The organism is Flavobacterium sp. 25HG05S-40 (genome assembly GCF_052654735.1).
Window position 1 is genome coordinate 2,422,206 of record NZ_CP199750.1, and the last position, 57,671, is coordinate 2,479,876.

Annotated in this window: 45 protein-coding genes and 1 riboswitch (1 of these 46 only partly in view); of the genes, 20 read left to right on the plus strand and 25 right to left on the minus strand. The window is 37.3% G+C overall.

Annotation, left to right across the window (positions count from 1 at the left end; genetic code table 11):
* A protein-coding gene (locus ACULEU_RS10495) for an ATP-binding protein (protein ID WP_445452541.1) crosses the window boundary here: on the plus strand, positions 1-358 show its final stretch. It extends 1,811 nt beyond the left edge of the window; 358 of the gene's 2,169 nt are visible here — the last part of the coding sequence; its start codon lies beyond the left edge, outside the window; it ends in the stop codon at positions 356-358.
* Here ACULEU_RS10495 and ACULEU_RS10500 read toward each other — a convergent pair.
* Entirely contained in the window at positions 355-1,170 is an 816-nt protein-coding gene (locus ACULEU_RS10500; protein WP_445452542.1) for a purine-nucleoside phosphorylase, read from the minus strand. The genes ACULEU_RS10495 and ACULEU_RS10500 overlap by 4 nt on opposite strands.
* Entirely contained in the window at positions 1,142-2,161 is a 1,020-nt protein-coding gene (gene lpxK, locus ACULEU_RS10505) for a tetraacyldisaccharide 4'-kinase (protein WP_445452543.1), read from the minus strand. The genes ACULEU_RS10500 and lpxK overlap by 29 nt, the downstream gene beginning before the upstream one ends.
* Before the next feature lie 164 nt (positions 2,162-2,325).
* On the opposite strand from lpxK, the gene ACULEU_RS10510 reads away from it, so the two are divergent.
* The 5 genes from ACULEU_RS10510 to ACULEU_RS10530 are packed head-to-tail and all read left to right on the plus strand — an operon-like array spanning position 2,326 to position 6,454.
* Positions 2,326-2,847, plus strand: coding sequence for a hypothetical protein (locus ACULEU_RS10510; protein ID WP_445452544.1), 522 nt, complete (start codon positions 2,326-2,328; stop codon positions 2,845-2,847).
* A gap of 4 nt (positions 2,848-2,851) precedes the next feature.
* A complete protein-coding gene (locus ACULEU_RS10515; RefSeq protein WP_445452545.1) occupies positions 2,852-3,700 on the plus strand; it encodes a hypothetical protein in 849 nt (282 codons plus the stop codon).
* 2 nt (positions 3,701-3,702) lie between these two features.
* A complete protein-coding gene (locus ACULEU_RS10520) occupies positions 3,703-4,797 on the plus strand; it encodes a Nif3-like dinuclear metal center hexameric protein (protein ID WP_445452546.1) in 1,095 nt (364 codons plus the stop codon).
* A 3-nt stretch (positions 4,798-4,800) separates the two neighbouring features.
* Positions 4,801-5,580: a zinc ribbon domain-containing protein gene (locus ACULEU_RS10525; RefSeq protein WP_445452547.1), complete on the plus strand. Its 780-nt coding sequence runs from the start codon at positions 4,801-4,803 to the stop codon at positions 5,578-5,580.
* Between the two features lie 34 nt (positions 5,581-5,614).
* Positions 5,615-6,454, plus strand: coding sequence for an alpha/beta hydrolase (locus ACULEU_RS10530; protein WP_445452548.1), 840 nt, complete (start codon positions 5,615-5,617; stop codon positions 6,452-6,454).
* 7 nt (positions 6,455-6,461) lie between these two features.
* On the opposite strand, the gene ACULEU_RS10535 is transcribed toward ACULEU_RS10530, so the two are convergent.
* Positions 6,462-8,096, minus strand: coding sequence for a S8/S53 family peptidase (locus tag ACULEU_RS10535; protein ID WP_445452549.1), 1,635 nt, complete (start codon positions 8,094-8,096; stop codon positions 6,462-6,464).
* Positions 8,097-8,354: 258 nt separating this feature from the next.
* Between ACULEU_RS10535 and cphA the strand changes: the two genes are divergently transcribed.
* The 3 genes from cphA to ACULEU_RS10550 all read left to right on the plus strand — a co-directional run bounded on the left by cphA (position 8,355) and on the right by ACULEU_RS10550 (position 13,205).
* Complete coding sequence (gene cphA / locus ACULEU_RS10540; protein ID WP_445452550.1) at positions 8,355-10,979, plus strand: cyanophycin synthetase; 2,625 nt, start codon at positions 8,355-8,357, stop codon at positions 10,977-10,979.
* Positions 10,980-11,060: 81 nt separating this feature from the next.
* Positions 11,061-12,533 carry a serine hydrolase gene (locus ACULEU_RS10545; RefSeq protein ID WP_445452551.1) on the plus strand — a complete coding sequence of 491 codons (1,473 nt, stop codon included), beginning with the start codon at positions 11,061-11,063 and terminating at the stop codon, positions 12,531-12,533.
* A gap of 198 nt (positions 12,534-12,731) precedes the next feature.
* Positions 12,732-13,205: a DUF1569 domain-containing protein gene (locus ACULEU_RS10550; protein ID WP_445452552.1), complete on the plus strand. Its 474-nt coding sequence runs from the start codon at positions 12,732-12,734 to the stop codon at positions 13,203-13,205.
* Between the two features lie 32 nt (positions 13,206-13,237).
* On the opposite strand, the gene ACULEU_RS10555 is transcribed toward ACULEU_RS10550, so the two are convergent.
* From ACULEU_RS10555 to tgt, 7 genes are all read right to left on the minus strand, one after another.
* Entirely contained in the window at positions 13,238-18,205 is a 4,968-nt protein-coding gene (locus tag ACULEU_RS10555) for a T9SS type A sorting domain-containing protein (protein WP_445452553.1), read from the minus strand.
* A gap of 284 nt (positions 18,206-18,489) precedes the next feature.
* Positions 18,490-19,749, minus strand: coding sequence for an asparagine synthetase B (locus ACULEU_RS10560; RefSeq protein WP_445452554.1), 1,260 nt, complete (start codon positions 19,747-19,749; stop codon positions 18,490-18,492).
* 83 nt (positions 19,750-19,832) lie between these two features.
* Entirely contained in the window at positions 19,833-21,380 is a 1,548-nt protein-coding gene (dnaB, locus tag ACULEU_RS10565; RefSeq protein WP_445452555.1) for a replicative DNA helicase, read from the minus strand.
* 141 nt (positions 21,381-21,521) lie between these two features.
* Positions 21,522-22,475 (minus strand): acetyl-CoA carboxylase carboxyltransferase subunit alpha, encoded by a 954-nt coding sequence (locus ACULEU_RS10570; protein ID WP_445452556.1) that lies wholly within the window; start codon positions 22,473-22,475, stop codon positions 21,522-21,524.
* 88 nt (positions 22,476-22,563) lie between these two features.
* On the minus strand, positions 22,564-23,445 hold the full coding sequence (locus tag ACULEU_RS10575; RefSeq protein WP_445452557.1) for a DMT family transporter: 882 nt from the start codon (positions 23,443-23,445) through the stop codon (positions 22,564-22,566).
* Positions 23,432-24,517: an LptF/LptG family permease gene (locus ACULEU_RS10580; RefSeq protein WP_445452558.1), complete on the minus strand. Its 1,086-nt coding sequence runs from the start codon at positions 24,515-24,517 to the stop codon at positions 23,432-23,434. The genes ACULEU_RS10575 and ACULEU_RS10580 overlap by 14 nt, the downstream gene beginning before the upstream one ends.
* A 100-nt stretch (positions 24,518-24,617) precedes the next feature.
* Entirely contained in the window at positions 24,618-25,748 is a 1,131-nt protein-coding gene (gene tgt / locus ACULEU_RS10585; RefSeq protein WP_445452559.1) for a tRNA guanosine(34) transglycosylase Tgt, read from the minus strand.
* Positions 25,749-25,907: 159 nt separating this feature from the next.
* Here tgt and ACULEU_RS10590 point away from each other — a divergent pair, with 159 nt between their 5' ends.
* On the plus strand, positions 25,908-26,186 hold the full coding sequence (locus tag ACULEU_RS10590; protein ID WP_445452560.1) for a hypothetical protein: 279 nt from the start codon (positions 25,908-25,910) through the stop codon (positions 26,184-26,186).
* A gap of 155 nt (positions 26,187-26,341) precedes the next feature.
* Here ACULEU_RS10590 and ACULEU_RS10595 read toward each other — a convergent pair whose 3' ends face one another.
* Positions 26,342-26,734, minus strand: a complete 393-nt coding sequence (locus ACULEU_RS10595; protein ID WP_445452561.1) for a response regulator — start codon at positions 26,732-26,734, stop codon at positions 26,342-26,344.
* Positions 26,735-26,914: 180 nt separating this feature from the next.
* A complete protein-coding gene (locus ACULEU_RS10600; RefSeq protein WP_445452562.1) occupies positions 26,915-29,932 on the minus strand; it encodes a DUF7619 domain-containing protein in 3,018 nt (1,005 codons plus the stop codon).
* 205 nt (positions 29,933-30,137) lie between these two features.
* On the opposite strand from ACULEU_RS10600, the gene ACULEU_RS10605 reads away from it, so the two are divergent.
* Both ACULEU_RS10605 and ACULEU_RS10610 read left to right on the plus strand, forming a co-directional pair.
* Positions 30,138-30,989 (plus strand): transketolase, encoded by an 852-nt coding sequence (locus ACULEU_RS10605; protein ID WP_445452563.1) that lies wholly within the window; start codon positions 30,138-30,140, stop codon positions 30,987-30,989.
* Positions 30,990-30,993: 4 nt separating this feature from the next.
* Positions 30,994-31,947, plus strand: a complete 954-nt coding sequence (locus ACULEU_RS10610; protein WP_445452564.1) for a transketolase family protein — start codon at positions 30,994-30,996, stop codon at positions 31,945-31,947.
* 60 nt (positions 31,948-32,007) lie between these two features.
* Here ACULEU_RS10610 and ACULEU_RS10615 read toward each other — a convergent pair whose 3' ends face one another.
* Complete coding sequence (locus tag ACULEU_RS10615; protein ID WP_445452565.1) at positions 32,008-33,066, minus strand: FKBP-type peptidyl-prolyl cis-trans isomerase; 1,059 nt, start codon at positions 33,064-33,066, stop codon at positions 32,008-32,010.
* A 79-nt stretch (positions 33,067-33,145) separates the two neighbouring features.
* On the opposite strand from ACULEU_RS10615, the gene ACULEU_RS10620 reads away from it, so the two are divergent.
* Positions 33,146-33,526 (plus strand): RNA-binding S4 domain-containing protein, encoded by a 381-nt coding sequence (locus ACULEU_RS10620; RefSeq protein WP_445452566.1) that lies wholly within the window; start codon positions 33,146-33,148, stop codon positions 33,524-33,526.
* A 56-nt stretch (positions 33,527-33,582) separates the two neighbouring features.
* On the opposite strand, the gene ACULEU_RS10625 is transcribed toward ACULEU_RS10620, so the two are convergent.
* The 8 genes from ACULEU_RS10625 to recR form a co-directional block, all read right to left on the minus strand.
* On the minus strand, positions 33,583-37,818 hold the full coding sequence (locus tag ACULEU_RS10625; RefSeq protein ID WP_445452567.1) for a T9SS type A sorting domain-containing protein: 4,236 nt from the start codon (positions 37,816-37,818) through the stop codon (positions 33,583-33,585).
* Positions 37,819-38,134: 316 nt separating this feature from the next.
* The gene (gene rfbB, locus ACULEU_RS10630) at positions 38,135-39,181 is read right to left on the minus strand and encodes a dTDP-glucose 4,6-dehydratase (RefSeq protein ID WP_445452568.1); all 1,047 of its coding nucleotides are present in this window, start codon (positions 39,179-39,181) and stop codon (positions 38,135-38,137) included.
* Between the two features lie 4 nt (positions 39,182-39,185).
* Positions 39,186-40,463: a nucleotide sugar dehydrogenase gene (locus tag ACULEU_RS10635; protein ID WP_445452569.1), complete on the minus strand. Its 1,278-nt coding sequence runs from the start codon at positions 40,461-40,463 to the stop codon at positions 39,186-39,188.
* A gap of 54 nt (positions 40,464-40,517) precedes the next feature.
* The gene (locus tag ACULEU_RS10640; protein ID WP_445452570.1) at positions 40,518-41,909 is read right to left on the minus strand and encodes a UDP-glucose 6-dehydrogenase; all 1,392 of its coding nucleotides are present in this window, start codon (positions 41,907-41,909) and stop codon (positions 40,518-40,520) included.
* Positions 41,910-41,919: 10 nt separating this feature from the next.
* Positions 41,920-42,900, minus strand: coding sequence for an SDR family oxidoreductase (locus ACULEU_RS10645; protein ID WP_445452571.1), 981 nt, complete (start codon positions 42,898-42,900; stop codon positions 41,920-41,922).
* A complete protein-coding gene (locus ACULEU_RS10650) occupies positions 42,897-45,368 on the minus strand; it encodes a polysaccharide biosynthesis tyrosine autokinase (RefSeq protein WP_445452572.1) in 2,472 nt (823 codons plus the stop codon). The genes ACULEU_RS10645 and ACULEU_RS10650 overlap by 4 nt, the downstream gene beginning before the upstream one ends.
* A gap of 11 nt (positions 45,369-45,379) precedes the next feature.
* On the minus strand, positions 45,380-46,168 hold the full coding sequence (locus ACULEU_RS10655; RefSeq protein ID WP_445452573.1) for a polysaccharide biosynthesis/export family protein: 789 nt from the start codon (positions 46,166-46,168) through the stop codon (positions 45,380-45,382).
* Between the two features lie 77 nt (positions 46,169-46,245).
* On the minus strand, positions 46,246-46,866 hold the full coding sequence (gene recR, locus ACULEU_RS10660; RefSeq protein WP_445452574.1) for a recombination mediator RecR: 621 nt from the start codon (positions 46,864-46,866) through the stop codon (positions 46,246-46,248).
* A 198-nt stretch (positions 46,867-47,064) separates the two neighbouring features.
* Between recR and ACULEU_RS10665 the strand changes: the two genes are divergently transcribed.
* A complete protein-coding gene (locus tag ACULEU_RS10665; protein ID WP_445452575.1) occupies positions 47,065-48,561 on the plus strand; it encodes a sodium:solute symporter in 1,497 nt (498 codons plus the stop codon).
* On the opposite strand, the gene ACULEU_RS10670 is transcribed toward ACULEU_RS10665, so the two are convergent.
* Positions 48,558-48,923, minus strand: coding sequence for a CoA-binding protein (locus ACULEU_RS10670; RefSeq protein ID WP_445452576.1), 366 nt, complete (start codon positions 48,921-48,923; stop codon positions 48,558-48,560). The genes ACULEU_RS10665 and ACULEU_RS10670 overlap by 4 nt on opposite strands.
* 112 nt (positions 48,924-49,035) lie before the next feature.
* Here ACULEU_RS10670 and ACULEU_RS10675 point away from each other — a divergent pair, with 112 nt between their 5' ends.
* The gene (locus ACULEU_RS10675; protein ID WP_445452577.1) at positions 49,036-49,659 is read left to right on the plus strand and encodes a MarC family NAAT transporter; all 624 of its coding nucleotides are present in this window, start codon (positions 49,036-49,038) and stop codon (positions 49,657-49,659) included.
* A gap of 11 nt (positions 49,660-49,670) precedes the next feature.
* Positions 49,671-50,300 (plus strand): chromophore lyase CpcT/CpeT, encoded by a 630-nt coding sequence (locus ACULEU_RS10680; protein WP_445452578.1) that lies wholly within the window; start codon positions 49,671-49,673, stop codon positions 50,298-50,300.
* A 71-nt stretch (positions 50,301-50,371) separates the two neighbouring features.
* Here the strand turns inward: ACULEU_RS10680 and ctlX are convergent, their stop codons facing one another.
* From ctlX to ACULEU_RS10695, 3 genes are all read right to left on the minus strand, one after another.
* A complete protein-coding gene (gene ctlX, locus ACULEU_RS10685) occupies positions 50,372-51,307 on the minus strand; it encodes a citrulline utilization hydrolase CtlX (protein WP_445452579.1) in 936 nt (311 codons plus the stop codon).
* 182 nt (positions 51,308-51,489) lie between these two features.
* Positions 51,490-51,651: a hypothetical protein gene (locus ACULEU_RS10690; RefSeq protein ID WP_445452580.1), complete on the minus strand. Its 162-nt coding sequence runs from the start codon at positions 51,649-51,651 to the stop codon at positions 51,490-51,492.
* Between the two features lie 149 nt (positions 51,652-51,800).
* On the minus strand, positions 51,801-53,753 hold the full coding sequence (locus ACULEU_RS10695) for a TonB-dependent receptor plug domain-containing protein (RefSeq protein ID WP_445452581.1): 1,953 nt from the start codon (positions 53,751-53,753) through the stop codon (positions 51,801-51,803).
* A gap of 81 nt (positions 53,754-53,834) precedes the next feature.
* Positions 53,835-54,100, minus strand: a riboswitch (cobalamin riboswitch).
* A 47-nt stretch (positions 54,101-54,147) separates the two neighbouring features.
* Between ACULEU_RS10695 and ACULEU_RS10700 the strand changes: the two genes are divergently transcribed.
* The 4 genes from ACULEU_RS10700 (at position 54,148) to ACULEU_RS10715 (ending at position 57,639) form a co-directional block, all read left to right on the plus strand.
* Entirely contained in the window at positions 54,148-55,284 is a 1,137-nt protein-coding gene (locus ACULEU_RS10700) for an ABC transporter substrate-binding protein (RefSeq protein WP_445452582.1), read from the plus strand.
* Between the two features lie 88 nt (positions 55,285-55,372).
* Complete coding sequence (locus tag ACULEU_RS10705; protein WP_445452583.1) at positions 55,373-56,407, plus strand: iron chelate uptake ABC transporter family permease subunit; 1,035 nt, start codon at positions 55,373-55,375, stop codon at positions 56,405-56,407.
* Positions 56,404-56,844, plus strand: a complete 441-nt coding sequence (locus ACULEU_RS10710; protein ID WP_445452584.1) for a putative Ig domain-containing protein — start codon at positions 56,404-56,406, stop codon at positions 56,842-56,844. Before ACULEU_RS10705 ends, ACULEU_RS10710 begins: the two co-directional genes overlap by 4 nt.
* A gap of 3 nt (positions 56,845-56,847) precedes the next feature.
* Positions 56,848-57,639 carry an ABC transporter ATP-binding protein gene (locus ACULEU_RS10715; RefSeq protein WP_445452585.1) on the plus strand — a complete coding sequence of 264 codons (792 nt, stop codon included), beginning with the start codon at positions 56,848-56,850 and terminating at the stop codon, positions 57,637-57,639.
* Positions 57,640-57,671 lie beyond the last annotated feature (32 nt).

The window sequence follows — 57,671 nt, forward strand, 5'->3', positions numbered from 1 at the left end:
CAAAAACATTTTGGTGGTGGAAGACAATAAAATCAACCAAATGGTGACAAAAAAAATGCTCGAAAAGAAAGACATTAAGTGCTTCATCATTGATAATGGCGAAGAAGCTGTGGAAATTCTAAGTAAAGAAAATCACTTTGATTTGGTATTGATGGATGTGCATTTACCGGGCATCAACGGAACCATTGCCACACAGAAAGTCCGCGAATTCGATACCACAAAACCAATCATTGCCCTAACTGCTATTTCATTAAATGAAAACAGGGAAATGCTGTTATCGTTTGGCATGACCGACGTGATCACCAAACCATTTGAACCCGAAAATTTCTATAGAGTAATTGCTAATAATTTAGCCTAAAACTGAAGAATTAATTCTTTAATTACTTTTCTAACGTGAGGCTCTGCTTTGGCTGCTGCTTTTAAGACTTCTTCATGGCTTACTTCTTCCATGCTCGCTTCAACATCGCCCATATCAGTAATAACCGAAAGTCCGAAACACTCCACTCCCATGTGACGAGCAACTATAACTTCGGGAACTGTCGACATTCCGACACAATCAGCACCCAATATTTTTACCATTTTATATTCGGCGAAAGTCTCAAAGGTTGGGCCTTGTAAACCAAGATACACACCTTCATGAACCGTAATACCATTTTCAGCAGCAATCGATTTTGCTTTGGTAATCATCGCTTTGTTGTAGGCCTCGTTCATGTTTAAGAAACGTGGTCCAAAACGCTCGTCATTTTTGCCGCGTAAAGGATGTTCCGGAAACATATTGACATGATCTTTAATAATCACAACAGATCCTACTTCATAATCCGAATTAACGCCACCTGAAGCGTTCGAAACAATCAGTTTGTCAATGCCAAGGTATTTCATCACACGAACCGGAAAAGTAACCTGCTTCATGTCATAGCCTTCATAAAAATGGAAACGTCCTTGCATCGCCATCACTTTTTTATCGCCAATAGTTCCGAAAACCAAAGCGCCTTTATGACCTTGAACCGTCGATACTGGAAAGTTAGGTATTTCGTTGTAAGGTAAGGTAAATTCAATGTTGATGTCTTCCGTAAAACTTCCTAGTCCTGAACCGAGGATGATTCCATATTCCGGAGTGTAGTTAGTTTTACTTTTTATATAGTTAACGGTTTCTTGTACAAGTTCCCACATAGTTTAAAATAATTTGGTCAAAAGCTTCCTGATTTATCAGGAATTCGCTCTTTATTGGTAAATAGTATACTGGTGCATTTAAAATTTTAGCCTTCAAACGTACAAAATCTTTTTCAGTTGTGATGATGATTTTTGCATCAGATTTGCTTTTGATGTTGAGAATATCGCTTTCGCTAAAAGAATGATGATCGGGAAAGGTTACTATTTCATCGGCATCGGAACGCAAATAATCAAAGAAAGGTCCGGGTTTGGCAATGCCGGCCAATAATACTTTGGAAATTGCTTTTATCTCATGGACAGGCTTACTTTCGGTTTCGTTATAGATGTTATCATCGTACCTTACCGTGCTAAAGAAAATAGGCAGATTCAAATTAATTGCCTTCTTAATGTTCTCTTGTTCCGATTTTGTGATTGCTGGCGGACATTTGGTTACAATAATAATATGAGCTCTTTTGGCTCCGCTTCTGCTTTCGCGAAGGTTACCTGTAGGTAGCACAAAATCATTACAAAACAAATCATCATACGACGTCAGTAAAATATATAATCCCGCTTTGACTTTACGGTGCTGAAAGGCATCGTCTAGTAAAATAACATCAGGGGTTTCTTTTTGTTTTATTAGTTGTGTTATACCATTGCGTCTATCAGCGTCGACAGCCACTTGAATATTGGAAAATTTAGTGTAATACTGAAAGGGTTCGTCTCCTATAGTTGCCGCAGTAGCATTGGTATCAGCCAAAATAAAACCTTCGGATTCTCGTTTGTAACCCCGACTTAAAGTAGCCACTTTATAGTTAGGAGACAATAACCGAATTAAATACTCAATCTGAGGTGTTTTGCCCGTTCCGCCTACGCTTAAATTCCCAACCACAATCACCGGAACATCGAAAGAATAGGATTTTAAAATACCCCTATCATAAAGATAATTTCTTAACGAAGTGATAAAACCATATAGAATGGCAAAAGGAAAGAGTAATTTTCGCAACAAATTCATCTAACAAATATAAAAATATAAGCTGCGAATACACAAATGTTTTTATAATTTTGGTACAAAGGTTTTATCTTTGAAAAGTTTTAATTACAATTTATTTGTGCATTCGTGGCTCCATTATCATGAAAACAATACACTTTTTAACCCTCGCTTTTTTTATAAACACCATGACTGTTTTTTCCCAGGAAACAGACAACGCTGATTTGTTGAAGGTAATCTTTACCAAATATTATAAAAATGAAAAGGCAATTGCCAAAGGAAGATTGCAACTGTTGCGATTCTATTGCCAAAAAGCCCCCAACAATCCCGAAGTATTGGAAGTGATTTCTAAAAGTGATTTGCTAAAAAAGAACGCTGACGAAATCAAAAAACAAATGTTCATTACCGCCGAAGAAGATTGGTCTGCAGCTTACAACATCTTGTTTAACAATCAAAATCAGTATTTAAAAAGTAAGGTTAACGATTGTTTGTCGTTTGAAGATTACAAAGTGGTCTCCGACAAATATGGTGAGAACAATCAGCGACTTATGATTGTTCACCGACCGATTTATTTTGCCAGTAATAACTTCGCCTTAGTGAAAGTTGCCTTCTACCGCAGCATCGAACATAATAGCGGTTGTTTTCTATTGTTCGAGAAAATAAATGGTGTTTGGACGATTAAGGAAACTTTAAACGAATGGGCTACATAATTATATGAAAGTGTTACAATCGCTTCTATTCCTTTTACTGTTTTCGATGTTGTCCTGTAGTCAAAAAGAGAAAACCAAAACTCCAAAGCAACTTGTAGCGGAGGATTCGGGTAAAAGTGTATCCGATTTTGATGATGTTCTTCCTGTATATTCTATTTCGAAAGATATTGATGCCATTGTCTTAGAACTTAATGACTACGACCCTAAAGAAGCTAAACTATTTCATGACAAAATCTACGACGATATTTTACAGAAGGATACCTTATTTGATTGGGGAGATAAAAAGGATTTCATTGCCACTATAAGACCCATCAATTCCATCTATATAGATACAACAGGACAGCTAAACATCTTCCGAAGCTTGAACCTTGAAAAAAGAATTAAGGAAAAACTAAAACCCTCATATTATATTTATGGTACAAAAGGCTTTACAAAAGTTAGTTTAGGCGATGTCTATTTCACCGTAGATGAATGCCTGTCAAGAATCATTGCTATAAAAATTAATGGATTTGACAAAAACAAATATGGGCATCCTTTATTTTGTTCTGAGAAACCGCTAAGTATGGTTTATGGGAAAGATTATAAAAAAGTCGAGAAAACAATCAACAAACAAATAGATCGATTTATAGATAGCATTCAGGCTGATTACAGAAATAAATCGGGCTCTACAAAAATAGTAGCGAATACTGACTCCTATTATTTTACCTATGAAGATGATTTTAACTGGAAAAAAGAATTTAACCTCACCGATCTTAATTTCCCAAGCAGATCAATATATCGTATCAACAATCAAAGTAAAGCTGAAGTTGTTTGGGAAAAAAGTTTAGATTTGTATGGTATCCCTTGCGATTAATTATGAAGCTTAAAGAAATACTTTCCGTCCTAGAAGAAATGGCGCCTTTGGCGTATGCTGAAGACTTTGACAATGTAGGTTTACTCGTTGGCGACGTGAATGCCGAAGCAACGGGAATTCTCGTATGCCACGATGCTTTAGAAAGTGTACTCGACGAAGCCATTGCTAAGAAATGCAACTTAGTAGTGTGCTTCCATCCTATTATTTTTTCAGGTTTGAAGAAGATAACCGGTAAAAATTATGTAGAACGTGCTGTCCTGAAAGCCATCAAAAACGATATTGCCATTTATGCTGTTCATACCGCTTTAGACAATCACAAAGACGGTGTCAACAAAATCTTTTCAGATGCTTTGGGTTTAATCAACACTAAAATTCTGGTTCCGAAGCAAAACTTCATTCAAAAATTAATTACTTACACTGTTCCAGAAAACGTCGAAACATTACGCAACGCGCTATTTGATGCCGGAGCAGGAAAAATTGGGAATTACGAAGACTGTAGCTTCAGTTCCAAAGGTATAGGGACGTATATGGGCAATGAAGACAGCAATCCCGAAATTGGGAATCGCTTTGAATTTGTTGAAAACGAAGAAATCAAAATCGAAGTCACATTTGAAAAGCACCTGCAATCAAAAATTCTTAAAGCTTTATTCACAAATCATGTTTATGAAGAAGTAGCCTACGAGATTTATGACTTACAAAATACCCATCAAAATATTGGACTCGGAATGTTAGGCGAACTTGAAAAACCAATGACCGAAACCGATTTTCTAGCCTTTGTTAAAGACAAAATTCAATGTGGTGGCATACGACATAGCAATTTATTAGGAAAATCTATCCATAAAGTAGCGGTTTTAGGCGGTTCCGGAAGTTTTGCTATTATGAATGCTATTCAGGCAAAAGCCGACGTGTTTTTAACAGCCGATTTGAAGTATCACAACTTTTATGAAGCTGAAAATCAGATTGTTTTAGCTGATATCGGTCACTTCGAAAGTGAAAGATTTACAAAAAATTATATTGTTGATTTTCTTAAGAAAAAAATCCCTAATTTTGCAATCATTTTTTCGGAAGAAAATACAAATCCAGTTAAGTACTTATAAAATATGGCGACTACAAAAGAACTAAGTGTTGAAGACAAATTAAGAGCTATCTATGACTTGCAAATCATAGACTCAAGAATTGATGAAATCAGAAATGTACGAGGCGAATTGCCTTTAGAAGTGGAAGATTTAGAAGATGAAGTTACTGGTTTGAGCACTCGTTTAGACAAATTAAAATCGGATTTGGTGGCTATTGAAGAGCAAATCAAAACCAAGAAAAATGCCATCGATGATCATCAGGCAGCAATCAAAAAATATACGACACAACAAAAAGATGTTCGTAACAATAGAGAATTCAACTCGTTAACCAAAGAAGTGGAATTTCAGGAATTGGAAATCCAATTGGCTGAAAAACAAATCAAAGAATTAAAAGCTTCTATCGATCACAAAAAAGAAGTGATTGCTAATTCAAAAGAAAAATTAGACCAAAAAACATCACACTTAAAACATAAAAAAGCAGAACTAAGCGATATTATGGCTGAAACTCAAAAAGAAGAAAGCTTTTTGATGGAAAAATCAGCAGAGTATGAAGCTCAAATCGAAGAACGTTTATTAGCAGCTTACAAAAGAATCCGTTCTAGTGTTCGCAATGGTTTAGCCGTGGTATCTATTGAGCGTGGTGCTTCAGCTGGATCGTTCTTTACCATTCCACCGCAAACTCAGGTAGAGATTGCAGCCAGAAAGAAAATTATCACTGATGAACATTCTGGAAGAATCTTGGTTGACGCTTCATTAGCAGAAGAAGAAAGAGAGAAAATGCAAAAATTATTTGCTCACCTATAATATACTAATCCCGAGTCATTCGGGATTTTTTTTTATGCAAAAAATTCAATTCTTTATCATCACCAAAACTATTGGCGCTTATCTCAATTTGTTGAGCTATTTCAATCTTGAAAAAGCCAAAAACAAAGCCTATCAACTTTTTAGCAGCCCAAGAAAAGGAAGGTTAAAAAAAGAACATTTGCCCAAAACGCTCCAAAGTGCGACGCTGGAAACCTTTGAATACAATAACGAAAAGTTCCTAACCTATATCTGGCCTGGAAACGAAGAAATCATTCTTCTGGTTCACGGTTGGGAAAGCAATGCTTCGCGTTGGAAAAAACTATTACAACATCTCAAACCATTAGGAAAAACCATTATTGCCATTGATGGACCGGCACACGGATTAAGTGAAGGTACCGAATTTAGCGCTCCAAAATACGCTGAATGCATCAATGTAGTGACCCAGAAATACCAACCAAAAACAATTATTGGACACTCGGTTGGTGGCGCTGCTATCTCCTTTTACCTCAATAAATACGGAGATAAAAACATCGAAAAAGTAATTCTCATCGGCGCTCCTTCTGATTTTAAAATTATTGCAGACAATTATATCAAGCTTTTGAGTCTGAACAACCGCATCAAAACACAATTAGAAGCTTATTATCTTCAAAAATTCAAAGTTCACATTAATGATTTTGCTGGACATAAGTTTGCACAAAACTTTGCACAAAAGGCACTGATTGCACACGATATTGAGGACAAAGTAGTACTTGTAGAGGAAGGCAGAAAGTACGCCAACACTTGGAAAAATTCGACGTACATCGAAACGTCAGGTCTAGGACACAGCATGCACGATGAAAGTTTATACCTTAAAATAGTTGCATTTATTAGCTGAAACCAGCCTAGTTTTTAATCATTTTTTGGATAAAACTTTTTCCTTGTTCAGAAATTTTAACAAAATACAATCCGCTTGATAATAAAGAGACATCCACAACTTTATCTATTGGTAGATTAGACGTATACACTAATTGACCAATTTTGGTATAAATTTCAATAACGGCATTATTAGAAATTAAATCACTTGTCATTATCGTAAACTGATTTGCAATGGGGTTTGGATAAATATAAAACTGAAATTTTTCCTGCTCGTTTATTTCCAATGATTCCTCAAAAACTCTTTGCACTGCCGCTTCCATATTGGGAATTGGTCCAATATTGCCCGACGATTCTGTGCCTTGAGGAATTCCGGTTTCTTGCATTATAGTTCGTAATGCTTGAGAACTCAAATAGGTATTGGTTAAACTAAAATAATACGATTGTAATACGGCCGCGCAAGAAGCTACAATTGGAGTAGCAGAACTCGTCCCGGTGAAAGTAACATAGCTTTGATTAAAATCATTTCCAAACAAGGTGTAAAAAGTTCCTAATTTACCAATTGATTGCACATTTTCGCCCCAAGCTTGTAAATCAACTCTTGAACCGTAAGTGCTGTAGAAAAGTCTGTTATGATTCATTGATGCACTTCCGGCACCCACAATAATAGCGCCACTATCTCCTCTTGCCATGTAATTGGTAAAGCTTGGTGAATCTAAATTAACTGCGCCATTTCCGGCTGCTGCAACAATAGTAATTCCAGCATCAGTGGCTGCTTTGGTTAAATCCCAAATGACCTGATTGTACTCTGCCATTACATAATCCGTTGAAGAAAATACTGATGCTTGCATTTCATAAACAATAATATCTCCAATAGTAGAATTATTAATCGATTGTGTGACCGCATTTATCCTATTATAACCTGATTGTTGCCACTCCGGATATAAAATTAACTCTTGAGCTCCATATGCCATTCCAGAAATACCGTAACTTCCTTTGTGAGCATACAAAATCCCAAAAACGGCTGTACCGTGTTCTGTATAAGCTTCACTGGCGCTAGTAGAAATGTTCATTCCATTCGCCAAACTAGTATTAATATCAACTAATTCTTCATGATTTTTATTGAAACCGTATTCAACATCTCTTAATTTTATGTTTTGTCCATTCAAACCTAAATCCCAGGCAGCTTGCATATTTACACCCGGATTTGATTGAATATAGCTTTGATTCGCTTCAAAATTTGTTGTCGTTGGCGGAATATCAACGGGTGGTTTCACAGGTTCAAGAGAGGTCAAACAGCAGTATTCAACCACATCCAATTGTTCCAATGCTTTACCCACTTCCAAAAGATGTTCATTGGATGAATCTTCCATTCTAATTTTAAAAATATTTCTAAGCTTACGCACTGCATCGGAATTACCGCGAAGTTTCATAGCATTGCCTTCCATTGTAATTAATGTATTTTCGGAAATGGGAATTCCTGTTTGAAACTCTACTCCATACGCTTCAATAAGCGCTTTCAAATCAGTATTACTCTCGGTAAATGTTTCAAGTGGCGAGTTTAATCCAAAGGAAACATACAAATCGTGTTTAGAAGCTGAAGTCAAATGAAGTGCTCCTTTTCGTTGTTGCGCAAAAGTTGCTGAGACGATAAATATAAACAAATAAAGTATTTTATTTTTCAAGACAAAAGAAATCAATAAGTTAAACATCAAAAGTTAGTAGTGCAAGATAAGATTCTTTTCAATTAATTTGTTTTTTTAGATTTAAAATCTAGCATTTTGATATTCAGAGACTTTAAAAAATTATAATCCTCATTTTATTTTTTTGCCATTTCTTCAAAAAAAAACACATGCTAACAATAAAAATTTCCTATTTTTAACAAAATCATTACTAATTACTTTTACTAATTATACCTAATCATGAAAATAGATAAGATTCAGGCTCTTCGCGGTCCTAATATTTGGAGTGTTCAACGAAAAAAATTAATCCAAATGCGCCTAGATTTGGAAGAAATGGAACAATTTCCAACCAATAAAATTGAAGGTTTTCGCGAAAGAATAGAAGCTATGTTTCCCACTATGATTGAGCATCGTTGTTCTGAAGGTACCCGTGGCGGATTCTTTTCACGTATAGAACGCGGCACGTGGATGGGACACGTTATTGAACATATTGCTTTGGAAATACAGACTTTGGCCGGAATGGAAACCGGATTCGGAAGAACCCGTGAAACCAAAACTCCCGGAGTATATAATGTAGTATTCAGTTACACCGAAGAAAACGTAGGAATGTTTGCCGCAGAAAGTGCTGTAGCCATTGCCGAAGCATTAATTGCAGGAACCGAATACGACTTAGAAGCTGATATTCAGAAAATGCGTGAAATTAGAGAGCGTGTGCGTCTCGGACCTTCTACAGGAAGTATCGTAGAAGAAGCTGTTGCTAGAGATATTCCGTGGATTCGGTTAGGCACTAATTCTTTAGTACAGTTAGGTTACGGCATCAACCAAATGCGTTTTCAGGCCACTATTACTTGTAAAACCAGCAGCATTGCTGTAGATATTGCCTGTAATAAAGAACAAACTAAAAAAATGTTGGATGCTGCGTCCATTCCGGTTGCCAACGGAGGCATCGTTGTAGACGAAGAAGATTTAGACCAAGTAATCCGAAAAATTGGATATCCCATTGTAATCAAACCCTTAGACGGAAATCACGGTAAAGGCGCTTCCATCAATGTAAAAAACAGAGAGGATGCTGTAGCCGGATTAGAATATGCCAAAAAATACAGTCACCGTGTTATTGTTGAAAAATTCATAACAGGATTTGACTTTAGGGTGCTCGTTATCGATAACAAATTAGTTGCTGCTGCAAAAAGAGAGCCTGCTCATATTAAAGGTGACGGAACCCATACGATTCAACAATTAATAGAAGAAACCAATAAAGATCCGCGTCGTGGTTATGGACACGAAAATGTACTAACCCAAATCGATGTTGACAGAGACACTACGGATTTATTAGAAAAACTAAACTACACTTTAGAAACAGTTCCGAAAAAGGATGAAGTTGTTTATCTGAAATCAACTGCAAATCTAAGCACAGGCGGAACTTCTATTGATGTAACCGATATGATGCATCCGGAAAATATTTTCCTTTGCGAAAGAATCTCACGGGTAATCGGATTGGATGTTTGTGGAGTTGATATTATGGCTGAAAACCTAACGCAACCATTGAAAGAAAACGGTGGTTGTATCCTTGAAGTTAATGCAGCGCCTGGATTCAGAATGCACTTAGCACCTTCTGAAGGACTGCCAAGAAATGTAGCTGCTCCAGTAATTGATATGCTGTATCCTCCAGGAAAACCAAGTCGTATCCCTATTATTGCGGTTACGGGAACCAATGGAAAAACAACTACAACCCGACTTTTGGCGCATATCGTAAAAAACAACGGATTTAAAGTTGGATTTACAACTTCGGACGGAATTTATGTGCAAAACCACATGATGGAAAAGGGTGATACTACCGGACCAATTTCAGCAGAATATATTCTAAAAGATCCAACGGTAGAGTTTGCTGTATTGGAAACTGCTCGAGGTGGCATTCTGCGTTCTGGTCTTGGATTTAGCCGTTGCGATATCGCGATTATTACCAACATTCAGGAAGACCATTTGGGCTTGAGTGACATTCATACTTTAGAGGATTTGGCTCGAGTAAAAAGTACCGTTGTCAAAAGTGTCAAAAAAGATGGCTGGGCTATTTTGAATGCCGAAGATGAACAATGTTTGAGAATCGCTAACGAATTAAGCTGTAATGTAGCTTACTTTAGTATGGATGAGAATAATCCAAAAGTAAAACAGTTTTCAAAAGAAGGAAAGATTGTAGCTGTTTATGAAAACGGTTTTATTACCATCAAAAAAGGCGAATGGAAAATCAGAGTCGAAAGAGCCACTCACGTTCCCTTAACCATGGGAGGAAAAGCTCGATTTATGATTGCCAATGTTTTGGCGGCTACTTTAGCCAGTTATTTACAAGGATTTAAAACCGAAGATATTAGTCTGTCCTTACAAACGTTTATTCCGAGTGCGGCTCAGACTCCGGGAAGAATGAACATCTTTGAGTTTAAGAAATTTAAAGTACTAATCGACTTTGCCCACAATCCATCAGGCTATAAAGGCGTTGAAGAATTTTTACATTCAGTAGAAGCTACCAAAAAAATCGGAATTATTGCCGGAGTTGGCGATCGTCGTGACGAAGACATCAAAGAATGTGCGACCATTGCAGCTCGAATGTTTGACCACATTATCATCCGTCAAGAAAAACACTTACGTGGAAGAACCGAAGAAGAAATCATAGGTTTAATCATGGAAGGAATTGCGGAAAGCGGCAGAACAGTAACTCACGAAATCATTAAAAAGGAAGTAGAAGCCATTAAACATGCCATTGATAATGCGGAAGAGGGAAGCTTTATAACGGCACTAAGTGATGTAGTAACCAATGCCATCGATATTGTTCAGGAATATTTGGACAAGGAAAGCGAAGATGGAAACGTTTAACAATTAAACTCTAAAATAAAGAATCCCAAACACCTCAGGGTTTTTGGGATTCTTTTTAAATTTATTAATAAATCATCAATCATGAAAAATCAAATCAATCCATCAGTTTTAAAAACTTTCGTTTTTGCACTTTCCTTTTCCTTACTCACTTTTAATAGTTCTTTAGCACAAACCAAGGCCGAAAAAATAGAGCAATTAATGAGTAAATACGCAGAATATGGTCAATTTAACGGAACCGTTTTAGTAGCAGAACAAGGAAAAATAATGTACAAGAAAGGCTTTGGAATGGCTAATATGGAATGGGATATTCCTAATCAAACCACTACTAAATTTCGGTTAGGATCAATCACCAAACAATTCACCGGAATGTTGATTCTACAGCTTTCTGAACAAGGAAAACTTAAACTTGACGTACCTATTTCAACCTACATTACGGACTACCCTAAACCAACGGGTGACAAAATAACCATTCATCATTTATTAACCCATACTGCCGGAATTCCAAATTATACTTCGTTTCCGAATTTCTTCAAAGAGACTAGTAGAAATTTTTATACACCAGAAGAGTTTGTAAAACAATTTTCAAGCTTACCGCTTGAATTTGAGCCAGGTAAAAAATTTGCTTACAGTAATTCAGGCTATTTTTTATTGGGTTACATCATTGAAAAGGTCACCGGCAAATCGTATGAAGAATGCTTACAGTCCCTCATTTTCACGCCGCTTAAAATGACTAATTCAGGTTTTGACCACAGCGAAATCATCCTCAAAAACAGAGCCGCTGCTTATGAAAAAAGAGGTAATGATTATATTAATGCGCCTTATATCGACATGAATTTGCCTTATGCCGCAGGCTCTCTATTTTCAACTGTTGAGGATTTATACCTTTGGGATCAAGCCTTATACACTGAAAAATTAATTTCAGCAAAATCAAAAGAACTGTATTTTGGGAAACACATTGCGACGGGTGGCGGCGGATATTATGGTTACGGTTGGGGGAAATATGAATTACCAATAGAAAACAGTACAGAAAAACTTCAAATTAATGAACACTCCGGCGGTATAAACGGCTTTAATACTTTAATCACCCGAATTCCTTCTGATAAAAATTTAATCATTTTTCTGAACAATACTGGTAGCGCTAATTTGAGTGAAATGAGTAAAGCCATCCGAGCCATTTTATATAACAAAACGTATAGTATGCCCAAGCAATCTTTGGCAAAAAACTTGTCAAATGATATTAACACTAAAGGATTGACGACAGCATTACTCCACTATAAAGAAACCCAAAAGTCGGATATTTATGCGATTAAAGAAGACGAAATGAATTCGCTTGGCTATGAATTTTTACAATCGGGTAAAATAAAAGAAGCCATCGAAATTTTCAAATTAAATGTGGAAGCTTTTCCTAATTCCGGAAATTGCTATGACAGTTTAGGAGAAGCTTACTTAGCAAATGGTGATAAAAAAATGGCACTCTTACATTATAAAAAATCGGTAGCACTTGATCCTTCAAATGAAAATGGCAAGAAAATAATCGAAGAGATTTCTAAATAATAGTAAAAGATGGTTTGCACTTACCCTTTTCATCAACTAATAGCTTTGCAATCAAGCTTTACAATTACTACTATTCTTATTTTTTTCGATTAAAATAGAGGAAAAATTATACTAACACTTAAACAATCAGGACAACCCATCGACCAAAAAGCACAGTATTGTTTATGGTAATCGGGAAGCCGATAATCGTTACCACTAATGAAGCAACTACATAAAATACTTGGCCAAATAGAAAGCCATATTCCTCAGCACGAAAAAGTGAATCCACAAGTTTCGCCCGCTACCATTGGCTGGCAAATTGATCATAGCCTTTTGGTTATCAATAGTGTAATTGAGCAACTTAAAAATTCCAATCCTGAACATTACAAATGGCGCTTCAATAAAATGCGAATCTTTATTCAAATTATCAATACCATTCCGCGTGGAAAAGTGAGAGCTCCAAAATTGGTCAACCCAATGGAAATGGCAACTATCGAAGATTTAAACTTTAAACTAGCATTGGCAAAAAAAAACATTTCTGATTTGGAAAAACTTCCTACCAAAAGTTATTTTACACATCCGATGTTTGGCGATTTAAAATTAAAAACGACTATTTGGTTTTTGAAACTACACACTAAACATCATCTTAAAATCATCACAGACATCCTTAAAATCAAAAACCCCGAAACATAATTTCGGGGTTTTTCTTTATCTAAAAACTAAAATTATTCTTTAATAACCTTAAATGTCTTCGTAACATTTTCTGAGCTTACCTTAACCAGGTAAGTTGCCGATGGAAGTTGGGACATATCAATTTGTATGCTATTTGCATTGGCGTTGCTGCTCAATACCTTTTGCCCAAGTATATTGAAAACCAACACTTCACTCATTTCATTTGTATACTCCACATTCAGCATATTAGTTACCGGATTTGGATACAGTCTGAGATTTCTTAGATCAAAATCGTTCGTTCCTAATTCGGTTACCGTGATACATTCTGAAGTCAATGCACAAGTTGAAAGAGTTACAATTACTTTATAATCGCCTACAACTAATGGTGTATAGGTTTGGGAAGTGGCACCGTCTATCAATGTATTTGGACAAGAATACCACTGATAAGTCGCACCCGTCTGCGTTGCCGTAATGATTCCCTGATTTTGCGTAACCGCGTCGTTCGGCGCTGGATTGACAACGACCGAAGTGGCCACTGAATCAGCAGACGAACAACCAATAGCTGTAACCGATACTGAATAATTTCCTGCCGCTGAAACCGTAATAGACGGCGTAATTGCACCATTTGACCAAAGATTTCCTATTGAAGATGAAGATGTCAAAGTAACGCTTCCGCCAGTACAGAATGTCGTTGCACTTCCAGCGGTAATTGTAGGTGTTGCCGGAATCGGATTCACTGTAACTACAGTATCAGTTGATGATGCCGATGAACAACCGTTTTGCGTAACGGTCACCGAATAATTTCCAGCAGACGAAACGGTAATCGATTGCGCCGTTGCACCATTTGACCAAAGATTTCCTATTGAAGATGAAGATGTCAAAGTAACGTCTCCACCGGCACAGAATGTTATTGCTCCCGATGCCGAAATTGTTGGCGATGATGGAATCGCATTAACCGTAACAACAGTATCAGCAGATGATGCCGATGAACAACCGTTTGAGGTAACGGCCACCGAATAATTTCCGGCAGACGAAACGGTAATTGCTTGCGTCGTTGCACCATTTGACCAGATGTTTCCGGTCGCAGCCGATGATGTTAAAACAACACTTCCGCCTGTACAGAAAGTTGTTGAACCATTGGCATTTATAGTTGGTGTAGTCGGAGCTGCATTTATGGTTACTATTACCGGTTCGATATCAGAACAAGTTCCTACAGAACTCTTAATATAATAAGTTCCACTAACAATAATAGCATTCGGGTTAAGTAATGCGGCTGTTGCTGAAGCATTTGTCCAATAGGTAAGCGTGCCTCCCCCTGTACTACCTGCGGTAACTTGCGGCAAGGTAATGTCAACTGTAACTGGCGCGCAAACTGGTGCCGGATTAGTAACTAACAATACTGGTGTTGGGTTTACATTAATTAGTCTTCCTGCAGAAGTTGTCGAAGTACATCCATTTACAGTAGATGTTACTGTATAAATTCCTGAAGTTGTAACTGTAATAGCCTGAGTCGTTTCGCCGTTAGACCAAAGATTTCCTGTAGTTGCGCTTGAAGTTAGGATTGTACTTCCCCCTTCACAAAAAGACGTTGCGCCTGTTACAGTAATAGTTGGTCTGGCCGGAATGGTATTAACGGTAACAGTCGTAACTTCCGATGTGGCCGAATTACAGCTACCATTATTTACTCTAACAGTATAATTACCGGAAGCAGAAACTGTAATTGATTGTGTTGTCGCACCGGTTGACCAAGTATTTCCGGTAGCCGATGATGACGTCAAAACAACATTTCCACCCGTACATAAAGTAGTTGAACCCGAAGCCGAAATTGTAGGCGTAGCAGGCAATGGATTAACAGTTACAGTCGTAATTGCCGATGGAGCTGAATCACAACCTCCGTTATTGTATAGTACAGAATAGCTTCCTGATGTCGACACTGAAATAGCTCTTGTGGTCGCTCCGTTAGACCATAGATTTCCAGTTAGTGCGGATGAAGTAAGCGTTACGCTTCCTCCTTGGCAAAAGGTCAGAGACCCGCTTGTGATGGTTGGAGCTGTTGGAGGTGTCGTAATGGTAATGGTTGTTGGTGACGATATAGGCGAATTACAAGTTCCATTATTAACGGAAACCCAATAATTGCCTGAGGCCTGCGCCGTAATAGACTGTGTAGTTTCTCCTGTAGACCATACGTTACCTGTCGCAGCCGATGATGTAAGTACTACACTTCCTCCTACGCAGAATGCAGTTGGTCCTGCCGCGGTAATTGTAGCGGTTTGTGCTGTGAAAGTTGCAGTAATGGTATGGTTGGCTGTTACACCTGTAAAAGTATAAGAAGTTAGTGCAGCTTGTGAAATACCGTCAACCATTACATCTGAAATTACATATCCGCAATTGGCGGTAATGGTATACGATTGATTTTCTCCAACGGCTACCGAAGCAGTACCAGCCGGAGTAATGGTTCCTCCTGTTCCGGCAGCTGCCGATATCGAATAACCACTAACAGTGATTTCTTGTGCACCTATAGCCGGAATTGTTGTACTTCTTAAATTGCAATCAATATCTGTTGTTACCGAAGGAATGGGTAAACCTGGCGTTGCCTCGATGATTGGATTGCTACCCGCCAAGAGATGCAAATCGTTTGGAGCAACGAACACTGGAGCCACTTCGATCGAATTGCTGTCGCGTGAAGTTGCAGCGGTCCAATCGGCCAAAGTTGCATAGCTCGTTCCTGCATTGTTCGAAAGGTTGCCGGAACGGAATCCGCCGTCTTGAACACCCCCGCTATAAAATATGTTGTTGTCTGAAATCAAATTAGCAAACGTAGTACTAAGTGTCCCGAACGCGTAGGTTTTTACAAAACCGCCGCCGGTAGCGATCTGTGTAGTCGAAATAATGTTGTTTCTCATTTCCACAGACGGATCTAATCCCGAAATCGCAATCCCATAACTTGGCGATTGATTCGTACGTGCACCTCGGTCTCCGTAAAGGGAAATCGTGTTGTGATAAAGTTTGGTCTCAGAGGCAACCGCCCCAACAACCCAAATCCCTGCCACATGGTAGGTGAATTGAGACAAACCTGATACATTACTGATCATATTGTTCTTCACTATATTTGGCGTGCCAAATGCTGTTCCCGAAATTGCGATTCCTGCAGTAGAACCACCAAGATCGACTGTACTCACAACGCCCGTGATCCAGTTGTTAGCGACCAAAGCGCCACTAATTCCACCACTCGTTACAGAAGTCGAGTAAGCCTGAGAAGCACCTATTGCCAAGCCAACAGTCTCACTCAAATCAGAAGTCGTATTCTGGATGTTGACTTTGTTGAATGTGACCTGTGGATTCGTCTCGTTGAAGATGATAATCGCACTTCTAGAGACCCGGTCTGTTCCAGTAGCCGAAATATCATTCCCCGTCACAACTAAGTTGGTGTTCGGATTGGATGTGGTGGAACCCGAAGAATAAATCCCGATACTGGCTTTTTTCACCGAACAGTTCACAACACGGCTATTTTGGTTGTTGACCAAAGACGGAACAGAACTGCTGTGCGGAAACACGCGGAACATCGCGCCATATCCGACGCTAGGATTGGCCCCTACCAAATTCACATTTTTGATGGTGTTGTTATACGCTCCGGTAGTTGAGGATGAGAATAATACCGCAGCAGTCGTACCTATTGAGTTGTTTATAATTGTTAGTTGACGCAAAGAAGCATCTCCACCGATTTGGCAACTTGCCACCTCCGCGCCTACAAGCGATCCGTTTATAGTGACATTATCGGTTCCATCGAATCGAATCAGACCCAGATTAGACGTTGTGCCTAGCGCGCCGGTAACTGTTCTGGCTCCTCCAAAAGGCTGAATCAGCACAGTATGCCCGCCTGCGATTTCATTAAGCCCATTGCTTCCAGTTTCGCCTGTCAAATCAGAAATGATATTGATCGTAATCGGACCTGAAACTCCGTCAACGCGGTTGTTGATAGCTTGAAAAATACCGCCAGTATTGGTCAACGATGCGTAATTCCCACCAGTTCCAACAGTATAGGTTCCGTTCATCGGAGGCAGCACATCGGTCACGGTCACTACGCTTGCAGTCGGCCCTACAAAGGTGGTTCCGACCGGATTGGAAAGGGTGATGTTGATCGTCTCCGCATTATCCTGAATAAAATCGGGCAATGTCGTAATAGAAATCATCTTGGGTGCCATATCGCCATCTGCCCAAGTTAGCGTTCCAGATGTGGCGTTATAATCGGTACCCGCGATTGCAGTCCCATTGCTTGTTGCGTAATCGACAGATACAGTTCCCGTTGATCCGCCGCTGCGATTAACGGCAAAGGTTTTTGTCCGATTCTCAAGCATGGTATCCGTTGTATAGTCGAGTGACAATGTTCCCACATCGCCTAGCGTATTGTATAAAATTTGAATGTTGGGTTTGGATGCGACCACCGTCCCGTTACTTGGGAACGTTGGTGCGATGTTGCTATTCCAGTATTGTGTTTGATTCTGTGAAGTATCTGACCATCGGAAGGCTTTGGTCGCCGGGCCATCGGCATTGCTTACTTCGTAATCGGTCCCAACTAGGATTTGCAAATTGGACCCTGTATATTCGAACGGAGTGGTAAATGGGATGGTGACCCATTTCCCCGCCTGAAAATCAGCTGCTGGAAGCGTACCCGAATACACTAAAGTGGCGCCTAGGACTGCGGTCGCGTTGTAGAATCCTGGGGTATAAGAACTAAAACCAACATTTTTCAGGTACACAAACACCGGAAGGTTAACCGTAGTAGATGCTGTTTGACAAAAATAGCGAATGCCCGTGATTGTAGATCCTGAAGTGATGCTCATTTGGGAACCATTATAGACAGACAGCGTACGATCATAACCATAAAAAGCCCCTAATGGCCTGTTACTGGTTGAGGTATATGTATTTCCGGCAGGAATAGTTAGCTGAGCAGAAACGTTTTGGCAACCCAAAATGAGCGCCATAATAATGAATAATGATTTCCATACAGAAACTTGATTCATCTTACTTAAATTGTAATAGTGTTTCAAGATAAAATTTGTTAAAATTGTTTTTTTGAGTATTTTCTTTGCGCTAATTTTTTTCGAGTGCCAAACATAAGGAATTTATCTCTAGATAATCAACTTAAATTTTTTATACTATTCAAAATTATTAACAACAAAAAACGCAGAAAGCGAATCGAAAATACAATAAAAAATAACCATCAGATTTTTAATGTACATTCGATGGCGATTTTAACAAATTCGTAGAAAATAAATGGATATTCGTTCCGGGCGATATACCTAAGTTACGTTTTCTGAGGCTTTTTTCTGGCTGCGGGAAACAATACATTGTTTAGAATAAGTCGGAAACCTGGAGACGTTGGATGTAAATCCAAAACTGTTGGCTCTTCTCCTACTCGATGCTGATAATCCTCAGGATCATGACCTCCGTAGAACGTAAAGAATCCTTTACCCTTTTGTCCGTGTATATAACGTGCTTCGTCATTGAGCTCATTTTTTCCTAAAACCAATACGTTAGATTTGAGCAATTGGCTATCAAAAGCAGTAGTTTGTCCCATAAAACCTTTGACCAACTGCGTATGATTTTGGCAAAGCATACTCGGAATCACATCCCATTTTGCGGAAAACTCCATTAAGGTGAAATAGTCTTTTTCAAAAGGAATACGTCGTTTTTCGGTCATATCAATATCGGAGAACTCGTAGTGATCTGGTTTTCGATCTAAAATAAAATTTTTGAAAGCAAACGTTTTCGAATAATCGATTTTAGATTGATAATTCGCATCGCTGTCATCACCATCAAACATAGGCTCGCAAATATCAACACCTTCGGCAGCCAAAGCAATGTCAAAACTATCAGTAGCTGAACACATCGCGAACATAAAGCCACCGCCAATTACAAAATCCCGAATTTTTTTAGCAACAGCTAATTTATCTTGAGAAACTTTTGCGAAACCTAATTTTGTAGCCAAAGCTTCGGCGTCTCTTTTTTGCTCAATATACCAAGGTGCATTTCTATAGGCTCCGTAAAATTTTCCGTATTGCCCGGTAAAATCTTCATGATGCAAATGAAGCCAATCATACAAAAGCAATTGATCACCCAAAACTTCTTCATCATATACTACTTTAAACGGAATTTCCGCATAGGTCAACACCATCGTAACCGCATCATCCCAAGGTTGTTTTCCTGGCGGAGAATACACCGCAATTTTGGGCGCTTTTTCTAAAACAACCGTCTCCATATTTTGTGACGGACTCGAAATATCATCTAAAACAGCTTGCATTTCGCCATCTGTAATGACTTCAAAACTCACGCCTCGAATCTGACATTCTTTTCTGATTTCGGGTACATCTGGTAATAAAAAAGAGCCTCCCCGATAATTCAGCAGCCAACTTGCTTTGTATTGTTTGTCCAAAGCCCAATACGTTATTCCGTATGCCTTAAGATGATTCTTTTGGGTAGCATCATCCATAGGTAATAAAATAAAATTTGCCTTAACTGCAAAGCTAATCAGGAAAAGAAAAACATAGAGTGACTTTTTAACCATAATTGTAAAATATCAAACCCAAAGATAACAGTTTTACTGTGAAGAAAAGCATAAAAAAATCCCGATTAGTCGGGATTATATTTTTAAAACGGAACATCGCTGTCGTCATCATTGGAATTAATATTACTTCCGAAAGCCTCGTTTGGCGATGGCAGGTTTTTGGTCATAAACGGATTGTCATCATGGTTCATTTTGGACGGTAAATCGTCAAAAGCACTTCCGTATTCTTCCAGATTATCAAATTTACCTAGGTTTCCGATAAATTTCAGACGAATATTTTCCAGTGAACCATTTCGGTGTTTGGCAATGATAAATTCGGCCTGGCCAGCTGTAGGTGTTTGTTCATCGTCGTCCCATTCGTCAATTTTATAGTATTCCGGACGGTAAATGAACGACACAATATCAGCATCTTGTTCAATCGCACCCGATTCACGTAAATCAGACAATAAAGGTCTTTTACTAGAACCACGAGTTTCAACGGCACGCGACAATTGAGAAAGTGCTATAACCGGAACTTCTAATTCCTTCGCTAGCGCTTTTAAGTTTCTCGAAATAGTAGAGATTTCCTGTTCTCTATTACCGCCACCTTTTCCGTTGCTTCCGCCTGCAGTCATCAATTGAAGGTAATCAACAATAATTATTTTGATGCCGTGCTGTGAGGATAAACGACGTGCTTTAGCTCTTAAATCGAAGATAGAAAGCGAGGGCGTGTCGTCAATGTACAAAGGCGCTTTTTCTAAATCTTTAACTTTGGTAGAAAGCTGTTCCCATTCGTGTTTTTCTAATTTTCCGGTTCTTAATTTCTCGGAAGATAAGCCTGTTTCGGAAGAAATCAAACGGGTAATCAACTGCACTGAGGACATCTCTAGAGAAAAGAGTGCCACTGGGTGACCGAAATCGATAGCTATATTTCGCGCCATCGACAAAACGAATGCGGTTTTACCCATACCCGGACGAGCAGCAATAATAATTAAATCGGAAGGTTGCCAGCCTGAAGTAATTTTATCTAACTTTTCAAAACCGGTTGCAATTCCGCTCAAGCCTTCTTTGTTGGCGATTTCTTCGATTCTTTTTTTGGCTTGGATAACCAAACTTTGCGCCGTTTCAGAGCTACGCTTAATGTTGCCCTGAGTTACTTCATATAATTTTGACTCGGCTTTGTCTAATAAATCGAAAACATCGGTGGTTTCATCATAAGACTCTTCAATGATTTCTGAAGAAATTTTAATCAGGCTACGCTGAATATATTTCTGTAAAATGATTCTGGAATGAAACTCGATATGTGCTGACGATGATATCTTTTGCGTCAACTGGATCAGATAAAAATCGCCTCCGGCCAAATCCAGCTTTGCGCTCTTTTTGAGCTGTGCCGAAACTGTTAATAAGTCGATAGGCTGTGAATCTGTGAATAACTGAAAAATAGCTTCAAAAATATGCTTGTGAGCCTCTTTGTAAAAAGCATCGGGCTGGAGAATATCGATTACTTCATCGACCCCTTTTTTATCAATCATCATGGCACCGAGAACCGCTTCTTCTAAATCGAGAACCTGCGGTGGCAGCTTGCCTTTTTCAAGATTTATAATCGTAGTTTTATCTACTTTTATAGGGTTAATGTTTCTTATATTTTCCATAGAGCGAAAGTAACTATTTTGCTAAAAATTTGGTAATAGAGTTATTCAAGTGTACTGTTTATAAGTTTCGTTTTTTTGTTAACAACCAAAAAAAAACCGCCTCGTTAGGGACGAGACGGAATCTAACTATTTTATAAGAATTTACTCCTTGTACTCACCCATTTTGCTGTATTTGTCCATCCTTTGAGCTACTAATTCTTCTGTTGATAAATCCTTCAGTTCATTAAAAGCTTTGGTGATATATTGCTCCACAGTTTTAAAAGCCGTAGCTTTATCATAATGCGCTCCACCTAGTGGTTCCGGAATGACATCGTCAACTAATTTCATTTTTTTCATGTCGGTGGAAGTTAGTTTCAAAGCCTCTGCAGCTTGTTCTTTGTACTCCCAACTTTTCCATAAAATCGACGAACATGACTCTGGAGAAATAACGGAATACCAGGTATTTTCCATCATCAAAACTCTGTCGCCTACACCAATTCCTAAGGCTCCACCTGACGCGCCTTCGCCGACTATGACGCAAATTATTGGCACTTTCAAACGAATCATTTCAAAAATATTTCGGGCAATTGCTTCACCTTGTCCACGTTCTTCTGCTTCCAAACCGGGAAAAGCTCCGGGAGTGTCAATCAGCGTTACTACTGGAATATTAAACTTCTCTGCCATTTTCATCAAACGCAAGGCTTTACGGTACCCTTCAGGACTTGCCATCCCAAAATTACGCAACTGACGCATTTTAGTATTGATTCCTTTTTGTTGTCCGATTAACATAAAAGACTGACCGTCTATTTGTCCTAGACCGCCCACCATCGCTTTATCATCCTTAAAATTTCTGTCGCCAAAAAGTTCTAAAAAGGTTCCTTTGGTCAGGTTGGTTATATGCTCTAAAGTGTAAGGTCTGTTAGGATGTCTGGATAATTGTACCCTTTGCCAGGCAGTAAGATTTTTGTAAATTTTTCTTTTGGTTTCCTCTAATTTCTTTTCGATTTGTTTGCAAGTTGCAGTAACATCAACATTAGATTCGGCACCAATAATTTGGCATTTATCGAGTTGATCTTCTAATTCTTTGATTGGAAGTTCAAAATCTAAATATTCCATAGGGTTGTAATTTTGTATAAACGAATAGCAAATATAAAATTTTATATTGTGAAAAAATGCAATTTTTAAAGATTAGTTGTAAACAACTTTAGGTCAATTTTTTACGATATTTTATAATCGCATTGAGCAATACTGTTAGTAAAATTATGAAGGCTCCGAGGTAGAATTCAAAGCTCATTTGCTCTTTTTCTTCAAAAATTAGTACGGCGAGAATAATGCCATAAATAGGTTCTAAATTTATGGTAAGCATTACGGTGTAAGGGCTTAGAAATTTCATAACCGAAGTGGATGCAATAAAAGCATAAGCGGTACAAACCGAGCTTAAAATCATCAAGTACATAAAATCTTTGGAAGAAAGCATGAAAAAATCGGCAGAGAAACTTTGAGTAGCTATCAATAGAAACGTAAAGAAAAGAACACCACCGCTCAGTTCATAAAAAGAGATAACTGTGGCGTCATGTGTTTTAACAAATTTGCTGTTGATAACGGCAAACAAGGCAGAAAGAAAAGCCGAACTTAAAGCGGTCAACATTCCCCAAAAATAATTCCCTTCCACTTTAAAAATAATGTACAACCCAACAACTACAAGCAATCCGAAGAAAACTTCGTAGTAGACAATTTTTTTTCCATACAAAATTGGTTCGAGTAATGACGTAAAAAAGGCTCCAGTTGAAAGACAAGCCAACGTAATAGAAACATTCGAAATCTTGATGGCGTGAAAAAAGGTAAACCAATGTAAGGCGATAATTAATCCGGCAAAAATAAATTGAAAAAAAACTTTGGTGGATATTCGTAAAGGCAACTTTTTGAAGTAGATATAAATCGCAATAAACCCAACAGCAAAAAGCATTCGAAACCAAACCAAAGGCAAAGCATCAAGCGAGATTAAAGCTCCTAAAACAGCCGTAAAACCCCAAATGAAAACGATCAAATGCAGGTGCAAATAACTTTTGACGTTATCGCTTAGCATTTCTTAGAAGATAAATGGCTAAGGCCCCAAAAACAATATTAGGAATCCAAACAGCCAGTAATGGTGGTGCTGTAGATTTTTCGGCTAATACCCCAAAAATCTTGTCTAAAAACACAAAGGCAAAAGCGAGAATGATTCCAATAGCAAGGTTTACCCCCATTCCACCTCGTCGTTTCATTGAGGAAACAGAAACTGCTATAATGGTAAGTATAAAAGCCGAAACCGGAATACTGTATTTTTTATAAAGAACTACCAAATAAACATTGATATTCGAGGAACCACGGGCTCTTTCCTTATCAATAAATTTATTGAGTTCGGTTATAGGAAGCGTTTCTGCAATGTAGACAACTGGAGTTAAATCTTCTAAATCAAATTTAAAAACAGTATCCTTGGCCTCACCTGACTCGATGATGTCACCAAATGCTCCAACTTTCCTTTTATTATAATTATAAATGGTGTACGTGCTGTCCTTTTGATTCCATTTAATACGACTTGCAATAAGTTTGTATTTCAATTTATCGCCTTCAAACTTTTCCATCGAAAAATTAAAGGCCATTTTCGAAACCTCTTGATAGTTACTTACAAAAATGTATTCATCCTTGCTTATTTGGCGGAATACATCGGAGTTCTCGCGCATTCCTTCTCTACCACTATTATTGAGATAGGTATACCTGAAGTTTTTAAATCCGGCACTAGCACTAGGAACTAAAAAAATGGTCATTATTAAGGCCAAAAATGACACTATAGTTGCGCCAATAATATACGGACGTAAAAATCTGGAAAAGGAAATTCCGGAACTCAGAATGGCAATAATTTCGGTGTTGTTGGCCAATTTTGAGGTAAACCAAATCACGGAAAGGAATAAAAATATCGGAAATAAAAGATTCGCAAAATAAATGGTAAAGTCTAAATAATACCTTGCAATTTGACCAAAAGGTACTTTATGCTCAATCATCTTATTGACTTTTTCAGACACATCAATAACGATTCCAATAGGAATAAACATCAGCAACATCACGATGAATGTTCCTAAATAACGTTTGAGTATGTATTTGTCAATTATTTTTAGCATTTTTCAAGTCTTAAAGTCACAAGTCATAAAGTCATAAAGTCATAAAGTCATAAAGTCATAAAGTCTAAAGAAACTACTTTGGAAATTTAACTTTTGGCTTTTATAATCGTTGGCTCATGTTTTTCACCATCATGTCTTTCCACGTTCGGAAATCTCCCGCTAAGATATGTTTTCTTGCTTCACGAACCAACCACATATAGAAACCTAAATTATGGATTGTTGCAATTTGCTTTCCTAGATATTCATTCGCAGCAAACAAATGTCTTAAATAGGCTTTAGTGTATTCAGTATCCACAAAAGTGTGTGCCATTTCATCGATGGGAGAAAAATCGGCTTCCCATTTTTTGTTTTTGATGTTAATGGTACCATTGGCTGTAAATAACATTCCGTTTCTGGCGTTTCGTGTTGGCATTACGCAATCGAACATATCAATTCCAAGAGCGATGTTTTCCAAAATATTAATAGGTGTTCCAACGCCCATCAAATAACGAGGTTTATCCTTTGGCAAGATATCGCACACCACTTCAGTCATGGCATACATTTCTTCGGCTGGTTCTCCTACGGAAAGTCCACCAATGGCATTTCCCTGCTGACCGGAATTGGCAATATATTCTGCCGATTGTTGGCGTAAATCTTTATAAGTACTTCCTTGAACTATCGGAAAGAAGGTTTGTTCGTAGCCATACTTGAAGGGCAGTTTTTCCAGATGATTAATACATCGGTCTAACCAACGGTGCGTCATGTGCATCGAGCGTTGTGCATAGCGGTAATCACAGGGATAAGGCGTACACTCGTCAAAAGCCATGATTATATCGGCACCAATGGTGCGCTGAATTTCCATCACATTTTCGGGAGTAAATACATGATAAGAACCGTCGATATGTGATTTGAACTTTACCCCTTCTTCTTTAATCTTTCTATTTGCAGAAAGCGAATACACTTGATAACCACCACTATCGGTTAAGATATTTCTATCCCAATTCATAAATTTATGTAATCCTCCGGCTTGCTCCAAAATGGCCGTTTGTGGTCGTAGGTATAAATGGTACGTATTTCCGAGTATAATATCGGGATTAATTTCTTCTTTGAGTTCGCGTTGGTGCACGCCTTTTACCGAAGCTACCGTTCCAACCGGCATGAATATTGGGGTTTCAATTACGCCATGATCGGTAGTAATACTTCCGGCACGTGCATTGGAATTGGGATCATTCGCTAATAATTCAAATTTCATAGTATCTTTTTACAGTCGGCAAAGATAAAAGAATTATGAGTTATGGATTAGGAGTTGTGAATTTATTTAACATAAGAAAACAGTCTACCAACGTGACACGGCTTCGCGAAGTGGCGACTCGTTCGATAGTTAGTTAAAAATATATCGAATTTCAGCGCTATGACATTCAATTTCAGAGTGTTGGAAATAAATTTCAAAGCGATGACAACCAATTTCAGAGTGTTGGAAGTCAATTTCAAAGCGATGGCAACCAATTTCAGAGTGATGGAAGTCGATTTCAGAGCGATGGTAACCGATTTCAGAGCGATGGTAACCGATTTCAGAGTATTGGAAGTCGATTTCAGAGTACTGGAAGTCGATTTCAGAGTACTGGAAGTCGATTTCAGAGCGATGGTAATCAATTTCCGTTTAACGGGAAACAATTTCAAATTGATGTAGCTAAATAGTCTTTATTCTATAACGGATTTTATCCTTTTAATTTAGCGTTTTCTTTCTAGTTTTTGTCTTGTCAACTGCAAGGTTTCTAGTTTAGGGGAAAACTGACAGATAACTTGAGCTTTTGTATAGACTGTAAAAAACAAAGAAAAGGTTGACTATTGTACAGTTTCTAAAGTCCTCATAACCTCTTGAATATTCTGTTTGAATTCCTGAAAATTATGTCTTTTAACTAAGCATGAAATTCCCATTGAAGCGCAGTACTGAAGTAATTTTTTAGGATAAGCTCCAGAGACCATAACCACCGGAATATGCTTTACATCATCAGATTTCTTTATGATATTCAAAATTTCTTCTCCGTTCAATACGGGCATGTGAATGTCTAGAAAAATAACATCAGGCTTTTCGGCTTGAATTTCTAATACCAATAACATTTTACGGCCATCGGTGAACACTTTTACATTGTGGCCTAATTCTTCAGCAATTTCTTTGAAGAAGCCTAAATCGTCGAGGTCGTCATCCAAATAGTAGATTGTTTTTTGCTTTTCCATAGTAGATTTATTTGATAAGGGCAAGTTAAACGAATAAATTCAGTGTTAAATTACAAAATATTATTGGAAACTTATATAATTCCTATTTGAATAACACTATTTATTACGATGCTAATCTTTTGTATATTAGCATTATACCATTAAAAACGCATGAGATTTCTACCTGGATTTGGCGCTGTATTAGTTTTTCATAAACTTATGTCTGTATGTTTCTTTTCCGGATTTCAACACAACAAAGTACAATCCGCTGGAAAGATTTTTAACGTCAATTTGAAATCCATCCGCAGTAATTTCTGGTGTTAGCGTGTCAAGAGACCTACCATTTACATCGTATATTGCTACAGCTTCAATATCTTTTAAAGTATGAATGTTTAAGAGTTCGTTTACCGGATTGGGATAAATTACGAAATCTGATTTTAAGTTTTCATCCGACGATAAGGCTGTATTGGTATAACTGAAATCATCGATATAAACGGTTCGACCTTTTACTTTTATGGCAAGATTTTTCCCATAAGCGGGGTTGTAGTTAGCCATATTTAAAACGAATTCCCTCATTGTACTGGTCGGATTTATATATTGCATTACTCTAAATGTGGTTGGTTGCAATGGATTGGTCATAAATCCAACTTCTACGTCATAAGAAGTAGACCCTTCTTGACTAGCCCAAAATTTCACAATGCTACTTGTCGTTAAATTATTTAGTCTCGGGCTAATAAGCATGGTTGTGTAAAGGGAAGCATAGGAATACAGTTTAATTGTATTGCCATTTCCATTAACATCGTTGAGATTACTTACGGTAACACTTGTAGTCGATGTTGAAGAAGTTTGACGGTAGGTTTTCCAAAAAGGGTCTAAAGTTGCGGTATCAAAACCCATAAAATAAGGAGGACTGACTTCTAAATTATCATCACATACATCTCCAAAGCCATCATTGTCTGTATCTAGCTGATCAGGATTAGCCACCGTTTTACAATTGTCTACAGAATCATAAACACCATCACTATCGGTGTCGGCATCTACAAAAGTTTGAACAGTATTCGTTATGATTGGTGCATTATAATCAAAATAAATATTGGCCGTGTTTTGAATTGTATTCCCAAATACGGTAGTCGATTTTGGTTTTATTCTAAAAACAGCATAGCCATGACTATTGGGTTCATCAGATGTGCTGTCGGGCAAATTGATGTTATCAAATTGAAATTCCACTACATTGTTTTTTAGCTGCACTCGACCTGGGTGACTTAAATCTGCTAATTCAAAAGTATTGGGATCGAGTTTGGCATCTAAAGTGTCCGTAACCTTTATATTTACTGCAGAAGCAGAACCGGTATTTTGAAAACGTACCAAATAGTGTAGATGTTTGCCAATGTTTTGTAGCAAAATCGTATTGCCTTCTAATGCTGTTTTATCATTAGGGTCAAAAGAATTAACCACAATCTGATTCATAGAATAATTGTTGTTAACCGGCGTAAAATCGCCTGAAACCGGAAGTATTGAAGCCGATAAAGGCAAAGTATCTCCAAGATTTATAATCGGTGGCGGCAATACATTAAACGTAACATTAATATATCGGTGCTGAAACGGATATAAATCAGAATAATTCCATGTGAAAGTTCCTCCTGACTGACTGTTTGCCGGAACCGTTGAGGATACAAAACTCATTTTGGCCACATCAAACGTAAAAGAAAGCGAACCACTCAATGGTGTAGTTCCTATATTCTCATACTTAATACAATACACGATATCAAAGCCAGGTCGCGCTACAGTTAATGGATAAAAAAGTATTTTAACATCATTCGTAACTTGACTTGGTGCGTTACAAAAATTCTTAACTTCTTCATTTCCAATGGTGGCAAAATTTACATAATAGTTTATGGGTGTAGAAGTATAGTTAAAACTAGAAGCATTGGTCAGAAGATTGTAATTCCCCGGCGGTACAAATAATCTGTAATTCCCATTCGCGTCTGCAAAAGTTGCGTAAGTTGCTGTTCCGGAAATCGCTCTTACATGGGCATTATTCATAGAAAAATCAGTCCCGGTGTCGCATCCGTTATTTTCAAAATCTATTTTTACAGTACCCCTAATCAGATTTTTCCATCTTAAGTTACACGATTCAATTAAATCATCATAGTTAGAGCATCCTGCAGCATTATTACCAATCAAATACGAATCCGTTGCCGCTGTGAATAAATAATTACAAACGTTTAATTCCTGACATAGTGCTAAATTGGTATTCTCATAAATATTCAGTGATGTTACTGCACTCAAATTAGCGTTTGAAAGACTATTAATAGAGGTAAGATTGCTATTAGAGGTTATCCCAAAATATCCGCTAATCGAAGTTATATTTTCTAGACCAGCTAACGAAGTTAGATTAGTACCATTTACCAAAAAACCAAGGTTCAATGATGTTATATTATTTAACCCGGCTATACTTGATAGATTATTACAACCACCATTAACTATAAGGCCTCCTATACTGTTTAATGAATTTAGACCATCAAAGGAAGTCAGATTGGGACAGGATGAAAAACTAAGAATCCCTCCAACAGATTGTAAAGCTCCTAAATTAGTGAGATTAATAAGATTATTAGCGCCTATTTCAAAATCACCACCGACAGAAACGAGCGAAGAAAAAGAATCAAAATTATTATCATTAAATCCGATTTCCCCAATAAACACATCACCTGGAACAGTAGTAACACCTAGCATTAATCCGCTAAGCGCACAATAATTTGAATCATTGCCTAGTTTTAAACTACCACCTACGTGTGTGATATTATTTAAAGGAGAAAAGTCTCTGATGGAATTACTCAGTATTTCAATAGAGCCACCAACATACGTTAGATTTTGAAAACTTGAAATCGTTTCAATCCAAGTATCATTTATGTAAATATCACCACCAATATAATTCAGGTTGCTCATTCCGACAATACTTGTGATGGCGCTGTTGTTTTGGTCTACTCTAAAACTTCCGTTAATTCTGGTAATGTTTTGCAATCCGTTTAGATTAGAAATATTTCCTCCTGCTGATGGCAACAAAACAAGCGAACCATTAATTTGCGTACAGTTAGGATATAAATTTATAAATGCGTTTACTTGAGCCTGACTATATAAAATTACATCGCCTGTAGGACATTGTGCCGAAAGTTTGAAAGCAATAAAAAAAAGTACAAGGGCTGTGTATAAATGCTTCATGTTTTGGAGGATAGTATTAGTAATTTTATATTTCTTATCATCGATAGACAAAAATATACTTTTAACCGAATAAAAATTATTATTAATAAAAATTTTCTTGATTACCCATCTCAATTTATAACTTTTAATAACTTCTAAATAAAGTTTTTGCCATTAGAAAAAATTAGAATTACTTTTGACGACATCTAATTTTTAACTACAAAAAATGTCTAACACACAACATTTACAAGATTTTTCTACGCAAGTTAGAAGAGACATTCTGCGCATGGTTCATGCCGTAAATTCAGGTCATCCTGGAGGTTCATTGGGCTGTACCGAATTTTTCACCGTGCTTTACCAACACTTAATGGACAGAAAGCCAGAGTTTGCTATGGACGGTATCGGAGAGGATTTATTCTTTTTGTCAAACGGTCATATTTCGCCTGTATTTTACAGCGTTCTAGCAAGAAGTGGTTATTTTCCGGTATCGGAATTGGCGACCTTCAGAAAATTAAATTCGAGGTTACAAGGACATCCAACAACACACGAAGGATTACCCGGAATCAGAATGGCTTCTGGCTCTTTAGGACAAGGAATGTCAGTTGCTATTGGAGCTGCGCAAGCCAAAAAATTAAACAAGGATAACCACTTGATTTATTCACTTCATGGTGATGGGGAGTTACAAGAAGGTCAAAATTGGGAAGCGATTATGTATGCTTCTGCCAAGAAAGTTGACAATCTTATCGCTACAATAGATGTAAACGGACAACAAATTGATGGTTCAACAGATGATGTCCTGAATATGGGAAATCTGAAAGCTAAATTTGAAGCTTTTGATTGGGATGTATTGGAAATCAAGGATGGAAACGACATCGAAGCTATCATCAAAGGTATGGAAGAAGCTAAAAGCAGAACCGGAAAAGGAAAACCAGTTTGTGTAATGTTACATACTGTTATGGGGAATGGCGTCGACTTCATGATGCACACACACGCATGGCATGGAAAAGCTCCAAATGATGAGCAATTGGCTATTGGATTAGCACAAAACGTTAACACTGGAACCCAACTTGACTATTAAGAACATGAAAAAATATACAAATACAGGAAGTAAAGATACCCGTTCAGGTTTTGGTGCCGGAATGACCGAATTGGGACAAAAAAATGAAAATGTCGTAGCGCTATGTGCCGACTTAATCGGCTCATTGAAGTTTGACGATTTCAAAAAAAACCATCCGGAGCGCTTTTTCCAGATTGGAATTGCGGAAGCTAACATGATTGGAATTGCAGCTGGTTTAACCATTGGCGGAAAAATTCCTTTTACCGGAACATTCGCGAACTTTTCTACAGGAAGGGTTTATGACCAAATCCGTCAATCAGTAGCTTATTCAGATAAAAATGTAAAGATTTGTGCCTCTCATGCGGGATTGACTTTAGGAGAAGACGGTGCAACACATCAAATTTTAGAAGATATTGGATTGATGAAAATGTTACCAGGAATGACCGTAATTAACACATGTGATTATAATCAAACCAAAGCTGCAACTCTAGCGATTGCCGATCATCATGGCCCAGTATATTTAAGATTTGGACGTCCGGTTGTACCCAATTTCACACCCGCAGACGAGCCTTTTGTACTTGGTAAAGCGATTATGCTCAATGAAGGAACGGATGTAACCATTATTGCTACTGGGCATTTGGTTTGGGAAGCTTTACTTGCTGCCGAAGCCCTTGAAGCTAAAGGAATTTCTGCAGAAGTAATCAATATTCACACTATTAAACCTCTAGATGAAGAAGCCATTTTAAAATCGGTTGCCAAAACAGGTTGTGTCGTTACTGCAGAAGAACATAACATTCTAGGCGGTTTGGGAGAAAGTGTATCGAGAGTATTGGCTTTGCACAATCCGAGACCACAAGAATTTGTTGCTGTAAATGATAGTTTTGGAGAAAGTGGGACACCAGAACAATTGATGGAAAAATATAAACTAAACCATCAGGCGATCGAAGAAGCGGTACAAAAAGTAATGAAAAGAAAATAATATTTTTTAATAATTATATCAAAAAAAAATCCCGTTCAAATTGAACGGGATTTTTTTGTTTTAATGACAACTGGGGTCACGATATTTTCTAAGTCTATTGGGAGTTGTGAAATCATTGGAACAATTTGGAACCCCTTTACTTTCATCTACATATGGTGTCGTCGGATCGTCAACAGCCACGCCATCAAATGGATAGTATCTTATAGTTTCTAACACATCATTTGGGTGTACATAACTCGTTTCACTTCTTGTAGTAAAGAAATCACCGTCATCATCCGTATCTATAAAATCCGGAATTTCATCTCCATCAGTATCATCAGGATTAACTACTCCTTCTGGCAACCCTATAACATAACCATCATTGTTTAAATCTTCTAAATAAGAAAAAATACCATCACCATCATTATCCACACGGTCAATTTCATATAATTTAAAATTGAATACTAATGGGGAATAAGTTGGAATTCCACCAGACGGACTAGCATAGTAAGCCAATCCCGAAGGAATAAACATTACTCCAGCTCCAAAATCACTATAAGATACCGTGCCGTCAGGATTTGAGATATAGCTTCCTGTTTTGAATTTTGGGAAAATCTCACTCCACCCACGAATAACTCCTGTCAAACTAAAAAAACTTTGCGGGTTTACAAGAGTTTCAAATTCATTTGATATTATTGAACTTACATTATCCACAACACTATTATAGATATATTCTCCTTTGTATGCCGTTAAAACCCTATCCACATTACATGGCGATTTACTGTTAGGTCCAGAGCCTTCTCTTAATTTTAAATAATAAATAGTATACGTAATATCAACGTCATTTTGTCTGACAGTAACTTCTCTTGTTTGTTTTGGATAGATAGTCTGATCCCAAATGGAAATTTGCGTGCCACCAGTTGGAATTTTTGTATACGTAACATCTAAATCATCTGTTCCTCCAGGATTATTTACAACGGTCATGTAATGGGTTTTCATGAACGTTTCGATATTTTCCATATCCTTTATCTTTTGCTCAGCATAATCTCGTAAAGGTTCTGTATCATTATCACTTTTTGAACAAGAGATAGCGGTTAACCCAAGGCTGAAAAGAATTATAATCTTAAAAAAGTTATTCATTTTTATTTGAAATTTAAGCGCGCAAGATACAATATTGATTTATTTTTGTGAACAATTTAACGTTGATTTTGGAAAAAAAATGAGAGTAGATAAATATTTATGGTGTGTTCGCTATTACAAGACTAGGAACATGGTAACCGAAGCATGTAGAAAAAACCATATCACCGTAAACGGACAAGTTGCTAAGCCATCTAAAGAGGTTTTTCCATTAGATAAGATCACCTTTAGAAAGGATCAAATTATCTATCAAATTACCGTTTTGGACATTCCTGAAAATCGTGTGGGAGCTAAATTGGTAGATATTTATAGAAAAGATGATACACCTCCCGAAACCTTTGCTCACTTAGAATTACTTAAATTGTCCAAAGAGCACTATCGCAAAACGGGCACCGGTAGACCCACTAAAAAAGACAGAAGAGATTTAGACGATATTGAATGGGAAACAAGCACTGATGAATAAAACAAAAAGACCTTCGATTACTCGAAGGTCTTTCTTATTAGTATTTAAAGATAGATTTATCTTTTTACAACTCGAACAGTTTGAATAGTATCCTCTTGTGCTACAACTACGTTGTAAACACCACTTGGATATTGATTTCCTATTGTTGTTGATTCCATATCCGAAACGCTAACTTCTTTTTGCTCAATTAGTCTACCTACCATATCGTAAACTTTTACGCTTACTGATGATTGGCTACTTGTTTTCACATCAAGCATAAAGTTGTTCGCAAATGGATTTGGATATGCCGTAGCTGCAAATGGAGTCTGAATTAACGCTTTGCTTTCCGCAGCGGTAAAGACATCACAGGCAGTTGAATAGTCTCCAAACACACCGTTTAATTTGATAGCAACAGAGATGTTGTAGTTTTTACCCAATTGTGCGATAGCAAAATCACTCAATTTAAAGTTAGAATATACAATCTCTCTTTCTTCTGAAGTAACTACTGTCTCACCATCAATTTCTTCTAACAACACTTTGTAGTTAGGGAAACCTGGGTACGGTGTAATGTTCAATTGTTGCGTCAACGACGTTGGTGTTAACAATCCACATTGTGATGGAACCAAACTTGTTGTTGGGAAGAATGGTGTGGTCACTTTACAATCAGGTCCAAAAGCAGACCATTCTGTTGTAGCTCCGTTCAAGACGCTGTACTGTACTGAAATAGCATATTCTGTACTGTAAGCAATCGTGATTCCTTGGAACGCTGTTAACGATGAGAAACGACTTGGTAATACCGCTGTTTGATAATATGTTGGTGTTGGGCCATTGTCTGAGAACAAACGGATACGGAATCTATATCCTGTAGCGTATGAAGCTGCTCTAGCTGCCATATTAGCATTCAAAGCGGATACTGTTCCACCACAAGAAGGCGAAGCCATACTAGTTACCGGAATAGAAGGTGTATTTACAACGCACTCTGCGCCATAACCTGAATCTACTGGTAAACCACTTACAGGATCAGTAAACGTGTACTGAACCGCTACTCTGTAGCTTGATCCGTATTGTAATGGGAAACCTGTAAAGGTATTTGCTCCTACAAAACGAGTCGCTGATGGTGAGAAACCATACGTTGGTGATGGGTTAGAATCGTTCAAACGGATACGGAAGGTGTATCCTGTAGCGTTCAATCCAGGATTAGCCGTAAGACTAGAAGCTAAAGTAGCTAAAGTAGCACCACAGCTTGAAGAGCTTAACGTAATCACTGGAACCGATGGAGAGTTTACGGTAATTGTATTTCCTGCAAAAGGAACAATCTCTTCGTTAATCACTGCAGAAGCAGTAATAGTATAACTAGCACCATGTGTATGAATAGCACCTGGAATCGTTACATAACGAGAAATCTGGATAATATCCGGAGCCGTTACTCCTGTCGTAGTATTCGTAATAGAGAAACGATACTTGATGTTCGTGAAACCACCAAAAGAATAAGCTACTGCCGGAACCGCTGTTGCTAAAGATACTAAAGTAGTGTTGCTATAAGAAGGGGTCATATTCACTGGAACCGCAGCACATCCTTGAGATAATACACCTGTACAGTTTTCCAAAACACCATTCCAACAAACCTCTGGAGCTCCTGGGTAGATGTCATCATTAGCGTCGTTGCAGTCTACTTGTAAATTTACTACAAGACTAAAACCAATAGGTTCTGTAGCACCATAGCATATTGTTTGTGTTGTAGTAGGTGTTGGGGAATAATTATCTCCATCAACATCAGCATAAAAAGTACCTGATTGCCAAATAGAAGAATTGCTATCGTCGCAATCTGAATTGTTTGCTATACCGCAAGCTACTTGAGTTGTTGAACCAAATCCATCACCGTCAGCATCTAAATATTGTAATTGGTTATCATTACAGTCCGCATTATTAGCAACACCACAGGCTACTAATGGTAAAACTCCAAAGCCGTCACTATCATTATCAGTATATTGTAATTGAGCATCATCACAATCTGAATTATTTGCTACTCCGCAGGCTACTTGTGTAGTTGAACCAAATCCATCACCGTCAGCATCTAAATATTGTAATTGGTTATCATTACAGTCCGCATTATTAGTAACACCACAGGCTACTAATGGTAAAACTCCAAAGCCGTCACTATCATTATCAGTATATTGTAATTGAGCATCATCACAATCAGTGTTGTTTGCTACACCACAAGCTACTTGAGTTGTTGAACCAAATCCATCACCGTCAGCATCTAAATATTGTAATTGGTCGTCATTACAATCCGCATTATTAGTAACACCACAGGCTACTAAAGGTAAAACTCCAAAGCCGTCACTATCATTATCAGTATATTGTAATTGAGCATCATCACAATCAGTGTTGTTTGCTACACCACAAGCTACTTGAGTTGTTGAACCAAATCCATCGCCATCAGCATCTAAATATTGTAATTGGTCGTCATTACAATCCGCATTATTAGTAACACCACAGGCTACTAATGGTAAAACTCCAAAGCCGTCACTATCATTATCAGTATATTGCAATTGAGCATCATCACAATCGGCATTATTGGCAACACCGCAAGCTACTTGTGTAGTTGAACCAAATCCATCGCCATCAGCATCTAAATACTGTAATTGGTTGTCATTACAATCGGCATTATTAGTAACACCACAGGCTACTAATGGTAAAACTCCAAAGCCGTCACTATCATTATCAGTATATTGTAATTGAGCATCATCACAATCAGTGTTGTTTGCTACACCACAAGCTACTTGAGTTGTTGAACCAAATCCATCGCCATCAGCATCTAAATATTGTAATTGGTTGTCATTACAATCCGCATTATTAGTAACACCACAGGCTACTAATGGTAAAACTCCAAAGCCGTCACTATCATTATCAGTATATTGTAATTGAGCATCATCACAATCTGAATTATTTGCTACACCACAAGCTACTTGAGTTGTTGAACCAAATCCATCGCCATCAGCATCTAAATACTGTAATTGGTCGTCATTACAATCCGCATTATTAGTAACACCACAGGCTACTAATGGTAAAACTCCAAAGCCGTCACTATCATTATCAGTATATTGTAATTGAGCATCATCACAATCTGAATTATTTGCTACTCCGCAGGCTACTTGTGTGGTTGAACCAAATCCATCGCCATCAGCATCTAAATACTGTAATTGGTCGTCATTACAATCGGCATTATTAGTAACACCACAGGCTACTAAAGGTAAAACTCCAAAGCCGTCACCATCAGCATCAGTGTATTGATTCTGTGAATCGTTGCAATCAGTGTTGTTGGTAACACTTCCACAAGCCAATTTAGGCAAAACTCCGAATCCATCTCCATCTGAATCAGTATAATACGTTACGGTATCATTGCAATCAGTGTTATTCAAAACTGCCGGATTTCCAGAAACAGTAGGTGCTCCTGTGCAGCTACTTACAGGAGATGTCGCATCACCAAATCCGTCACCATCAACATCAGCATAATACGTTACAGAGGTAAGTACATTATAAGAATAATTTGAGCCTCCATTATTTCCAAAACGAAGTGTAACCAAATCGTGGTCAGAACTATTTGTAGCGGCTACAGTGGTAGTATAAGCATAGTAATTTATGGTTGTTCCTGCAGCATTGTCAACTCCTGGAATTGTAGCTGAAGCTGTAGTCCAAGTTGAACCTATTCCTGTTGCTTCAACAACTTTAGAACTGCCAAAGTTTCCGTTAACCGCATAGCGAATAAATACTCGTTCTTGAGGTGACTTTGCTCCTGCTAATGTAACATTGATAGTCACTGAAGACCCTGAACAGACATTCGTTGGCGTTGAAACCGCTGTGCTTGCTGTTGCATGAAAAGATTGAGGACTATTGTCAGTTTCCATAAACAACCCTTGTCTATTGGAATAGGCTAATCCTCGCATTTGGAGTGTGTATCGTTTACCAGAAATGAAATTCCCGTTCAAAATTCCATTTGGACCATTGAAACTTCCTCCACCCCAAGTTAATTGTAGCTGCGTATCTTTTGCAGTACTAGTGTTGGACCATTTATTGGCAAAACTATCCCATTCTACAAGATACTCATCCGCTGTTGATGCGGCTGTTACGGTAGTGGATAAAATACCAGTTGTTGGTGAATTGTTTGTCAATACATAAGCCGTTCCAAAGTTGCTATTTGACTCTAGTCTCAAAGCATAGCCGCCAGGTTGGGCAAAATTCTTATTAGCAAACAATAAAGCTGTCAATAAAAACACGAATTGTAAAAATCTCCCGAGTAATGATTTTTTCATAATAAAAAAATTAAAATTGATTTAAAAAACTTTAAAAGATACACTGCGAAAAACAGTGAAGCACAAACAAGAGAATGTTGTTTACAAGTAGATTGGGTAATCAAAACTATAAAATATTGTAATTCAAATCACAACATCTTCGATCGAGACACAAACGAAAACGTTTTCGTGTTGATAAATCATTAAATTTTAGTTAACAAAATGCGGAATCAAAAATAATTCTTACCGCAAATTATCAACCTAACAAAATTGGGAATAGTATAATAAAAAAAATATACGTCAGATGACGTATATTTTATGATAAGCGATAAGATTTTTATCGGTATTGTTTTTCGTAGTAAGTCTGATAATCGCCTGAAGTTACATTTTTTAGCCATTCTTCGTTCGACAAATACCAATCGATGGTTTTTTCTAAACCTTGCTCAAATGTTACTGATGGTTTCCAACCTAATTCCTTATTGATTTTTGTGGCATCAATAGCATAACGTAAATCGTGTCCTGGCCTGTCTTTTACATATGTAATTAGTTTTTCAGACTCGCCAGTAGGACGACCTAATTTACTATCCATTTGACGGCAAAGTAATTTCACCAAATCAATATTTTGCCATTCATTAAAACCACCAATATTGTAAGTCTCATGGTTTTTACCTTCATGGAATACTAAATCAATGGCAATGGCATGATCAAGCACAAATAACCAATCACGGGTATATTTTCCATCGCCATAAACCGGCAATGATTTGTTGTTGATGATATTATGTATGAATAGAGGAACTAACTTTTCTGGAAAGTGATTTGGACCGTAATTATTAGAGCAATTCGTAATTACATAAGGCAATCCATATGTTTCTCCGTAGGCTCTAACAAAATGATCTGAGCTTGCTTTTGAAGCAGAATAAGGAGAGTTTGGATCATAAGGAGTAGTTTCGGTAAATAATCCTTCTGCGCCTAATGAACCATAGACCTCATCTGTAGAAATATGGTAAAATCGTTTTCCTTCAAAATTGTCTTTCCAAATGGTTTTTGCTGCGTTTAACAAATTCATAGTACCAATTACATTGGTTTTTACAAACGCCAAAGGATCGGTGATGGATCGGTCTACATGGGATTCTGCTGCCAAATGGAGTACACCATCAAATTGATGCTTTTGAAATAAATTATTGATAAAATCAGCATCGGTAATATCTCCTTTTACAAAAGTATAATTGGGTAACGCATCAATATCGGCTATATTTTCTAGGTTACCTGCGTAAGTAAGCGCATCCAAATTAAAAATTTGATAATCAGGATACTTTGTTACAAACCGTCTCACAACATGAGAACCTATAAATCCTGCACCGCCAGTTATTACTATCTTTTTCATTTTATTATAATCTTCCGTCAGCTTTTTCGTTTAAAACTCCTTTTACATCAAACAATACACCGTTTGATTTTTTCAATTTAGATAAATCAATTGTGGTAAATTCTTTATGTGCCACTCCTAAAACTATAGCATCAAAGGTATCCGATGGCAATTGATTTGTGGTGGTTAACTTATATTCATGCGCTACTTCTGATGGCTTTGCCCAAGGATCATAAATAGTTACCTGAATTCCGTAATCTGCCAAAGCGGCAACTACATCTACTATTTTAGTATTTCTTACATCAGGACAATTTTCCTTGAAGGTAATTCCCAACATTAATAATTTAGCACCATTTATGGCAACGCCTTTTTTAATCATTAATTTGACTACCTGCGACGCTACATATTCACCCATACTGTCATTTAAGCGTCTTCCTGCTAAAATTATTTCAGGGTGATATCCTTTCTCTTGTGCTTTTTGGGCTAAATAATAAGGGTCAACGCCAATACAATGACCTCCGACTAAACCTGGTTTGAACGGAAGAAAATTCCATTTTGTTCCGGCTGCTTCTAATACGGCATGTGTATCAATTTCTAATAAATTAAAAATCTTAGCCAATTCGTTAACAAAAGCTATATTGATATCACGTTGTGAATTTTCGATAACTTTAGCCGCCTCAGCTACTTTTATAGAAGGAGCTAAGTGTGTCCCAGCAGTGATAACTGATTTGTATAATTCATTTACTTTTTGCCCGATTTCAGGAGTTGAACCCGAAGTTACTTTTAAAATCTTCTCAACGGTATGTTCTTTATCGCCTGGATTGATTCTTTCGGGAGAATAACCTGCGAAGAAATCAACATTGAATTTTAATCCGCTAACACGTTCCAAAACCGGAATACATTCTTCTTCAGTTACGCCAGGATAAACGGTAGATTCATAGATTACGATATCTCCTCTTTTAAGTACTTTTCCAACAGTTTCACTTGATTTGTATAATGGTGTTAAGTCGGGACGATTGTTTTTATCAACAGGAGTTGGCACCGTAACCACATAGTAATTACAATCTCTGATATCTTCTAAATTATTGCTACAGTAAAGTCCGTTAGCACTACTACTCGATGTAACTAAAACACTGTTTAGCGTTTCTTCATCAATTTCTAAAGTCGAATCTTTACCGGAGTTCAATTCTTGAATTCTGTTTTGATTGATATCAAAGCCAACAACGGGATATTTTGTTGCAAATAATCGCGCGAGTGGTAATCCAACATATCCTAATCCAATAACTGCTATTTTAATATTCATGAGATTTTTTTAACGTATTATATTCTAAAAGTGACCGCAAATATACTTATTTAATTAAACTCCGATGGACTGGTAAATAAAGCCAATTGCTTTCAATTGCTCAGCATCTAAAAGATTTCGTCCGTCAAAAACGAAAGCAGGTTTTAACATATTGTCATAAATTCTCTGCCAGTCATATTCTTTAAATTCATCCCATTCCGTCAGTACTGCAATGGCATGGGCGTTTTCACAAGCTTCATAAGGATTGTCAAAAGAAGTGATATGTTTTTCATTTTCAGCCGGCTTTCTTGTATCAAGATAATCTAAATCGGCAAGTACTTGTTTTTGGGCAACTTTTGGATCAAATAATGCAATATTAGCTTGTTCATTGATTAAATCATCTGCAACATAAATAGCAGCAGATTCTCTGGTATCATTAGTGTCTTTTTTAAATGCCCAACCCAGAAAAGTAATCTTTTTTCCAGAAACCGTGTTGTACAGTGTCTGAACAATATTTTTTGAAAAACGACGTTTTTGGTGGTCGTTCATAATAATTACTTGTTCCCAATAATCGGCCACTTCATTTAAACCAAAGGCTTTTGAAATATAGACTAAATTCAAAATGTCTTTTTGGAAACATGAACCGCCGAATCCTACAGAAGCTTTTAAGAATTTAGGACCAATTCTGCTATCCATTCCAATAGCTCTTGCTACTTCGTTAACATTAGCTTCCGTCTTTTCACATAATTCAGATATGGCATTGATGGATGAAACTCGTTGCGCTAGAAAAGCATTTGCAACTAATTTCGACAATTCAGAAGACCAAACATTAGTGGTTAAAATACGTTCTCTTGGCACCCAATTGGCATAAATATCTACTAAGGCAGCAATGGCTTTTTGTCCTTCTTCTGAAGACTCGCCACCAATTAAAACTCTGTCTGGACTTAACAAATCTGGAATTGCTGTACCTTCTGCCAAAAACTCTGGGTTTGAAAGTATTTGAAACTGTACACCATTACCTGTATTATCCAAAATACTTTTTAACGCTTCTGCTGTTCTAACAGGCAAGGTTGATTTTTCTACAATAATTTTATTGTTCTTGGCGACTTTGGCAATTTGACGGGCACAAAGCTCAATATGTTTTAAATCAGCCGCCATTCCTTTACCTGTTCCGTAAGTTTTCGTTGGCGTGTTCACCGAAATAAAAATCAAATCGGCTTCATCAATCGCTTTATCAACTTCGGTGGTAAAGAATAGGTTTTTATTTCTAGTATTGCCAACAATTTCGTTCAATCCTGGTTCGTATATCGGAATATTCGCCACATCTTTATCGTTCCAGGCTGCAATTCTGGCTTCATTTAAATCGACTACGGTTACTTTAATGTCCGGACATTTTTGAGCAATAACTGCCATTGTCGGCCCACCAACATAACCTGCTCCAATACAACAAATGTTTTTAATTTTCATGCTAAAGAATCTATTTTAAATTGTCCCAATACCATTTGACAGCTTCTTTTAAGCCTTGTTGAAATGAATATTTCGGATTATAGTTTAATAATTTTTTTGCTTTATCGATACTGGCCAATGAATGAGGAATATCTCCTACTCTATTTGGACCATGTATTATAGGTATATTTGAAATTTCTGAATCAAAATCGGACAGGTATTCTTTTAAAGAAGTTACCATATCGTTTAAAGTGGTTCGGTCTCCAAATGCTGTATTATAGACCGTATTTATGGCTTCTGGATTCTCTGACAACATTGCTAATTCATTCATTTGAATAACATTGTCGATGTACGTGAAATCTCTTGAGAAATTCCCATCGCCATTGATGATTGGGCTTTCGTGCTTCATCAGTTGCATGACAAATTTCGGAATCACAGCAGCATAGGCTCCGTTAGGATCTTGCTTTCTTCCAAAAACATTAAAATAACGCAAACCAACCGTTTCTAATCCGTAGGTTTTATTGAAAATATCAGCATAGAGTTCGTTGACATACTTTGTAATCGCATAAGGAGATAAGGGTTTGCCAATAACATCTTCTACTTTAGGCAAGCTTTCAGAATCGCCATACGTTGATGAACTCGCCGCATAAACAAATCGCTTTACTTGAGCCTCTTTTGATGCTGACAACATGTTTAAAAAGCCTGAAACATTGACATCATTTGTGGTAATAGGATCGTTTATAGAACGTGGTACTGAACCGAGAGCAGCCTGATGCAATACATAATCAACGTCTGTTACTGCCACTTTACAGGTTTCCAAATTTCGAATATCACCTTCAATCAATCTGAAATTTTCGTTATTTAAAAAAGGAGTCACATTATGCCTGAATCCAGTCGCAAAATTATCCAAACAAATAACAAAGTAGCCTTTGGATAAAAAGTACTCACAAAGGTTTGTACCTATGAATCCTGCGCCACCTGTAATTAAGACTGCTGTTTTGTTTCCTATCATTTACCTATTTTTTTTAATAAACGATATTTCCATTTGGCAAAAAACTCTGTTGGTTCTTCTTCTTCGTGATACCCGCTGCCATAGCCATAACCGTAGCTGTAACCATAGCCATAGCCGTAACCATAACCAACACCATATTTAGCTTTATTTTCATAACCATTAAAGATGATACTTACGTTGTTAAGTTCTCCTCGTTTGGTTCTGTTATTAAGCAACGTCAACATTTCCTTTTTAGTAAAGTTTTGACGAACTACGTATAAAGTAACATCGCAATATTGAGACAACTCTAGGGCATCGGAAACCAATCCAACCGGAGGAGTATCCAACACAATATAATCATAAGTTTTCTTTAATTCTTCTATCATTTCCTTCATCGAATCACCCAAAATTAATTCAGATGGATTAGGAGGAATCGGTCCTGAAGTTATTACATCTAGGAAAGGCACATGTGTTTTTTGTATAACATCTTCTAACTTTCGTTCTCCAATAAGATAATTTACCGCTCCTAATTCGTTCTTGATATTGAAATCATCAAAGATTTTCGGCTTTCGTAAATCGAGTCCCAAAATGATGGTTTTCTTTTCACTCAAGGCAAATACCGTTGCGATGTTCAACGAACAAAACGTTTTACCTTCCCCGCTGACAGAGGAGGTTAGCATCAAGGTTTTAGCTCCTTCGACACTTTGTTTTTTATATAAAAACTGTAGTGAAGAACGAATGGCTCTAAACGATTCCGACAAAGCTGATTTAGGTCTTTCAAATACCGATAAATTACTTTCAGAATGCTTAACTCCAACGATGCCAATAAGAGGCAACTGCGTTTGAGCAGAAATATCTTCAATATTTTGAACCGAATTACTAATAAAGAAAATAAAGAAGACCAATATCAACGGAATGATAAGTCCCATGAAAAAGGCTAAAACATAATTCACACTCGTTTTAGGACCCAATAATCCACCTCCAACATCTTTCGCTGGATCGATAAACAAAATGTCCGGAAGGTTGGCTGCTTTCACAATGGCTGCTTCGCTTCTTTTTTGTAAAAACGTATTGTAAATATTATCACTAAGATTGTATTTACGTGATAGTTTTAACCATTCTTGCTTGTTTTCTGGGAGTACACTAATTTCTCCTTCAACTTTTGCTATTTTCTGATTGGCTAAATTTAAATCGTACAGCAAGGCGTTTTGATAGGAACTTATGTTTTCCAGCAATACTTTTTTTACAGAAGATATTTCGTTATCAATTCTTTCATAATACACTTGACCTTTAACCGAATACGCCAACTCCGATCTTTGGATGGAAAGCGTTATTAGCTTAGAAACATTGGAATTGATATTAGGCTCATCAATACCGGCAACCGTTGGCGCTGGTAACTTTGAAAAATCAACACTATTTCTTAGATAATTTTTTAAGGTGTTGAGATAGGATATTTTTCGTTCTACAGCATCTTTTTGATTATCATAATCAAGCAATTGATTTTTGAAGGAAGAGCCACCTTCTTCAATATCTACTACATTATTGTTCTTCCCGAAATCTTTTAAATCATCTCCGGATTGTTTTAATTTACCTTCCATATCCAATAATTGCATATCGATGAAATTGATGGTATTTTCTGCAAACTTATTTTTACTATCTAATTCTCTTTTAATTAAAACCTCAACCGTAGTGTTTAGAAAATCAACCATTCGGCTTTTGTTATAGCCTTGGATTCCCAACTTTAAAATGGATCCTGCCTTTTCATCAATCGCGACGTTCAATCCCATAGCATTGGAGACCACACTATCAAAATTATTGCAGCGAACTAACACTTCTTCTTTTGCATTTTCTCCAGAATGAGGCACAGCAAGCAACCTCCAGCTTAGAAAAGGTAGGTTAACTATTTCTCCCACTTTATAAATTCGTTTGAACTCTTTGCTTTCAAGGTTGATGAATGATTTTTTAGTATCAGCGTAGCGAATAACCTCAACCCTTGTAGACGGAAAACTAGCCGTTAACTGATAGGAATCGCTGGAAATCATTTTTACCTTGACAAATTGATCTAGTACTTGATTTTGAGTCTCATCAATAACAACCTTAAATGGGATATCGCCGTAAACATCTTTTAGAAAGTATTTTGTCTGTTTCAGATAATCAACATAAAACTGTAATTTATCGACAACCAATTCATTATGCGACCTCGACTTTAGTGTTGTCGATATCATTTGAACTTTATCCGATGTTCCGCCCCAATTAAATACTAAACTCGTATTGGCAGTAAAAAAAGGATTGTTTTCTTCTTGTACTGCAATGGTTGTTTCAACACCATATATCTTTTGTTTTCTGACGTTAACCTGATGGGCAATAGAAAACGCAATAATGAGTCCAACAGCAAACCATTTCCAATAACTTAGCGTTTTTATTAAAAACCCTTTAAAATCGAAGCTATTTTGTTTATCAAAAAAAGTAAAATCTTTAACGTCTATCATGAAAATAGGGATTAATTTCTAAGTAACAAAAAGGTTGTTGTTGCTAAGGATAATAGTGTAATAACTGTAGACAAAGACTCAATACCGGTTTTACCTGTTCCCCAAGTTTTCTGTTTCAATGGTTTTACATAAATATAATCATTCGGCTGAAGATAAAAAACTGGTGAATCCGTTGCTTTACTATCGGTCAAGTCGATACTAAATGTTTCGCTTCCTTGTGGATATCTTCTAATGACTTTTACATCCTTACGGTCACCTGTAACAGTAATATCGCCAGAGTTGGCAATAGCCTCCATAATATTTACCTTATCCTGATAAAGCACGTTGGTTCCTGTTTTCGCAACTTCGCCGTTAACAGTATATCTGAATCCTGCCAATTTCACAATAACAAAAATTCCGGCTTCAGTTTTGAAATAACGCTCCAAAAGCATTTCCTCAATTTTAACCCTAACTTGATCTACTGTAAAACCTAATACATTAACATCACCAAGTATCGGTAGTCGAATATTACCATGATCATCGACAGAATAACCAGAAAAATAATTCCCCATTTCATTTCCTGCCAGTGTACTTTGATTCACACCCGAGTTAAATATTTCAACTAATTTAGGATCAATCGCTTTAATATTGATGATCATAATGTCATTAGTTTGAAGTCGGTATGGCTTCACATTTACTTGCTCTACGGCTTGATTATTAGAAGCTTCGCTCTTTTGCAAATAAATCAAATCCTTACTTGGAATACATGAAGTCAAAAGAACGCTGAAAAGAAGTAATAAATATATTTTGGGTGGGTTCATTATTTTAGATAAAAAATTTAGCAAACAAAGATAGTTTTTCAATTCTAATTACAAAAATGTAGCTTGCTATTATTTTGTTATATGTTTTTTAAGGTATTTTCAAACGGTATTCTATTCAAAATACTGCGCCCTAAAGTAACTTCATCGGCATATTCTAATTCGTCGCCAACAGCTATTCCACGTGCAATGGTCGATGTTTTGATATCATAATCTTTGATTTGTCTGAAAATATAAAAATTGGTAGTATCGCCCTCCATAGTAGAACTTAGCGCAAAGATTAATTCATCGATGGCTCCTGATTTTACCTTCTCTACCAACGAGGTAATCGTCAATTGGCTAGGTCCTACTCCGTCTATCGGTGAAATTTTCCCTCCCAAAACGTGATAAATACCTTTGAACTGATTGGTATTTTCTATGGCCATTACATCACGAACATCTTCAACAACACAGATGATTTTGTGATTTCGATTAGGATTGTTACAAATTTCGCACACTTCAACATCCGAAATATTGTGGCAAGAAACACAAAACTTTATGTCATCACGCATCGTTGTTAATGCCTGAGCTAAAAATTGGGTTTGCTCCGAAGGTTGTTTCAACAAATGCAATACCAAACGCAAAGCAGTCCGCTTGCCAATTCCGGGCAATTGTGCCATTTCGTTTACCGCCTTTTCGAGCAATTTTGAAGAGAATTCCATGAGGCAAAAGTAGGTAATTTGAAAATTAGATAATTTGAAAATTTGAAAATGTTTTAGGAAGCTTTAGAAAAAGATGCCGTTGTGAAAATGTTACAGAAATAAAGAATTTTGACTTTAGGAACTAAATCATTTTCAAATTTTCAAATTTTCAAATTACCACATTAATTTTGTATTTTGGCTCACTGTAAAACCCAACTTATGACGCCAACCACTATACTGATTATCATTGTTATTTATTTTGGATTATTGATATTGATTTCCAACAGCGTCAGCAAAAAAGGCTCGGATAATGATACTTTTTTCAAGGCTAACAAAAACTCCAAATGGTATTTAGTGGCATTTGGAATGATCGGAACGGCCTTGTCGGGTGTAACTTTTATTTCGGTTCCGGGTCAGGTGGGTTCGCCCGATATTCAATTCAAATATTTTCAGTTCGTATTGGGAAATGCACTCGGATTTTTACTGATTGCCAAAGTCCTACTTCCGCTGTACTACCGAATGAATCTGACTTCGATTTATGGTTACATTGAACAACGACTCGGAAATGTATCCTATAAAACGGCTGCTTTTATTTTCTTGATTAGCCGCACCATTGGTTCTGCTGCGCGATTATATTTGGTGGTTTTAGTGCTACAACGCTATCTTTTTGACGCTTTCGGAGTTCCGTTTTGGGCAACGGTTTTTATCTCTTTAGGACTGATTTTTGCCTACACGTATCGAGGAGGCCTAAAAACCATTATCATCACGGATACACTTCAGACTTTCTTCTTGGTTTCTTCGGTGTTTCTGACTATCTATTTCATTTGTGACAGTATGGATTTTTCGTTTGGAGAAGCCTTTGAAGCAGTTAAAAACAGTAATTATTCGAAGGTTTTCTTTTTTGAAGATTGGTTGAAAAGCACTCATTTTGTGAAACAAATATTAGGCGGAATGTTTGTAACGATAGCAATGGTTGGACTTGATCAGGATTTAATGCAAAAGAATCTAAGCTGCAAAAACATTGGCGAAGCTCAAAAAAACATGTACACCTTTACCGGAATCTTTGTCCTTATCAATATTTTCTTTTTGAGTGTTGGAGCCTTGCTTTATATGTATGCTGAGAAAAATGGAATCGCAGTTCCGATGGTAAACGGTGTAGCACGAACCGATTTATTGTTCCCTGAAATTGCCTTCAATCACCTATCCATTGTGCCAGCAGTCATCTTTTTATTGGGACTGACCGCAGCTACTTTTGCTACAACAGATTCGGCTTTGACGGCACTAACGACCTCGTTTTGTGTGGATTTTCTTGGAATGGATAAAGCGGAAAATCAAAACAAGCCAAATATTGTTAGAACACGCCATTTGGTGCATATAGGATTTTCATTTCTGATGTTGCTAGTGATTCTTTTGATCAACTTTTTTAACGATGCTTCAGTGGTCAGCCTGATTTTTAAGATTGCTGCGTTAACGTATGGGCCTTTATTAGGACTCTATGCATTTGGGTTGTTTGTAAAAACAAAAACGGTCAACGAAAATTTGGTTCCACTAGTTTGTATTCTAGCGCCAACACTAACGTTCCTATTGAGTTTGTATTCCAAAGCCCTTTTTGGAAACTATGAATTTGCCGAAGAATTGATTATTGTAAACGGATTGATTACGCTATTAGGATTGTTATTGATTAGCAAACCTGCGACAAAGAATACCAGGTATTAATACTGATTAGTAGCCAATAAAACTAAGGTACAGGCCACTTCAACCTGAATACCATTGCCTTGCAATAACTGATAGAACTCAGGATTTTCTGTTCCGGGATTGAAAATCACACGCTTCGGTTGGGTTTCGATAATGTAATTGTAATAATCTCTTTGGCGTAAGGGATTCAGATACAACGTTACCGTATCAATATTCTTAAGCGGAATCTGTTTGGTGTAGATTGTAACTCCGGCCACATCTCCAGTATTTTGACCGATAGCCAATACAGAATGTCCTTTTTCAACGAGTGAATGTATTGCTTTAAAAGCATATCTGTCAGGCTTTGTGGTAGCACCTAGTACCAACGTTTTTTTATTTTTCATGGGTTTTGTTACGAGGTTTCAAAGATAATACTAACTTTATATTTCGGGAGGTTTATTTAACTTCTATTTAATATTTAAAGTAAAACGCACAGTTTACCTTTGCGAAAAAACTATGGATGTATTTATTTTCCTTTCTGCAGCTCTGTTTTCGGTACTGAATCCAATAGGAACTGTTCCCATTTTTGTGGGATTAACGCAGGATTATACTAAAAAAGAACGTTCTCGTGTTTCGCTTTGGACTTCAATAAACGTATTGATTATTTTAACCATCTCTTTTTTTATCGGACAATATGTGTTGTCCTTTTTTGGGATAACGATTACGGCGTTGCGAATTGCCGGTGGTATCATTATTGCCAGCTCTGGATTCGGATTATTGAACGGTAAATTCAGTAAAAACAAAGGAATCGACAAAAAAGTACAACAGGATATTGAAAACCGCAACGACATCGCATTAACACCTTTAGCCATGCCCATGTTGGCAGGACCAGGTTCTATTTCACTATTGATTGCTTATTATGAGGAACACCACACAACAAGTGAGATTCTCTTTTCATGCCTTGCCATTCTAACGGTCAGTGCATTGATTTATATCATTTTGCGCAGTGCCCATTATTTGGCAAAATACCTTGGCGCTTCCGGAATTGTAGCTATTTCCAGAATCATCGGTTTCCTTACTATTGCTATCGGAATTCAATACATCATCAGCTCTGTTTTGAGTATTATTAGAGGCATTTAATTTAATACATTATGACAAAAACACTTTTACTAGTTTCAGCATTTTTAGTACTGGTTAGTTGCAAATCAGGTCAAAACGCAACATCTAATAATAGTTCAGCGCTTAACGAATTGGTATCGATAATGCAAGGACATTATTCCTCCGAAAAACAATCGATAGCCGACACCGATTATTACAACATTTCCCTTCGCATGATTCCGATATGGAAACAAAAAGGACACTATTTATTTGTGGAACAAGCCATTTTTGACAAGCAAGACAAACCATATCGAGTACGAATTTATAAGGTGTCACAAAGAAGCGACAACGAATTTATTAGTGAAATCTATACCTTAAAAAATGAAAAAGAATGGATTGGAAAATGGACCACTCCCGAAGTGTATGACCAACTGACCGAAAATGATATCGAATTAAAACAAGGTTGTGAAGTAGTATTAAAAAGAGAAAGTAGAAATAAGTTTGTAGGTGCTACCGGAGATAAAACCTGTCCGAGTGAGTTAAGAGGAGCCAGTTGGGCTAATTCTAAAGTAACTGTTTTAGAGAATGAAATTCTATCTTGGGATCAGGGATTTGATAAAGAAGGAAAACAAGTTTGGGGTGCTACTAAAGGAGGATACCAATTTATTAAAATCAAGAAATAACAGAAACACTAAATAAGAAAGCCCAAATTCAATATCGAGTTTGGGCTTTTTTAGTATATGTTTTAGAGAAATTATGCTCTCGGGAGAAATATTTCTGCCATCATACAACGAGCACTTCCGCCGCCACAAGCTTCGATGGTATCCAAACTAGAGTGTATAATTTCCACGTGAGCTTCTAATTGTGAGATTTGCTTTTTGGTTAAGCTTTTATAAGCCGACTCACTCATAACTAGAAATCGTTCCTCGTTTTTACCTTTTACTTCCAACATATTTCCAGCAAAGTTATTGACTTGGTCTTCGGTAATCAGGATGATTTCTTTGTCATCGCCACGAAGGCTGTCCAAGACCATTTTGCGTTCTTTTTTATCGTCGATACAATCGGCACAAATGACGGCAAAGGTATCGCCCAAAGTCATCATCACATTCGTATGATAAATCAATTCTCGTTTACCGTTTACGGTTTGAAACGCTTCAAAAATTACGGGTGTATATTCAAAATCTTCACAGAATTCAATCATAAGTTCTTCCTCAGCTCTTGGAGAAAGGGCACAATAGGCTTTGCCGTTTTCTCTATCCAGAAGCAGACTTCCGGTTCCTTCCAAGAATACTCCATCTTCTTCTGCCAAAGTATAATCCATGATTTCTTTGATGACAAAACCATCATCTTCTAAAACATCAAGAATATCTTCTCGCCTTTCGGCACGGCGGTTTTCGGCGAACATTGGGTACAAAACCACATCGCCAGTTTCGTGAAAAGATATCCAGTTATTCGGAAAAATACTGTCTGGTGTATTAGGTTCAACGGTATCTTCAACAACGGTGACTTTCACACCCACTTTACGCAATTTGGCCACAAAAGCATCAAACTCTTGCTGCGCTTTGGCGTTTACTGTTTCAGGAGAAAGTCCGTCAAGAACTTTTTGATAATAATTGTTTACTGCCGTCTGCTCGTTCATTCTGAAAGCAACAGGACGAATCATCAGTATGGAATCGGTGGTTTGTTTCATTGGTTACATTAATTTTAATTTTGGTACTGATTTTTATCGTCTTTTCAAAGGTAACAAATCAGAACAAATAAAAAAGCGGTACGATGTGGAATTCTATTTTACATAGCGCTATCCTTCTCTAACCCTAAGGAAGTACAACTATAAAATATCCTAAAAAAAACTCTTGTATAAACTTCTGAATATTATTTACCTCTTGGCGCTTTTCCGTTACCGTTGGTAGCACCGTTTGTTCCTGTCCTGTCGTGAGCGGTTCCGGAATTTGCATACTTGCCCGATGAGCAAGCCAACAGTAATAAAGCCATACCTACAAATAAACCGTTTCTAATGTTGCGTAACGTTTTCATAATTTCTTGTTTTTAAATTATAATAAAGTTACTACCGTACAGTGTCACAACCCTTATAAATTTAAATATTGTTATTGTATAATTTCAATGAATTACATCGAACGACTATCTCAAAAAAAAGCACTCTTTCGAGTGCTTTCCCATCAAAATTACAAAATGATGTTTAACCCAATTCTGAAATTTCTTCCTCGTGTTGCATACCCGATGTTTTCGACAAATTCTTCATTCAAAAGATTCGTTGCAGCACCAAAAACGGTCAGTCTATTTTTGATGAGTTCGTATTTTGCAGTTGCATTAACCAATTGATACGAGCCCAAAGTAGTGGTTACAACACCAAAAGTAGTGCCGTCATAAAAAGCATCATTTCGGGCATTGAAATATTGATAATCCAAGCTTAAAAACGTTCTGATTGTTGGTTGATAGCTCAAACTTGCGTTCGCTTTGTGTTTCGGAATCAATCGATCCAAGGCTTTGTCTACCTGAGTAAAAGTATAGTTTCCGTTGAGTTGTACTTTAGAGGTCAGCGCTATGTTTATAGCCGTCTCTACTCCTTTTGCTTTGGTTTCTCCGTTGACATTTACATAAAAAGCTTCAAAAGTCACGGGATCAAAGTAAAAATCGATGGCGTTATTCTGGTCACGGTAAAATGCCACCGCATTTAATCTGACTTTTTTATTAAGTAGTTCGGTTTCAAAACCGGCTTCGATGGTGGCATTCTTTTCTGGGGTCAAAAAGGGATTTCCGTATTCGGAATACAATTGGTACAAACTCGGCGTAATATAAGCGGTGCTGTAGGAAGCCAACACTTTTAACGGGAAAGAAGTTTTAAAATTGTAAGACGGATTAAAATTGTACACAAAATTGTTACCATACGCACTGTGATTATTTAAACGTGCGCCTGCATTGATATTTAAACCAAAATCAGAATTGTAAACCAAAGTGGTGTAGCCGTCAATGATATTGAATTTGGTGCTTTCATGAGTAATGACGCTAAAAGGTGTGGTGCTTTCCATGTCACTAAACTGATAATTGGCGCCCAGAATCAAGAAAAACTGTTTGCTGAAATTATACTTATTAAATCCGTCTAAAACGACATTTCTGGAATTATAAACAGAATAATCTATCGTATTAGAAAAGGTATTGAATTCGTTGTAATCCCTAGTAATTTTGGTAAAACCCGAATTCAAAACGAACTCTCCTTTGCTGTATTTGTATTTAGGCGCAAACCCAAAACGGATTTGTTCCGATGTGGTTACATTAGCATCTGTATCGTTAAAACCTGTGTTATCAAAAGTAAAATCGTAGTCATTTTTGATGCGGTCATAATTTCCAAAGAAATCCAGCGACAGTTTATCGGTAGCTTTAAAACCTATTTTTCCCAAAAGGTTTTGTCTTGAAAAACGATCTTCTTCATAATTTGAAGTAGCTGTTGGCTCGGCAATCTGAGACATGCCTTTCGATTCTGTGCTGTTGATTCCGGCAAAATACTGTACCTTTTTAACATCACCACTTACGGATAGCCCTTGATTAAAATCCTGTCCGTTATAATGATGATTATCGGCTGTATTATTGGATCCGATATTTACATAAGCATTACCCTGAATCTCTTTTTTGATAGATTTTTTCAGCGTAACATTAATCACTCCTGTGGCTGCTCCGGTTCCATACAACGTACTGGCGGCACCTTTCATAATTTCAATACGCTCCACTTGCTCAACAGGAAGCAAACGCAAATCGTATTCAATACTAATTCCGGAAGCATCGGTTACCGGAATTCCATCAATCAAAATCAACACCTGACGGTTTTTACCTCCACGGATGTAATAGCCCAAATTTTTTCCGTTGGCCGATTGGTTTCCGTTGATTTCGACACCAGCTGCCTGACTGAGGACTGTTGCCAGACTTTGTCCTGATTTTTTGGCCAAATCCTGAGCGGTAATGACTTCGATAACTTTTCCTGATTTTTCTTTGCTTTGTGCAAATTTAGTGTCGGAAACGACCACTTCTTTTAATGGATTTACTTGGATAGAATCCAGCTCTTGCGCATAGGCACAAGTGTTTAGCATTACCAGAACGGCAATTGCCCTAATTGTTTTTTTCATTTTTGGTTCAACAATAATTTAATAATCTTGGGAGAAAAGCATAGAATTTACCCATACCCAAACCTTTTGTCCCGAAAGTTTGTTACTCGATGAATTAGGCAGGTCTCCTGGCTTGCGTCTTGTTGTTGACCTTCTCATTCTGACAATCAGAACAATGGTTTTGTAGATAACAACAAGCTTGATAGCTTACAGTTGCGGGAACAGCTCGGGATTTTTGATTTTAGATTTTAGATTTCTGATTTTACTGCTGTAATCATCAGATACTAAGCTCCAGTCCTCAATCACACGATTCCCTTTTAATGCGATGCCGAAAAACAACAATCGCAACCTTAATTCGGCTGCAAATGTAAAGTATAAAGTAAAAACAAAACAATACTTTTGTAAAAAAAACTAGATGAGATTCTTTTGTAGTGTTATAGTATCTGCTTTGCTTACTGTTTTATTGATACAATGCAAATCAGAAACAAAATCCGAAACCGTTATTTCTTCAGTAAATACAATCAGATACGCCAGAGGGTTTTCGATTCAGAACTACAAAGGCTATTCGATGGTGACTGTTAAAAATCCATGGCCCAATGCGTCCAAAACGTATACTTACATCCTTAAAGAGAAGAAAGGCATTGTTCCCGACAGCCTAAAGCAAAACCTGATTATTCCCATTCCGATACAAACCATTGTAGTAACATCTACTACACATATTCCGTCGCTTGAAATGCTGGATGAAGTACCTTCGTTAATTGGGTTTCCGCATTGTGATTATATTTCTTCTGATAAAGTCAGAGCCCGAATAGAAGCCGGAAAAGTAAAAGAATTGGGCAATAATCAGGACTTGAATACTGAAATTTTACTCGATTTACAACCAAATATTATCATTGGTTATGGCATTGACAACAAAAACCCAACCTTGGATAATCTGCAAAAAAGTGGCCTGAAAGTAATACTGAACGGCGACTGGAATGAAGAAAATGCACTGGGTAAAGCCGAATGGATTAAATTTTTCGGAGCTCTGTATGGCAAACAAAAACAAGCCGAAGCCCTTTTTAATAAGATTGAAAAAGATTTTCTAAAAACGACCGCTATTGCCAAATTAGCCAAGACGACTCCGACTATTTTGGCCGGAGATATGTTTGAAGACCGATGGTATTTACCCAAGGGAACCAGTTGGGGAAGCTTACTTTTAAAACAAGCTAATGGTAATTATTTGTGGCAAGAAACTAGCGGTACTGGTAGTCTTTCGCTATCTTTTGAAACTGTTTTCGAAAAAGCAAAAAGTGCTGATATCTGGATTACATCGGGACAATTTTCTTCGTTACAGGAAATGACGGATAGTAATCCACATTATGCGAAATTTGATGCGTACACTAATAAAAACGTGTTCACTTTCAGTAGAAAAAAAGGAAAAACCGGCGGCATATTGTACTATGAATTGGCTCCGAACCGACCGGATTTAGTATTGAAAGATTTGGTGAAAATTCTGCATCCGGAGTTGTTAAAGGGTTACCAGCCTTTTTTCTTTGAGAAATTAAAGTAGCGATCAATACACGAATATTTTTTAGCTTTGGCGTCAAGATGAATTCCCTGGATTTTGGGAAAGTATCGACAACCAAACCCATTAACTGATGTTAAAAACACGAAATACCCTCTTATTTTTCGCTTTACTGGCAGCATTGCTTCTGGTATTTCTGTTGAACATAGCTTCGGGACAAGTTGCGATTCCTGTGAAGGAAGTTTTCAAGAGTTTGTTTGGTGGGTATGCTTCCAAAGATACTTGGGACTATATCATCGTTAATTTTCGATTACCCAAAGCCATTACTGCTGTTTTAGTTGGGATTGGATTGTCGATTTCGGGTTTGTTGATGCAGACTTTGTTCCGAAATCCGTTGGCCGGACCTTATGTACTTGGACTGAGTTCGGGTTCTAGTTTGGGCGTTGCTTTAGTAATTCTTGGTGCAGGAACATTGCCTCCTGTTTTTGCTGAACTTTTATTATCCCCTTATGGAATCATTCTGGCCTCATGCACAGGTAGTTTATTGGTTTTACTGATGATCCTAATCGTCTCACAACGTTTACGCGATACTATGTCAATATTGATTGTAGGGCTTATGTTTAGTAGTTTTACCAGTGCAATCGTTAGTGTTTTCAGCTATTTCAGCACGGCCGAACAATTGCAGAAATATACGTTTTGGTCTATGGGAAGCATCGGCAATATATCATGGCTAAATATTGGCATTTTGGCTATTTGTGTGATGATAGGTTTGCTATTGAGTTTGCTTTCATTAAAACCTCTTGATGCTTTGCTTTTGGGAGAAAATTATGCTAAAAGTATGGGGCTCAACATTTCAAGAACACGTTATATCATCATCTTTGCTACCAGTATTTTGGCCGGAAGCATTACGGCATTTGCTGGACCTATTGCGTTTGTTGGGTTAGCCGTTCCACATTTGACCAAATTATTGTTTAGAACTAGCAACCATCAAATTTTATTTTTCGGAACACTTTTAATTGGTGCAATAATTATGTTATTTTGTGATATGGTTTCCCAAATGCCTGGTTTTGAATTTACAATACCTATCAACGCCATAACCTCTATCATTGGAGCTCCGATGGTCATTTGGTTAATTATTCGTAGAAAAAATAAAAATAATGTGATATGAAAGAAACAGCTCGCAACCTATATTTTATCCTCATTACCTTCTCAGCACTACTCCTGTCTGGATGTGCCGAATTAATTGATTGTGTTGCCAGCGCGCGACCCAACATACATTCTAAAAACTTAGCCACCGGAAATTTTGGGTTGCCTTACTCCGATTTCATCCAAGCTGATGTTACTAACGAGCCTAATGATGATGCCTACAACTATTATTTTTCTGTAGACGGAAATTTACCTCCAGGGATGACTTATCGGGAACAGAACAGAAGAGTTTATATTACTGGAACCCCAACAATGTCAGGAAGTTTTACTTTCAGAGTGCATTTGACCGTTGATCCACCAGATTATTACGACGGTAATAATGGTTTTTGGGATGATAGCAATCAAATTTGCTTTAGCGATGACTCGACGTCCAAAGAATTCACGATTGTTATCAATTAATTTTTGGAACAGCATCTCAAAATACTCAGCACAAACAATTTAAGTATTGGTTATCAATCCAAAAATTATACGAATAGCATTGCCGAAAATCTAAATCTAAATTTAGGCGAAGGACAACTTGTGGCGTTAGTGGGTGCTAATGGTATTGGAAAATCCACCTTACTAAGAACCTTAACCGGAATCCAAAAACCGCTTGCCGGAACCATTATGCTGAATGATAAGGATATTTTTTCTTATGAACCCTTAGCCTTGGCACAAAATTTAAGCTTAGTACTTACTGAAAAATTACCGCCCAGCAATCTGACCGTTTTTGAATTAATCGCTTTAGGCAGACAGCCTTATACAAATTGGTTGGGTCAACTTTCATCAGAAGATATACTACAAATTAATCGAGCGATTGAACTAACACATATTGAGCATTTAGTTGATAAAAGGCATCACGAAATTAGCGATGGCCAGTTACAGATCGTTTTAATCGCTAGAGCTTTGGCACAAGACACAGCACTAATCATTTTAGACGAGCCCACGACACATCTTGATTTACAGCATAAAGTCGCCGTATTTAAACTGCTCAAAAAACTTTCTCAGGAAACGGCTAAATGCATTTTATTTTCGACACACGATATCGATTTGGCCATTCAACTATCGGATGAAATGATTGTGATGACTGAAGCAAATGTTCATCAGAATCAGCCCTGTACTTTGATTAGTCAAGGTGTTTTCGATACCATATTCAACGATGACTCACTGTTTTTTGACAAGGAGAAAGGGAAATTCGCCTTTAAAACATTATAGAACCTCAACAGTTGTTTATCTTTGTAAGTGTA

Excerpts from the sequence above, each read along its gene's own strand:
- ACULEU_RS10705 (WP_445452583.1), top strand. The coding sequence starts at position 55,373 with ATGTTAAAAACACGAAATACCCTCTTATTTTTCGCTTTACTGGCAGCA.
- ACULEU_RS10570 (WP_445452556.1), bottom strand. The coding sequence starts at position 22,475 with ATGGAATATTTAGATTTTGAACTTCCAATCAAAGAATTAGAAGATCAA.
- ACULEU_RS10500 (WP_445452542.1), bottom strand. The coding sequence starts at position 1,170 with ATGTGGGAACTTGTACAAGAAACCGTTAACTATATAAAAAGTAAAACT.
- ACULEU_RS10670 (WP_445452576.1), bottom strand. The coding sequence starts at position 48,923 with ATGAAAAATAAAAAAACGTTGGTACTAGGTGCTACCACAAAGCCTGAC.
- ACULEU_RS10620 (WP_445452566.1), top strand. The coding sequence starts at position 33,146 with ATGAGAGTAGATAAATATTTATGGTGTGTTCGCTATTACAAGACTAGG.
- ACULEU_RS10655 (WP_445452573.1), bottom strand. The coding sequence starts at position 46,168 with ATGAACCCACCCAAAATATATTTATTACTTCTTTTCAGCGTTCTTTTG.
- ctlX (WP_445452579.1), bottom strand. The coding sequence starts at position 51,307 with ATGAAACAAACCACCGATTCCATACTGATGATTCGTCCTGTTGCTTTC.
- ACULEU_RS10560 (WP_445452554.1), bottom strand. The coding sequence starts at position 19,749 with ATGGTTAAAAAGTCACTCTATGTTTTTCTTTTCCTGATTAGCTTTGCA.
- cphA (WP_445452550.1), top strand. The coding sequence starts at position 8,355 with ATGAAAATAGATAAGATTCAGGCTCTTCGCGGTCCTAATATTTGGAGT.
- ACULEU_RS10520 (WP_445452546.1), top strand. The coding sequence starts at position 3,703 with ATGAAGCTTAAAGAAATACTTTCCGTCCTAGAAGAAATGGCGCCTTTG.
- ACULEU_RS10610 (WP_445452564.1), top strand. The coding sequence starts at position 30,994 with ATGAAAAAATATACAAATACAGGAAGTAAAGATACCCGTTCAGGTTTT.
- ACULEU_RS10710 (WP_445452584.1), top strand. The coding sequence starts at position 56,404 with ATGAAAGAAACAGCTCGCAACCTATATTTTATCCTCATTACCTTCTCA.
- ACULEU_RS10635 (WP_445452569.1), bottom strand. The coding sequence starts at position 40,463 with ATGAATATTAAAATAGCAGTTATTGGATTAGGATATGTTGGATTACCA.
- ACULEU_RS10575 (WP_445452557.1), bottom strand. The coding sequence starts at position 23,445 with ATGCTAAGCGATAACGTCAAAAGTTATTTGCACCTGCATTTGATCGTT.
- ACULEU_RS10695 (WP_445452581.1), bottom strand. The coding sequence starts at position 53,753 with ATGAAAAAAACAATTAGGGCAATTGCCGTTCTGGTAATGCTAAACACT.
- ACULEU_RS10595 (WP_445452561.1), bottom strand. The coding sequence starts at position 26,734 with ATGGAAAAGCAAAAAACAATCTACTATTTGGATGACGACCTCGACGAT.
- ACULEU_RS10700 (WP_445452582.1), top strand. The coding sequence starts at position 54,148 with ATGAGATTCTTTTGTAGTGTTATAGTATCTGCTTTGCTTACTGTTTTA.
- ACULEU_RS10530 (WP_445452548.1), top strand. The coding sequence starts at position 5,615 with ATGCAAAAAATTCAATTCTTTATCATCACCAAAACTATTGGCGCTTAT.
- ACULEU_RS10555 (WP_445452553.1), bottom strand. The coding sequence starts at position 18,205 with ATGAATCAAGTTTCTGTATGGAAATCATTATTCATTATTATGGCGCTC.
- ACULEU_RS10680 (WP_445452578.1), top strand. The coding sequence starts at position 49,671 with ATGACAAAAACACTTTTACTAGTTTCAGCATTTTTAGTACTGGTTAGT.
- ACULEU_RS10625 (WP_445452567.1), bottom strand. The coding sequence starts at position 37,818 with ATGAAAAAATCATTACTCGGGAGATTTTTACAATTCGTGTTTTTATTG.
- ACULEU_RS10550 (WP_445452552.1), top strand. The coding sequence starts at position 12,732 with ATGAAGCAACTACATAAAATACTTGGCCAAATAGAAAGCCATATTCCT.
- ACULEU_RS10510 (WP_445452544.1), top strand. The coding sequence starts at position 2,326 with ATGACTGTTTTTTCCCAGGAAACAGACAACGCTGATTTGTTGAAGGTA.
- ACULEU_RS10545 (WP_445452551.1), top strand. The coding sequence starts at position 11,061 with ATGAAAAATCAAATCAATCCATCAGTTTTAAAAACTTTCGTTTTTGCA.
- ACULEU_RS10605 (WP_445452563.1), top strand. The coding sequence starts at position 30,138 with ATGTCTAACACACAACATTTACAAGATTTTTCTACGCAAGTTAGAAGA.
- dnaB (WP_445452555.1), bottom strand. The coding sequence starts at position 21,380 with ATGGAAAATATAAGAAACATTAACCCTATAAAAGTAGATAAAACTACG.
- ACULEU_RS10650 (WP_445452572.1), bottom strand. The coding sequence starts at position 45,368 with ATGATAGACGTTAAAGATTTTACTTTTTTTGATAAACAAAATAGCTTC.
- ACULEU_RS10600 (WP_445452562.1), bottom strand. The coding sequence starts at position 29,932 with ATGAAGCATTTATACACAGCCCTTGTACTTTTTTTTATTGCTTTCAAA.
- ACULEU_RS10580 (WP_445452558.1), bottom strand. The coding sequence starts at position 24,517 with ATGCTAAAAATAATTGACAAATACATACTCAAACGTTATTTAGGAACA.
- ACULEU_RS10690 (WP_445452580.1), bottom strand. The coding sequence starts at position 51,651 with ATGAAAACGTTACGCAACATTAGAAACGGTTTATTTGTAGGTATGGCT.
- recR (WP_445452574.1), bottom strand. The coding sequence starts at position 46,866 with ATGGAATTCTCTTCAAAATTGCTCGAAAAGGCGGTAAACGAAATGGCA.
- tgt (WP_445452559.1), bottom strand. The coding sequence starts at position 25,748 with ATGAAATTTGAATTATTAGCGAATGATCCCAATTCCAATGCACGTGCC.
- lpxK (WP_445452543.1), bottom strand. The coding sequence starts at position 2,161 with ATGAATTTGTTGCGAAAATTACTCTTTCCTTTTGCCATTCTATATGGT.
- ACULEU_RS10590 (WP_445452560.1), top strand. The coding sequence starts at position 25,908 with ATGACATTCAATTTCAGAGTGTTGGAAATAAATTTCAAAGCGATGACA.
- ACULEU_RS10615 (WP_445452565.1), bottom strand. The coding sequence starts at position 33,066 with ATGAATAACTTTTTTAAGATTATAATTCTTTTCAGCCTTGGGTTAACC.
- ACULEU_RS10525 (WP_445452547.1), top strand. The coding sequence starts at position 4,801 with ATGGCGACTACAAAAGAACTAAGTGTTGAAGACAAATTAAGAGCTATC.
- ACULEU_RS10645 (WP_445452571.1), bottom strand. The coding sequence starts at position 42,900 with ATGATAGGAAACAAAACAGCAGTCTTAATTACAGGTGGCGCAGGATTC.
- ACULEU_RS10515 (WP_445452545.1), top strand. The coding sequence starts at position 2,852 with ATGAAAGTGTTACAATCGCTTCTATTCCTTTTACTGTTTTCGATGTTG.
- ACULEU_RS10675 (WP_445452577.1), top strand. The coding sequence starts at position 49,036 with ATGGATGTATTTATTTTCCTTTCTGCAGCTCTGTTTTCGGTACTGAAT.
- ACULEU_RS10640 (WP_445452570.1), bottom strand. The coding sequence starts at position 41,909 with ATGAAAATTAAAAACATTTGTTGTATTGGAGCAGGTTATGTTGGTGGG.
- rfbB (WP_445452568.1), bottom strand. The coding sequence starts at position 39,181 with ATGAAAAAGATAGTAATAACTGGCGGTGCAGGATTTATAGGTTCTCAT.
- ACULEU_RS10665 (WP_445452575.1), top strand. The coding sequence starts at position 47,065 with ATGACGCCAACCACTATACTGATTATCATTGTTATTTATTTTGGATTA.